Consider the following 57,671-nt stretch of genomic DNA (forward strand, 5'->3'; position numbering starts at 1 on the left):
AGACGGCTTTACAACCGGTTTTGTTGCGCTGCTGCAGCACGGAGCCAGGATAGGGGCAATCGAAGATACCGATGCACTTGTCAAAGCACAAATGCTTACCATGATGATTGACAGCATGGATAATTTCATCAGCTACGGACTTGCGTATCATTATGAAGCGATTTGGACGAAAGCGGTTGTTACGATCGTAAGAGGCGGAACCGTGAGATGAGCCAACCGTCGCAGCGTCTTACTGCCCTTGATTATGCGAGAGCCTGGGCGATCTTCGGAATGATAATCGTGAATTATAAGCTTGCCATGCAGGCTGAGAATGCTGACCCTGCATGGTTGCGAGCGATCGCGGGACTCTTTGAAGGGAGAGCCTCTGCTCTATTTGTTGTTCTGGCAGGCATCGGCGTGTCCTTAATGACTGCGAAAGCAAGACGTTCCATGGACAAGGACATTATTCGCCGGAATCGCAAAAGCCTGTACCGACGATCTGTTTTCCTGCTTACAGCAGGCATGCTGCTGCTGCTGATGGATTGGAACGCGGATATTCTGCACGATTACGCGGTGTTCATGCTTGTCGCAGCGGTATTGATGACCGTTTCCGATAAGCTGCTGCTGGGCTTAACCGTTGTTAGTCTATTACTATCTCAAATATGGCTGATCGTCTTTGATTACAGTAAGGGTTGGGATGCGAATTTTCACGCATATACGGACTTTTGGACAATGAATGGGTTTATTCGCAACCTGTTGTGGAATGGATTCCATCCTATCTTCCCTTGGGTATGTTTTTTTCTAATTGGGATGTGGATCGGAAGAAAACGGTGGCTGGAGAAGGAGAACCAACGGAAAATTCTGATCTATTCCTTGTCTGGAACAGTCGTCCTCGAGATGCTGTCCTATTCCTTGATCACATGGACCTCGCCCATATTGGATCCTGAATCTGCAGCATATCTATTCGCGACGAAACCGATGCCGCCCACCGTACTGTATGTTCTCTCCGCAGGTTGTTCGGCTCTAACCATCCTTTCAACCTGTCATTATGTGATTCATAAATTTGAGAATTCCCGTCTAAATCAAGCCATTATCCATACGGGGCAGCTGTCGTTATCTCATTATATAGGGCATATCATAATCGGATTAGGTTTTCTGGAAGCTATAAACTACTTAGAAAATGGAAAGCTTTCGTTTGCAATCGCCTATGGATGTGCTTATTTCATAATCGCCATTGTCTTTTCGCATGTGTGGAGAAAATGGATGAAAAGAGGTCCTGTGGAGTGGATCTTGAGAAGATTTTGTTGATTACGTCTAGTTAACGCAGCAATCATACCTCATGGTTTTGGATTTAATCCAAACGCGAAGCGGCCCGATCGATTGCCAACCGCATGTAAGAGCTGCCGCGAGATCTCCGCTTTGTTCATAGCCTACAAGCGGCAGCCCAGGAAAGTCGGTCGCAACGATTGTGATAAGATCCGACCATAGACTTTCTTCTGCATGGTTTTCACGGTTACCATCCAATTCTCATCCGTAGATGTTCATGCTTGACTCTTACTCCTGGCTTCCGAACCGGATCGCGTTTCTAGCTCGTGCCCGTTCAATCTCGATCTCACGGTTTCGCGGTTCGGCATTCGTTACGAGCGAAGCTAATAATTTGCGGGCAGCTTCAGTTACTTCCTCGATGGCCAGTTGAAACGCCTCTTCATTTGCCTTTGAAGGTGAATTGAATCCAGACAGCTTTCTGACGAATTGAAGAGAAGCCGCTTGAATTTCATCTTCCGTTGCTGGAGGGTCGAAATTAAATAGCGTTTTAATATTTCTGCACATCCTGATTACTCCTTTGAGTGTTGGTTTAGGTTTATTTTACATGATCCCTTTCCATACTTCCAAGTGATTACCTTTATTGTCCCCATTGATAATCGGGCTGGGTGTTACCTTCTGCCGCGTGTATCAGGAAATTGGGATTACAAGTGAGTTGGCAAACCATGGAGATACATCTCTATACAGTCTGTGTTTTGTTTCAGCACTGTCATCGTTTGAGGGTTGGGCTGCATGTATATGATGGGAAAGTCCGATTCGTCGTATTCCTCACGTACTGGAAAAGCCAATTTTTCTTTATTAATGGAGAATTCAGCGTTAATCCCAACCTTATTGCCACGCGCATCCAGCCGGATCCATTGTCCAATAGATCTCAAATAAACCGCATTTAAAGCGTGTATGCAGTAACCTGTATCTGGTGTATCGCCAATCGTAAGTCGTTGATAACAAAACCCGGCAGGTACATCTTTGCTTCTTAATAAGCTACACAGGAGATTAGACTTCGCATAACAAATCCCTTCTTTATACAGGAGAACCTCCGAAGCCTTGCATGTGATTCGAGTACTTTGAATGTCCCAGGAATGGGAGATCTCATCACGAACAAATTCATAGGCCTTTCTTACAAAGTCTTGCTCATTGGATGATGCAGCGTATAATTCTGATGCAATTTCTTGGATGTCCGGATGACGAAAGTCGAGCTCTTCCGTTTCAGCCAAATAATCGTCCAATGAATTCGATTCACATGACAAAATCAATCTGATCACCTCAATTGTTCAATAATATGTTAACTTCAGAATAGATTCAGTTAATCTTTAACGATTAACCCGAAGAGATTTGCGAATACGTAAGCTTGTTCCCGGGAAATGATACAACCTCTCAGATCCTCTACCTCAACGCCTAATCCATCAAATTCGCAATCGCTCAAATCCATTCCTTCTAAATTCACACCCGCTAATTGAGCTTGATCGATATTGGTCTTGAGCAATGACATTTTTTTCAATTTGGAGTTGTACAAATCCGCATTCTGGAACGAACATTCATGGATTATGACCTGCTTGAACTGCGCAAAACGAAATGTGGCGTAATTGCCCATACAATGACTAAAGACAACATTCATGATCGTAGATTGAGACAGATCTGTTCCGACAAGCTTACAGTTTCTGAACTCTGTTCGATGTATAATTGCGTAACTGAAATCAACATTCGATAGGTCACATTTCTCGAATATAACGTCCGTGAGCTCAATCTGATGAAAGGATGAGTCCGTGAAGGTTACGTTATTGAATATGATTTTGTCAAAGGATACTTTGCCAGCTTCACGATTATCCAAGGAAACGTCACTCACGACGCCCATTTCGAAGAAATCCTCCGATTGTATGTCTGGAATGCTAAGTTCGGGTAGATTCACGGGTATTCTAGGTGATTCTAATTTCAAATCTTTCTTTATATTTATCATGCAGCTTCCTCACTTTGGATCGAATTAATAAGTTACTTTTCAAGAGCTTATTCCCTTGTTCTTATTCACAGACTATCAGAACATGTGTTTGTAAGCAAGCCTTGAATCCCCCGCATCTCCCCCTCTTCATTAATGCAATACCTCATGTCCATTACAATTCTCCCACAGTGGAAGATTTTATAATATCGCTTGCTCGTGACGTAACGTCATATGCTTAAATGGAAGCAAGGAGGTGAACGTATGAATGAAACACTATATACCGTGGGCCGACTAGCGGAACTTACCGGTACAACAATCCGGACCATTCAATATTATGACAAAATCGGTCTGCTAGTGGCCAAACGCTACGGCGACAAAAACTCGAGGCTTTATAATGAAAGCGATTTGGTGAAGCTGCAGCAAATTCTTTTCTACAGAAAACTGGGTCTGTCTTTAAAAGAAATCCAACAAAACTGCTTAAGCTACAATAATCACCAGGATTTGATGCGAATCTTAGAACAGCAGCAAGAGATGCTTTTCAGGAAGGAAATGGAGATTAAAGCGGATATGGCCGTCATTGGTGCCATCCTATCAACGATGACAACGGATAACGATTATAACTTGGAAGCGATCATGAAGCTAACCCTTCACTTGAATAAAAGCACCATATTGGAATACACAAATATCGCGTTTGATCCTAAGACGACTGCTGCCTTTCAAGAGAATGATCCCGATCATGATAAGACCGTTGAGATTTACTGGAGATGGAAAAGATTGCTCTTGGAAGCCATCTCCCTGAAGTATAACGGAATCAAGCCCGATAGCGATTCTGGTTATCGGCTCGGCAAGAAATGGGCTGCCTTCATCCATCTGGCGACGAATGACAATAAAGAGATGATGGAGGCTTATTTGAGAACCAATCAACAGAGTGAGAGCTGGCCTGCTGAGGACAAATTATTAATGGATTATTGCGATGATTTTATCGAAAATGCTTATCATTACTATCTTAGGAAAGAGGATTTGACATGAAGAGGTTTATGAAGAGGTTTCTCATTGGATTTCTTGTTATAGTCATCGTGGGTACGGCGCTTCTATTTATATTTAGGGATGACTCCACGATCGGCCATTTCACCTCCGACGAAGGCGAGCAGGATTTCCAATCCGCATACCAGGAAGCGATGTCACTCCTTCCGCAGCCGGTTGATACACGTGACATAGAGACGGAGTTTGGCACCGTCCGTATCTACTATTTCACGAAGGAGGAGAACAAGCACAAGGAGCCCATTCTTCTGCTGCCAGGTCGCTCTTCCTCCACTCCCATGTGGGAACCTAACTTGGAGGGACTGATGGGTGAAAGGCCCGTGTATACAATTGATCTGCTCGGAGAGCCGGGAATGAGTGTTCAGACTAAAGAGATCAAAACTCAGGAAGACCAGGCTCAATGGCTGCATGAAGTACTAACTTCTCTGGATGTAGACAACGTGCACCTTATGGGTGTATCCATCGGTGGATGGACGACAATGAATCTGCTCCGTTATAATCCAGAGAAGATAGCTTCAGTTAGCTTGCTGGATCCTGTCTTCGTCTTTCAACCTATCTCGATCAAAATGATCCTTGCATCCATCCCAGCCTCTGTTCCCTTCGTACCGAAATTCATCCGGGAAAAGATGCTAAGTTACATCGCCGGTGGAGCCAAAGCCGATGACAGTGAACCCATTGCTAAATTAATCGAGTCAGGCATGCGCAACTATAAACTCAAATTGCCGGGACCGGATCAAATAAGCGATGAAGAGTTGAAAAGCATATCGGTACCCGTTCTGGCGATCATGGCCGAGAACAGTACGATGCATAATTCTGAACAAGCTGTAGCCCAAGGAAAGAAGCTAGTACAAGATATTGATATTATGAATTGGCCGAATGCATCGCATGCCATCAATGGGGAGTTCGCGGATGAAATCAATACGAGAATACTCGAGTTTGTGAAGCTGCATTCCCGTGATGACAACGGTAGTTAAACGGACTTATGAGATCTCGATGACCATACGTTAGTCTAAGTCGCAATCCATCATTGAAAGAACCTTGGAAATTCCTCTTTTAAGTGGTAGATATCGTTTTCTTTGAAGAAGCTCAGGCGTTCCCTCTTTACCGGATCCAAGACTTCGGATTGCTCCAGATTCACTTCAGAGAGATATCTTCTTGTCCATTCTCTTGGTGAATCATAGAACTGGATGATTTCGTTGTAAGCATACGTAGGTATCAACTCCAGATCCAGTGCCTGTTTAAATAAGGATGGGTCTACGCTTAGAGGTGCAACGACATGAACATGGCTGCGCGCCAGACTATCCCTACCTACTTGACTGCGGACGGCTACGGTTAGCGTTTCGGTAAGACTCACTCCGGCCTTACTCAATATCGGTATCCATCTATTCACATAACTGCTGGCTTGATTAATGATATCGGATACGTGCAAGACCTCCATGTCCTTTATGGCGAGGTCGAGCGGCTTGCCCTCATGATCGGTGACGAACAAGTCTCCGGATTTGAATAGGAAAATATGAGGAATCCCCAGTCTAGCAGCAACGGGAATTGAAAAGAACCAATCTCTGCGTTCACCGCCGGAAATGATGGACGGTCTGGTGCTGCTATGCGATAGATAATAATCGACCAGCGTATCAATGGATTTCAAGTACGACGGATCATCTTGTACCGTTTGATTAATCATGGCAGCGATCTCAATCACTTGCCGCTCTCTTGACTCTGTCTCTTTTAAGAGATTCGTAATTTGCGTTAATAGGTGCTTGGCAGCATGTGCACCAGCGATATTCTGGGTGTTGATATAGTATGGACCCGGTCTTCCTGACGTATACCAGAAGGCATCATCATGTTGGTTCGTTCTAACGGCCAATCCCTTCGTATCTATTAATCTCTCTAATAGCATTCGAGATGCATCCATATTCGACATGTCCCTCACCTCTTTTTCCATAATCTCACTGGTTATTGTACTTTAATCTGGCATTCATTAACAATATGTACTTATTATTTCTAGTCTATGATCGTGAAGCACTTCGAAAAATAGGCCTGTGCTGCCGTCCATATACGAAGAAGCAGGCCGCCGCGGCGACCTGCTCGACATTATAAAGTCAAACATAATTTAGAGTGCTAACATCCTATATCATGCATTACTCGCTAATAGCTGCAGATAGCCATGCGCGATTGTGATTCCAGTTCACTTCTACCGGTGTTTCAAAAAAATCGGATAACACAGCGCTGCTTAGTACTTCATTGGTTCGCCCTTGAGCAAACACCGTTCCACGCCGGATCAGAATCGTATGCGTAAAATTCGGAACGATTTCCTCGATGTGGTGGGTTACAAACAGCATGTGAGGCGCCTCCGGAGCTGCTGCCAGCTCTCGGATGCTCTTGAGCAACGCTTCTCTCGATATAAAATCCAGACCATTGCAGGCTTCATCCAAAACCAGCAGCTTCGGAGAAGCCATCAACGCCCGGGCAATCAAGATCTTCTGCTTCTCCCCTTGTGAACAGCCCTGATAGACACGGTCAATGAGATGGGCGCACCCAAGCTGCTTCATCCACATCGCCGCCTGTTCGTAGTCCTCTTCGGTCGGTTTATCATAGAGACCAATCGATGCATGCTTGCCGCTAATGACGACATGCTGGGTACGTTCATTCGCATGGATTCTTTCCTGCAGCGAAGAGCTGACCCAGCCGATCGATTTGCGCAGCACGCGGAGATCCACCTCACCAAAGCGATGACCCAAGACCGAAACTTGACCCTCTGTCGGCCAGATATAGCCATTAATCATATTAAGAAGCGTCGTCTTCCCTGAACCGTTCAAGCCCAGCACAGCCCAGTGCTCGCCAGGATTGACCCTCCAATTCACATGATCGATTATGGTTTGGTTATCTCTCCGCCAGGACACGTCCTTAATATCAATAACTGAATTCATGGTGTAAACTCCCATCCTCTGATTTCAACATGGATACAGCAACGTAGTATGTGATTGCTATCGATTATTATTTGGCCACGATTCCAGGATTAGCATTCATTATTGCCTCAGTAGTCTTCCAAAGTCGAGGCAGAAACTGAATGCCGTCCTCGGATCGATGGCGTAAATCCTGTGCCGAGTTTATACCAAGGTCAGCTACCATCGCCTCAAAAGCAGGAACAAGCGAATGCTGCAATTCCGGAGGAGCATCGGCAGCAAGAATCTTGTGACAGCGTGCGAAGGTCGCAACGATCCAGAAAATCGCTTCATGATGATTTCCGCTGTGAATGAGATCAAGACTACCGTCGATCGCGATCGATCGCGCTGAAGCTGTAATATCCGTACTGAAGAAGAACGGTGTCGTGGCCACGGCTGCAGCGGCATCGAATGTGCGAGCTAGCTCATTGAGATGATGCTCAACACGTTGAGGCGTCAGATGTGTACAGCCGAGCAGCTCCAATAGTTCGGGATAGAGACTAGCATGTCCGTATTCCGTAAGAACTTCACGGGCAGCAAGGTAACGGAGCCGCACAGTGGGATTACGGAGCGCTGCTACGAGAAGGACATGGGTCATAACAGCAGTCGGGAACAGCCATGAGGTCACACGATCATGCAGCGGTGCTGAGATATCGATCGCCCTAAGCCCATTCTCCACCTTCTGCCGGGCATTCTCACATCGGCGCTCTACCCACTCCCGCTCAGCGAAGTGCTGAGATACCTGAGTTTGCAATTGCCGCAAATGTCCCGTAGGATCAATAATGATGGTGTCCATACGAAAACTGCCTGCGAGGTGATAGGAGCTCAGAATCTCTTCGAATGAAGCGAACTCATTCCAGGATAGATAGGTGATCTCCAGCAGAGCGCCTTGGAAGACGAACTTCCCGAGCTTGAGCGGAGGCTCTTTCTCGGCTGTAACGACCACGACGTCAATATCTGAAGCAGCGGATAACTCCTGATCGTCAGGGAGCCCAACCGTCGAACCGCTGAAATAAGCCCCCCGAAACCAATTCTCCCGGCTGGCAAACTTCATCACCCATTCCGTCGCTGCAGTTCTCGCGTTTCCAACTCTCATCAATATCAACCTCCTATTATAAAGTTTCACTTGACGGCATTATAGATTAATCGTAAGGATGACTCTTTACCCCCCATTCATATCCAATAAGACTACAAACAGACCGCCTTCAAGCAGTCTGTTCTCGTGGGTTTATGGACTTTATCAAATTTCACAGGATGCATACACCGCTTGTTCAAACTCTTTGGCTACAGGGGAACTCGCTCCGCCAATATTAGATAGATTCATCATGAGCAAAGCAGCCAGTCCCTTCTCAGGATCTACCCAAAAATGAGTGCCGTATGCCCCGCTCCAACCATAGCTGCCATTCGTCAGAGAAGTATCGGCATTCTCTTTATCCACAATAACACGAACCCCAAGCCCCCACACTTGGCCTGCATACAATTTCTCAGGCAATTGATTCGAACGCATCTCTATGATCGACTCTCTCTTGAGTATGCGCACCCCCTCATACTCCCCTTCATTAACTAACATCTGAACAAACCGAAGATAGTCCTGCGCCGTTCCGAACAGTCCAGCTGCGCCCGAAAAATACCCGTTACGGTTGGCATCCACAATCGATGCGAGCAAGTCGGTACGGGTTACATCATTGAGGCTGCCTTCGTTCGCTTCATAAAGCACAGCTGTTCTTTTCTTCTGCTCTTCCGATAAAATAAATCGGGTATCGGGCATCTGCAGCGGTTCGAATAGATGTGTGATTAAGAATTGTTGTAAATCAAGACCGGATACCACTTCAATAATTCTACCTAGAATATCAAAAGCAAGTAACCCACTATATCCAGTCGCGGTTCCCGGCTGAAAATCAAGAACGATTGTACTCCACTTGGAAATCCGTTCTTCCAACGTATCCTCTGCTGACATAACCTTCGCACTAGCTTCCTGACTGACCTGGCCCATTCCAAGACCACTCGTATGATTTAGCAGATCTATGATGCAGATGTATCGTTCTGCAGGTTCAACCGCATAATCTGAAGCATTCTCTCCTGCCGAGCGATCTGATACGACAGCTTTCATAGCAGCATACTCAGGCAAGTAAGCATGAATTGGATCGGTAAGCTTGAGCTTCCCTTGCTCCACTAATAGTAAAGCTGCCACCGCTAGGATCGGCTTGGTCATGGATGCAAGGCGATATATCGTATTGGCCTTCACTTCTTCTTTCTTATCCATATTCGCGTATCCGACTGTCTGGGAATAGATGATTTGTCCATTCTGCAGAACAACAGCTGCTGCTCCTGCAATTTCATTGTTATCAATACGTCTGATCAAATTTTCAGTTATAGCTGTCATTGGATCACCTTCTATTCTGTACTTGTTCTCCTACAAACTATACCATAATTTGTGAGATATGATTTATAACTTTGCTATTAACGGAACCTTAATCGTTGTCATAGCGCTACGTTTCTGCTCATCATTGATATGGGTATAGATCATCGTGGTTTCGATCGAAGCATGGCCCAACAATTCTTTTACGACCCGTATATCGACCTGATTATTCAGAAGCATCGTCGCGAAAGAATGTCTTAGTTTATGACATGACAGTTTCAAATCTGTCAGATGGGGATGATCTAATTTAAAATCATCAAAGGTTTGTGAAGCTATCTTTTGAATCTGGCGTATGGACAGTCTTCTCCCTTTCTGAGAAACGAAGAACGCATCCTCTTTGATGCTATATGGTTTAATTCTAGCCTCTTCAACTATAGAAAGGTACTGGATTAACAGCTCAGGAAGCGGAATCTCATTCCACTTTCGCCCTTTGCCTAGAATCTCTAACGTACCCTTGGCTTTTTTGAAATGGGATAGATTAATTTTGTGCACCTCGCCTACACGCAATCCGCAATAGCCCATCAATAGAAAGATCGTTATATTCCGATCGCGGTAGCGTCCATCCACATAAGTAAGTGCTTTCTCAAGGTCGTCTTCTTCCAAATATACAGGATTTCGATTCTTCTCTGTTTTGGACTTTTTCACTTCTAAGGCGGGATTTCTGGATGCCAACTCAAAATCGATCAAAGCCGCATAGAAAGACCTGATCGCGGAGAGGGAACGATTCCTCGTCTTATCCCCCGCAGTATCCTGCTTGGATACCAGGAAACTGACGACATTCATCTTCCCCGCCTGCTGCACGGGCATTTCGTCTAATGAAAGCAAATAGTCGTTCACTTCCCGCAGATACTCTTTCTTCGTCGCTTCCGTATACCCGGATTGTTTCATCCAGATCGTAAACGCTTGAAGAGCCTTTGCATAGGTTTCTTCCAATAGGTAATTTCTAGCCATGGTGCTTCCTCAGTATATTCATGTCTGAATCTCTCTTCTAGTTGGTATTTTCCAGGAAATAACTCGCGTTTCTACAAAAGAATAAGTAGCTCATCCTCATCTATCCGTGACTCGTTAAACAAATCGTTTCCAAATAAAAGTACGTCAAATATTTGTTTCGCGCAGTTATTATAGCATATATACGTTCCCTCAAAGAAATCAATCCGATCCCTTTATATGATGTGCCACATTATATGCGCTGATTATTCCCTTCTAAAATCCTAAGTTCCCCCTTTAGTAACGAAAAACGGCTACGGCAACCCGTTTTGCCGGTTGCCGTAGCCGTATTGTGTTCGAAAGAGTATATTACTGGAATGCGGTTGCCAAGATCGATTCAAAGCTTTGTGGTGGTTGGCCAGACAGTTTCTCAATGTCTCCAGTAACGATATCAAAGTCCCCATTAGAGAAGTTCTGTTGAATACTCACAATGCTAGTGATAACGTCTGTCGGAAGTCCCATCTGCTGGAGCTGTCCTTGGAGCATCTCAAGTGGCAGTGTCATGAACGCCAATGGTTTACCGCTAGCTTTAGCGATAGCACCAGTCATACTTACTGATCCGGTCCCTGTATAGATTGCACCATTATGACCTTCGCTGACCAGAAGTCCGGCTGCAGCTGCTGCGAGGTCGTCGCGTGAGAGAAAGGCGACTTTGTTTTCAGTGAGACCCGTGAGCACGCCATGTGCTAAAGACATCTGTGCTTCCTTAATGATGGCCTCTGCATAGTAGTTCATACGCAGTATGTCCTGATCTTCAACGGTACCCCTCTATTCTTACGTCAGACGAAGATCGTCCGTAAATGTGCCGGCCGGCACCTTTACTTATCCGTTCGCCAATTTAAGAATCCAGTCTTTGATATCAACAATTCGCAGTGTTTTGGGCCGGGTCTTCGTTCCGGATACGATTAATGGAACTAAGGAATCCAATTCATGCAGTGAACCGTGCGCACCTCCGCCGACGTGGGTAGGGGAACTTTCACCGATGAGTTCATAACCGGGCTGTACCGTAACGACAACGTAGCTTCCGTCATGAGAATACATGGCCCCATATAATCGTGCGAGTACGTCGGGATACTTTCCATACTTCAGTTTATTGTTCGTTATCGAAATATCCACGAGTTCGGGGTCGCCCGATAATGTCCACGATTGCCCGTATTCATCCGAGTATTTTACACCGGGACGATATGTGAACATTTTGTCGCTCTTCCCTGCAGCAATACGAATATTTTCCCCGTCTTTCATGGCAATGATATCGAGCTTCTTCTCGTTTTTCAGAAGCTTCACGATATCGGGTAGCGCGATCTTGGGATCGATCGCATACACATAAGCCATCCGTTCGTTAGTGGAAATCACGATTTGGTCTTCACTGCTTACGGATTCATTCAATTTTGCGATGCGGTACCGGTTCAATAGCGGCCTTAAATCAACAATGGATCTATCCCGATCATCATATACATAGCTTTGCGCACTGTCTCCCATGACGATCCATACCGAGCTTTTCAAAGCTTGCTCCCATGAACCGTAAGCGTTAAGCACGTCCTGCAGTGCTTGATCGGCTTTCTCGATCCCCCCCAACTCGGCAGGGCCTTTTCTATGTACGGTATTATCATTTTCCGGAAAGTAAGCGATGGTAACATTCGGAAGTTTGTTTTGTTTAATCAAATATGCGAGCTCTTGCGCAGAAAATTCGTCATTCATACCGAATTTTTTCCAAGCTGGGGTATTCCAGTCATTCTTCGGATTTTGTTGCGCAAGCGCCGCGTAGGATAACCATTTCGGCCCCGTTACGTTGATGTGTTCCGGCAAACGCGTACTGTAAGCGATCCACGGCGGTACATTCAGGGTATGCTGCGTTTTCCCCCTGAAAATTATGGCATTGACCGAAGCCGAGTCTTTCCCTTTTTCCGCCAATTCTTCGTGAATCGTTTTCGTTTTTTTGTTCAATTGAACTTGATTTAACTGGTAAACGGCATCTAGAAAGACTTGCAGTTGATCGATTTTTAGCGATTCCTTGGCGCCATTGCCGTAGAAAATCATGCGATTTTCTGCGCTGCTGTACCAGACAAGTCCAGGCACATGGTGCCGGTCCGCATACGTTCCCGTTAATAACGAGCTGTCAATCGTCACGGACATCGTGGGAAACGAACTGACGACATTTTGATAATATTGCCCGTTTTTTATCAGATACTGCAATGCGGGAGCACGTCCTTCTTGTATCGCTTTAAGCAGAGACTTGTTTATTATAGAATCAATCATAATCAAGACGACAGGTTTGGCGGTTTGATTGGACGCGATATTTGACTTGGCCTTCAGTTGATTCGTCTGTTCGCCGGTTTCCGTCCGACAACCGGCAGTAACAAGTAAACTTAGACATAACACAAGCATAATGGCATTCCTATTTCTTGCGAGCATCGGCTTACCCCTTTTTAATCTCCAAGTTTAAATGAAAGAGACAATACCCTGAAATGTCCCTTCCCTCTTTTTACGAACAATGATCCATTTACTTTACATGTTCCATCGCCCTTTTTCGGAAGAGAATTCGGTTGAACAATCCTGCGGGCATGTCGTATACCGCATTGGCAGCCGTACAAGCGACAACGTGACGGCCTGCGTAAAGAGGATCGACAAACTTAGTACTTCTCAACAGCGTCTCTTCCGTAAAACCCGTTTTCGCCAATGCTTCGTCGAGCTCTTTCTTTGCCGCCTGCTTAGCCTTGAACAGCATCATCTGCACCCGGCTGTAAACGTTGATCGCCCCGTCGCCGGTCGTCTCGATCGGCAGAAAGATAGCATCAGGGTATCTTTCGGTGATCAACGGTTGGACACCGTCCGATACGCCGGAAGATGGCATGCATCCGAATGGCTTGACGGAGATGGTCATATTGACTTTTCGTTTGACCACGTTCAGAATCAGTTTGCCTACTTCCATATGGCCTTCTCCGCCTCGCAGCTGGTTGTTGTAATGGTCATGCGCAACCCTTGGATATCTCATCCGTGTCAGGCAAATGATAACCGTGAAGTCTGATCATCCGGGCGTAGGTTTTGAAAATGGATTCCCCGGTCGGCAAGTGCCAGCATGCATAACGTAGGTTTTTTCCCTTTTAATCCGTGATGTCCGGTATCCGCCTCCCGTAAACTCATCCGCATCCGGGTATCATACCGTCCCGACCAGATAAGGAACAGAATCCAAGCGGTAACCGATCAGAAAGCTGACGAAAAACGAAGTGTCCAATTTAAGAAAGATTCTCCGCCGGTGACTTGTTTAAATAAAAAATCATAGTTGGTATCCTGCGTAAAAATATGGCGCTCTATACAAAATACATCTAAATGCTTAACCGAAGTTTAAGTACCGAAAGAGATACAGACTAAGGAGGCGAGACGAAACCATTGCTTTGGATCATTATTGCTCTCATGGTGTTTATCATCCAAATCGCATCCATCATCATCGTCGAATATCGCCGACCGAACAAAGCGGTTACTTGGCTTATCGTCTTGTTTATCTTCCCGCTGCTCGGTTTCTTTCTGTATTATTTCTTGGCGAAAGAATACTCTTGCCAACGTACTCTTCGGCGTAAGAATAATAGGCATTGGAAACAATTCAAGGCCGACCTTATCAATCGGTGCAACCGGCGAATAACCAAAGATATGCCCGAGGCAAACGTATGGCGAGAGAACATCATGCATGCATCTCTCAAAAACATAACCTCTGTTCCCATTACGGCTTGCAATGAAGTGACGGTCTATACCGAAGGGGAAGAAGCCTATGAATCAATGTTGGAATCGATTGCCGCGGCCAAGCACCATATCCATATAGAATTTTACATTATACGCGATGATTATCTCGGTACCCGATTCAAGCAGTTGTTGATCCGGAAAGCGCGGGAAGGGATCAAAGTACGGCTGTTATATGATGGGATCGGCAGCCGTCTATTGGGGAAAGTCTTTTTACAACAGCTCCGGGATGCCGGCGTGGAAACAGGGTGTTTTTTTCCTCCGCTCGTCACATTCTTCGATAAGCGGATCAATTACCGCAATCACCGCAAAATCGTGGTTGTGGATGGGAAAATCGGTTTCTTCGGCGGGTTGAATATCGGGGATGAATACGTGGGCAAGGATCCGAAATTCGGTTACTGGCGGGATACTCATTTCTGCTTAACAGGGGATGCGGTACTGTGGATTCAATATACTTTTTTGACGGATTGGTATTTGGTCAAAGAGCAAACCATAACCGATTCTGTGTATTACCCCATTCAGGAATGTCCAGGGAAAGAACTTGTGCAAATCGTAAAAAGCGGTCCGGACGAAACGATACTGGAGCTTATATTCTCCATCATCGTCACGGCAAAGAAGCGGATTTATATTGAGACGCCTTATTTCATTCCTGACCCCGGCGTCTTATTGGCTCTAAAAACAGCCGTCATCAGCGGAATCGACGTTCGGGTCATTATACCAGCCGTTCCTGATAAAAAACTTATTTATAACGCTTCTTTGTCCTATGTCCAGGAATTGCTGCAGGCAGGAGTACGGTTTTATTGCTATCAAAAAGGGTTCATCCATGCCAAAGTGATTATTTCCGATAACTTGGCATGTTCCGGCAGCGCAAATATGGATATGCGCAGCTTTTGCGGACAGTTTGAACTCAATGCGGTTTTTTTTGACGGGAAGGTTGTTGACCGATTGGTACAGGATTTTTACCGGGATCTTAGCACAAGCAATGAAATTTTGCTGTCCGAATTCGAAAAGCGGTCCAGGATTCAGAAGACGAAAGAAGTTTTTGCCCGGTTGCTCTCGCCGTTATTTTAGATTGTGCGGTCTTTTACCAAAAGAAAAAATCCCACCTTAGCAAGTTAAGGTGGGATTTTCATCGATGTTGGTTTTATCGAGCATTCGGAAATATTCTTGCCACCATCTCGTTGAATTGTTCCACAAAGCCGATAACCGGCCTTCCTTGTTGAACGTCTTCGACATACTTATTGATGCGGTCCGTAAATTGCGGATTCGTGGATACATAGACATTCTGGATATCGGAATCCGTCTTTCTCACTTGCTTTGCGATCTGATCTTCAATTTCCCGTGTCATTTTCTTTTGATCTTCATCAAGCGCTGCTGCAACATAAGCATTACGCCGAGTAACAAGTACATTGGCTCGCTCAACGCCTTTAAGTTTTGTTATATTTTCCGCAGCCAAATTGGCGATTTCAACCTGGTCCTCTGCATTTTTAAGACCATCGTTGTCATTGTAAGTTCCGAAATTGTTAGTATCGAGCCGGTCATTCCGTTCATCGGTTAATCTCTGATTATCAATATCTCCCAGTGGACGATTAATCCGATTATCCGCATCATTGTTACGATCGCGAAAAATTTCAGGTCCTCGGTAATTGTCTCGTGTTTGCTGTCTCACCTGATTATTGTCGGTTTGCGTGTTGGTACATCCGGTTGCAAACAACATTAGGCTTGTTGTCAACATAATCGAAACCTTAAAAGTGCTCATACGTTTCTTCATATGAAGGCTTCCTTTCTTTTTTAGAATAGTTTTCTCTTTCGAGCCAGTGTCCATACATTCACAATAGCAAGTCAAGTCCGCAGCGAAACTTCTAACCAAACCGGCACAACTTGATCCTCCTCCGGTTCACGCATTTTAGAACTCATTTAATTATTTGTTCAAAAGGCCAATATCACACCACGAAGAGTTTTCCACATGAGGAAAAGCACTTTTTCACATTTTTTTCCTTGAATGATTGGCGGGCAACGGAGTTAAATTATTCTTTGTTAAATTAAAGAACGGTGGTGAACATTTATTACATGCCTTTATCTCCACACATGTATCATTGGCTAGTCCGACCGAAGTGGCTCACAAAAAAATATATACATGACCATATAACAAGCCATTTCCATTTGGAGAACAAGACGGTCCTTGATTTCGGATGCGGCACCGGCGCGAATTGCAGCATTTTCAAACCCAGCTTCTATTTGGGCATCGAGCCGGATGTCAAGAGGGTTGAGCTTGCAAATCGGCTGTATCCTAACCATCGCTTTGTGTCATTTAAAGAAAATAGGATTCCGGTTCAAAATGATTCCATTGACCTTATCTTCATTGTCGCAGTTCTTCACCATATCGACGATGAGCAAATCAAGCGCTATCTGCTTGAGTTCGAGAGGGTGTTGAAACCGGCCGGGAAAATCATTGTCATGGAGCCGTATTTGTGCGATCGAACAAAATGGAACAACCGGTTTATGAATTGGTACGATGACGGAGAATATATTCGAAACGAAAACAGCTATTTGAATTTGTTTCAAGCGGGGCAGTACGAGTGCCAAGTATTGAAGAGATTTACGAAGTGCTTCCTTTACAATGAGCTATTTTTTACCGCTACCCCCAAAAACGAAATCCCTTCCGATCATTTTACACATGAAGCCTTCCACTACGCTTATGAAGGAGGTGATTTGGGTGACAGTTTTGTCCCAAGTTAAAACTTGCGTCGCTTCTTTGAAGAGCGCGCAAGCCAGCCTTGAACAATTTGCATTGGCGACCCAAAATCAAGAGGCTAAAACGCTTTTCACGAATGCAGCGCAGCAAACGGATCAAATCATTCAACAAGTGGAAGGCCGCGTTCCACAACTGGAAAACGAAGAGCCCCAGTATAAAGGATTTTAAATTCAGCCGTGATAGAAGCCGATTTCCCATTCCACGGATTGGGCAAATCGGCTTTTGCTTCACTTTTACATGCTCATTCCAATCAGAAGTTAATTGTTGAATCCTTTCAATCGCACCCTAACGGTGACGACGGGGGGCCGAGTGATGTCTTAACAGTTTTCAAAACAAGTACGGCATCGTTAAGCTTAGCCAATGGGAAGTCCCACTTTTTATTCGAATAATACCAATCGAACTGGGTATCCTGCTAAAATGAGGGGTGTAACCAAAATCAATTCTGCATCCTAAATATAACCCCTCTTTATGATAAATCCCCGCTCGGCACTATGCCTAGCGGGGATTCTGTTATTCAAACTTAACGCACGATTGCTTGGGACAAAACTGCTTCATTCCATCCCATCTCCCCCAAATACACCCTCTGCAAATTGTCGGTTGTTTCGGTTTAACGTCGACAATACTTATCCTGGACAATTAAATTCCTCCCACAAACTGAAATCACGCTATCAATTTGTGTATTTTCGGAACTATTTATTCAATGCATCAGCCTACAAGTGAATGAAGCACCTTACTGGATAAAAGTCTAATCATAGCGGAGGCTAAGGACACAAGTTCTTGTCAATTTTATTTCGACAAGAACTTGTGTCCTTTAAACTTAAAAGTCGCAACTATGCGATTTTAAAGAAAGTATGTTCTAGTCACTCGACAATTTATGCTGGGTGTGACCCTTCTTCATTCTTTCACAGAGCTTCCATTCGTTAAACTTAACCTTGCGTTTAAAAATTAAAATTATGGTTATTGTTTTTGATATCGATCATCGTAGCGAGAATAATCGAGCCGAAAGCTGTATAGATCCCTACAAAGTAAAGCGACATTTCGCTTTTTGGTATGAAAGCGACACTGAATACAGCGAGATAATCAATTATCGTCCATAGTGAGCTTTTTAATGCGATGAAGTCTTTACGAAACAAATTAAGCATGAATACGTCCTCCCTTGGCGGTAAAATAGATGATGTCTTCTAAGGAAGGTTTATCCAAAAGAGCGTAACTGCCAAACAACTGTTCAGCCTTCTGTTATACTGATAAACATTAGATACTCATCTAATCGAAGAAGTATATAAGTTCTTGTCAATTTCGGCCAAAAAGCGCATTCTAAAAAGGGCTGTGAGGTTTCTCGACAGCCTGAATGAATGCCGCAATCTATGCGGTTTTCAAAGTCTATATTACGGTGTGGTCTGCGCAGTTCACGAAATCCGAAACTGTTTACTTTGATAAAAAGCAAGCAGAAGGCAAACCGTCTAAAGTGGCCGTCATAGCTTGCGTAAACAAGCTGATCCACTGGGTTTATGCGATTCTGACCAAAAAAGAAGCATTTCGTCTAAGCTAAGCAAGAATCACTCACTTTTTAGAAATACCTTCCCATGCTCTTGGGATTAGCTAGAATAGTTGAGCGACCATGAGTGAAAGTCAGACTACCTTATTACCATACAACTGTTAGCTCTACCGGCAACAATTTCGTTTGTGCTACCGTTAACGCATCCAGTTAATTAGTTAAGAAATAAGCTGCCGCGGTTAAAGCATCTTAATCGTAAAAGAAACAGCGGCGGACTAGGACTCGAAAAGTCTTAGACTGCCGCTGCTATTATCGTGCATTTCCCTCATCAATGAAGCGTTTCGTGCTAACTGTCGTTCCGCAAACCAAATGCTGCGACTAAGGCGATGATCACAGCGGCAGTCGCCGCCAGAAAGGCATCCGAATAAGAGACAGCATCCAGCATGTATAAGGGATTCAAGGAATTCTTGGCTTCTCGACGAGCGGATAATAGTGCCCCAATCATTCCCGCTCCTACACCTGCTCCGAGATATAAAGAACCCTGGAATATTCCCATTCCTACACCGACTTGTTCTTTCGTTAGCGCGCTTACCGCAGCGTTGTTGGTAGGGGAATTCGTAAGTGCAAAAGCGATCCCCACGCCCAAGACGCCCGCCGAAACCAAAACGGGAGAAGCACCGGAGGCAAAGGTCGACAAGTAGAAAGTTGAAATCCCCATCACTGTCACACCTGCAATAATCAGCCGTCTTTCTCCCAATCGATCTGAGATACGACCTACTAATGGCGAGAGAATCGCTACAGCCGCCCCTCCCGGTAATAGGATCATTCCCGCTTGTCCGGGGGAAAGTCCGTTCACTTCTACGACCAGCAGCGGAACGAAAACAAGCACTGAAAAATAAGCAAACATCGAAAAAACGACTACAATAACCGAACACACATAGAACCTGTTTTTAAACAAGACTGGCGGCACAAATGGATTCTCTACGGTGACAATGCGCCAGACAAATCCGATCAAAGCCAATAGAGAGCCTATTAGACTGCCTAATGAAGTGAACGAAGCAAAACCGACCGTCTCTCCTTGTGTTACACCAAAGAGAAGCAACCCTGCTGTAAGTCCAAGCAGCGCTCCTCCGATTACATCAAATTTCCGATGCTTTCCGGTCTCAAATGTCGGTTTGATCGCCGGCAGAGCGTAGCGTGCACCAACTACGACAATGATGGTCAGCAAAAACGCAAACCAAAATAGAGATTGCCAACCTAATAATTGACCGACCACTCCTCCAAAAATCGGACCTCCGGCTGTTCCGACACCAATACAGCCTGCTATGATGCCAAGAGCGCCTCCTCGTTGTCCCGGTGGAAAAACCTTAGAAATGGCGACGATGGAAAGAACCGGTATGGCTGACATTCCAGCACCCTGAACCATTCGTCCCAAAACCAAGACGGGAAGGCTTGGAGCGAGAGCACAAATCAGACTTCCCAGCGACAGGATCAATACGGCAAAAGAAAACAGCTTCTTCAGCTCGAAGTAATCAGACATGCTCCCATAAACGGGAACTCCGATCGCCAGTATAAGTGCTATACCGCTCACTACCCAGCTTACTTGAGCTTGCGAAGCTTCCAGTTGCTCGCTAATAAGAGGAAGAACTGGATTGACCATATCCACCGTTATCGCAGCCACTAGGACAGATAGAGCGAATATCATGATTAAGAGTGTTGTAGATACTTGCTTTTGTAACCGTTTAGATTCTGTGGATTGTATATTCGGTTTCATTATATTTGCCTCCTAAAAATAATGTTTTTTTAGGAGGCTAAATCATCCGCTTTTTTCACCAAACTCCTCACACCCCATTGCTCAATGTAAAAAATATACGCTATGTTGTATATGAAAGCAACCTACGTCATTGTTCGTACATCCATTCGCTTCCAATTATCTCTTGGCAATTCTAGTATTTAAAGTGTCTATGAACGAAGCAGGATTTGGGATAAAAAGGTATAATGGATTATATTTAAGGGGGATTGTGATGGATACTGAGAAACGCTCGACATTCAACCATGTCGCAGAACTCTATAATCGTACTCGAAATCGTTATCCCGATCTTTTATTTAATGAGTTGTTCCATTTACTACAGCTGCCTTCCGAAGCACATGCTTTAGAGATAGGTCCAGGGACTGGCATCGCCACAATCGAGCTTGCAAAGTACGGTTTTCGAATCACTGCAGTCGAGCTTGGCGCCGAGATGGCTGCCGTCGCTCGATGCAATCTAGCAGCATTTCCCAATGTCGATATCCAAGTAGCCCCATTCGAGGAATGGAAGCCACCGACTGAACCATTCGACCTTATCCTTTCAGCAACTTCTTTTCATTGGATCGACCCGGAAGTACGATATCAGAAAACAGCATCTATTCTAAGAGTTGGAGGTTATCTGGCAATTATCAACTACCGTCACGTCGCGGGTGGCGATCAGTCTTTTTTTGATCAGGTGCAGCATTGTTATGAGAGATATATGCCAGGTACCCCTCCAAATCTCCGCCTCCCTCAAATTGAGGATATTGCTCCTGCTACGTATGAGCTAGAAGCAAGTGGGCTGTTCGAGAAACCTTCAGTACGAAGATATGTTAGCGAAGAGACCTATAGCTCAAAGCAATATATGGATCTGCTTTCGACCTATTCTGATCACCGAATGCTTGATGAAACCAATCGTAAGCTGCTCTTCGATTGTATAAGTTCCTTGATCGACCAGCAGTATGGCGGTAAAGTAACAAAACGCTATCTCAATGAACTTATTCTAACTCGAAGATGCTAATCGAATATGGTAACTCTTACAGGCAACAAGCAGCCAACATTCATTATCATGTTGGCTGCTTTACTCGCATGTGTGCAATCCCAGTCACGTGCACGCGTTAACGCGTTAAGATTATGTCATCGTATCCGTACTCAACTCTGCAGTGATGATTTCGCACCGATACTTATTAACCAGGTGACCATAGTGTCCCTTCGAGTGTCAATACCCCCTGCCGCATCAAGAGGGGTCTGGTTGGTATAATCAGGGGATCCATTGATGTCGGCTCCTCGTGAGAGCAGGTATTCGGCTGCCCTCCGCTGTCCACCGTGGCACGCTTGCCAGAAAGCTTCGGTAATGTCTTCCGCCGCAGGTGACGAATTGCTGGCTAGAAGTTCCTGTATGCGAGGCATCATCCCAAGCGCTGCCGCGTGCCACAGCCTGTCAACACGGGCGCCCCGCTGTACCAGCAGGCGAGCAACATTCCAACAACCGTAACCCACCGCATTATCCAAAGGGCTTCCGCCGCCGATGGAGCCGCCAAGTCCTTCAATATCGGCTCCCCCATCGATCAACACAGCGGCAACATCCACATCGTCACTGCTGGCCGCCCAATGCAACGGTGTCTCCGAGTACCTCCCCCCAATTATTGGTGCATTTGGGTCAGCACCCTTAGCAATTAGCATCTCTACGATCATAGGTCCGTTGGGGAAGTAGCCGGGCCAGTCACTTACAACATGCAGAGCTGTTCGAGAAATACCTTTACTGTCTTGGACTCTCTGGGATGCCAATTCAGGAAATTCTTCTAGGAGACGATGCAATGCATCTACATCGCCCGTTTGAACCGCATGTACAAACGACACGACTATTGGATCGTTGTGTTTGATGGATTCCATAAATTCGCTCCTTATGCATCAAATAGTAAGAATCTTCAAATCTACAATTGGCTACGATGTAATCTTCATTAGTATGACCTAAAAATATTCCTTAAGAATCATCTCACCCATAATCGTGATAGCTAAACCTAACTTGTAAACTAGTGTAAGCATTCACGTAATAACGCAGGCTCTATAGAACGGATACGATCCATTTAATCCAGTAGGCAGCCGGTATCAGTAATACCTGAGCAAGAACCGTTCCTAATAATCGTGAAATCATTAACATCCCAAATATCCGATGAAGTACAGCGAACTCTCGTTCTCCTCGAAGAACTTTATCGGTCATTAAACCAATTTGAGGATCAATAAGTATGGTCAATAATAGGGTCGCTATCCCATTAATTAAACCTGAAGATTGCGATGCGGCAATCGAATAATCCGCGGTTAATGTTGAAGCAAGAAGCGCGGCCAACACACCAATGGTGTAAATTGCAGTCACCACACAATTAAGAACGACTATCCTTTTGGGTAAGCTGCCGATCCTCAATCGTGACAACATGGAAAGCTTGGGATATCTCAAATGATACCGAGCGTTCTGTAGCTTTTGAATAGATACCGAAGAACGCACCATTCGGGGTATGGAACCTGCCACTTCAAAATGGGATATTACTCTGGAAGAGAGTATAACAGCTGACGGGAACAACAATAATGCTGTAAATGTTCCCATAGTAGCTGCACCAATAATAATCCGCAGCTGGTCAATTAGATTATAATCTACATGAAGTTTTGCGGAGTCTATGATCTTACCGGTAAGTGGAGCCTGAATCATATTAGCTGTTCTTGAAACGAGGAGGATTATTCCCGACAGGGATAAAGCAACTGCCAGTTTCCCTAAACGGACCCCCGCCGAGCGAAGTGAGTAAGTCAGTGTCTCTGTAAGATGAATAACAAATGTAAATAGCGATACAAGCATGACCTGCTCTAGCATATCCCACACCTCATTATGATCCCAGGTAACGAGCAACTTATGCCTAATTATAAATAGAGATAACATAGCTAAAAAGAGAAATAAACATCTACATTTATTTCCAGTTTTTTTCATGAGATTCTATTGAGGAATAATGCATGATGGGAAGAAGAACTCGAATTGGATACAAAAAAAAGCCCTTCTTTTGCATGAAGCAAACGAGAGCTCCTTTTTCTATCGTTGGTCAAGATGGCTAATACCGGCTCTTATTTATTGCCTTGGATTTCTTGCAAGTAATCGTCCAGCCGATCAAACCGGTCTTCCCACATGCTGCGAAAGGTTTGCAGCCAGGAGTCCATTTCCTGAAGAGGCTCAGACCGTAGTTGGTAGAATCGGCGGTTGGCATCTGGATGCACCTAGACAAGGTGTGCTTCATGGAGCACTTTCAAGTGCTTGGAAACTTGAGGCTGCCGAATATGAAGACGGTCGGCGATTTCTGTTACGGTTAGAGGGCCATATCGAAGCAGTTCGACCATTTGCAATCGGTTGGGTTCAGCTAGCGCGCTCAAAGTTGTTATATTCATATCTTCCCCCTCCGATCCGCTTGGCTTGACAGTAACGGATACTCATCATAGAAATTGCTTCACGTTTCTGCTTATTTACCAAGTCTTTCCACGGTTTCGTTGAAGTATGTCAACATGTCTTGATATTGAGGAGCATTAGCATTGTAATTTAAGTGATCCAGTCCGATCCACACATGGAATGTGTTTTCATATACTTCAAAATCGCTCTTCGCATGTACTGTTGAATAATGCTCCAGAACAATATTTCTGTACAGTTCATACTCATGCTGATTGTACTTAAATTTCATCCAGTAGGTCATTCTGGATAGGTCTGCTAACCAATTATAAGACATTGCGTCATCCCAATCTATTAAAGTCAGATTTCCAGCTTCATTGATGATTACATTTTTGGTTGATAGATCGCCATGACACAATACAGAGGGTAAGCTATCGCATGAACGCAGCTTGTCAATAACCATTTTCTTGATCTCCAGTAAGTGATTTTGATCAAATAACTTCTTGGTTATCAAGCCATTCGCTATTTCATCATATTTATCCTGAATAAATTCAATAAATGATGTGTAATCTGCTATACCCGCTCCGATATAGCCGTAGTTTTCAATAGGAATCTCATGTATGTTTGATATCAATCGTGCAAGCTTCCCATAAAACTCTTTTCCAAATTCCTCATCGAATGCAGCATGATCCGCGTTAACTCCAGGCAGGCATTCCTCGAGCAGAAAGCCGGTTTGAAAATAGGAATCGTTTCTGTCAAATGCGATAATCTTGGCACAGCCAATCTGATGCTCCATCAATTTATGATGGACGAACATAAGCTTTCCATCTTCTGGCCAATTTCGTTGTCGATATCGTTTGAAAATATAGGGCTTATCGCTCACAATAACCTTATAAACGGAATTATTAGGAACATTATCGATCTTATTGATCTCATCTACTCTCGCATTTAATAATTCCTCGACCTTCACTCTTAAATGATGGATTATTTCTTCCATGCTCCCCCCACAACCTCTCGCCATTATTAAATGCAGCATCGCATATTGCAGCTGCGTAACGTGTTCAATCTGGTGGAATATCCATGTAAGCATGTTGTTTCTGATACTCCTGCGGGGTCATCGACTCGCTCGCTTTGAACGTTTTGGTGAAATGAGCCCCGTCGTAAAAGCCGCTTACAATCGCGATTTCCGTAATCGGCTTCGATGTTGTTTCAAGAAGACGCTTCGCTCTCTCGATCCGAATGGAGAGGATGTACTTTCCGATGGTCATGCCCGTTACCGATTTGAACATATGGTTCAAATACCGCTCGTTCAGCGAGAAACGTTCAGCAACCGCGGGCAATAGTATTTTCCCGCCATCATCCAACCGCTCCTGAATGTCTTCAATGACTTGACGTACGATTTGCTCGTGCTTGTTGCGGTAACCCGTACTCTGAACCTGGTGCATATAGATCTTCATAAAAATATGAAGGAAATATAGCTTCGCCATAGTTGAGATTTGGCGGTTCAAGCGAAGCTCAGTCATCAAGGCGCGAAAGTCGGCCTGCAGCCCTGGCATCGACATTGGAACCTGACCGAATTCCACATGGTTGAATAAATCGCGCATTCTCGTATTCAAATCCGGACTATCGAATTGAAATCCCAAATAATACAAATCGAACTCACCGTCGCTGCACACGCTGTGACGCACGTTGTCCGGCGCGTAATATAGATCCCCCTGCCGGAAGGATATCGTTCGTTTGTCCTGAATGACCGTATTCTCTCCCCGGATATAGAAATGCAATTCAAATCCCGATCCTGCGCCATCCCACCCCCTGTTTCTCCAGAAACCGAAGGAAGGGAAGGAAAACCGATGCCATTCAAGATCGAACAATTCGATGAGCTCTTTCAGATGTGTTGCCGTATTCAGATGCTGCTCTCTCATCATATCCCCCACTTTCATATTACAATTTTACAAATCATGATTTGATTATACAATCCAACGGGCCGATTTTGAACTATAATACGGACATAGATCGCAAGCAATGACACACAAAAGAGGGATGTGTAGGATGAAAGTTACAAGCGGCCGTATTTCTCAGGAAGATCGCGAATTTTACAAGACGAATGGGTATTGGGTCAGTCCCGTGTTGTTTGATGAACAAGAAATCGAGGACATGCGCAAAGCACATGACCGCATCTGGTCATTCGATTATGACGGTGACGGATTTCCGCTTGATGAGTGGCGTCCGAACAGCAATCCGAAGATGCTTCGGAAAATCGACAATTCCTGGTGGATTAACGATACCATCAAGAATACGGTCACGAACCCTATACTAGGGCAAATCGCAGCCGGACTCATGGATAGCACCGAGGCACGATTGTGGTATGATCAGGTCATCTATAAACCGGGCACCGGTAAGAGCGACAAAGATACGCAGGCATCGGGCAATGTCGGCTGGCACCAGGACTATATTTATTGGCGCTGCACCAATCACGAAAATCTGGTGACAGCTTGGATCGCGCTGCAGGATACGGATCTTACGAACGGCTGCATGTCCGTCGTTCCCGGCTCTCATACATGGGGACTGCTCGAAGGCAGCGACGCGTTCTTTAATCGGGATCTGGAATCTGTCAAATCTCGGATTGCCCAAGAATCCGGTAAAGATTGGAAGGAAGTTCCACTGCTGCTTAAGGCAGGTCAAGTCAGCTTCCACCATGCATACACGATTCACGGATCGGGACAGAACCATTCCGATCACCCGCGCCTTTCCGTCGTCGCTCATCTGATGCCGCACGGAACTGCATACAAGAACCGCGGCCATAACGTGGATAATATCCGGCTGCTTGGACCACGGCCCAAAGAGGGTCAGCTATTTGACAATGATTATTTTCCTATCGCTTATTCCGCAGAAACGGAACAATAATACTAGGGGGGCTATCCAACCATGAAGATGACATTAACACTAGAAGAAATTTCTAACGGCCGTCTTGAACCAGAGAAACTCGCGATTGCCATCGAGCAAGTAAAAGCAAACGGCTATGTCGTACTCGACAAAGTGTACAGCGATGAGCAAATGGCAGAGCTGCGGGCCGCTTTCGACCCTAAGTTCGATGAATATATTGAGCGCAGAGGCTATAATACCGGTACTAAACGGGCACAGATGCATCTGCCGTTCCAATCGCCTTTCAGCGATCCATCCATCATTGAGCATCCCATTGCGATGTCCATCATGGACGGTCTGCTGGGCGAATATAGCAAGCTGACTTACTTCGCATCCGACACGCCAATGCCTGGATCCGATTATCAGGCCGTTCACTGTGACATTAACCCGCTGTTCCCGGACTTGTCCACGCCACTGCCGCCGTTCTGTCTCGTGATGAACATCCCGCTTGTCGATACGACGGAAGAGAACGGACCTCTGGAAATTTGGCCGGGAGGCACACATATGCACGGCGACCGTGCGAATCAGGATACGCTGGGCGGAGTGATTAATCCGCACATGCATATTGTAAGAGCGGCCGAGTATATGCATTCCGAGAAAGTGATCATGTCCGCCGGTTCCATCGTCATTCGCGACATCCGCATGTGGCACCGCGGCACGCCTAACCGTTCAGACTACCGCAGAACCAATATCGCACTTATTTACAACCGTGACTGGTATGGCAGCGGCTATCAGATCCAAATTCCGAAGGAAGACTACGACAAGCTGCCAAAACGCTCCCGTCAGCTTCTTCGCACCGAGAAAATCGGCTATCCGGTAAGAATGCCTTGGGAGTGGTAAGCTCCATCTAATTGGATTCACATAAGAACCGCCCAGATCGGCAGCGATCTGGGCGGTTCAGCTATTTCAGTATTGTTTTGCTGAAAACGTTGAGTAAGAATTGGTCGTTAACTCGTTCGTGTCAGAACCGGAAACATGTCATGGTTGAAGCGCTGGCCCTTCGTCAGGTGCAGCCCTTCAGTCACTGGATGCCTATTACCGTTATACGTCGTCCAGTCGGGCAAATAGATGACGGTCATCGCATATCTCGGCTGATCGGTCTTGTTCGGATATGCATAATGCAAAGTTAGTCCATGGTGGAACAGGAAACTGCCCGCTTGGATTGGAACCGCCACGACTTTCGTTTCCCCACTGGATTTGCCCTCCACTTCAATCTGCTCATCATCCCGGTTCGCCTTATACTTAACAACTCCCCAACGATGGGAACCTGCAACATAGGCCATGGCACCGTTCTGTATGGTCACATCCTGGAAAGGAATCCAACAGTTGATCGGACCCACTTCGGATATCGGCCACGCGGGTTGATCCTGATGCCAATTGGATGCACGGGAATCCATCGGAGGCTTGATCAAATAGTGATCGTGGAATAAACGCACTTCCGTTGCGTCGGTCAGTTGTTTAACCATTGCGGCACGCCGCGGGTCAAAGGTAAGCTCGCGAATCTTAGGGAAATCTCTCCATAAATTCACTTTCTGCTCATACATGCTATAAGGTCCACCCTGGTTATGAACGAAGGAATGCTCGCCTTCCGCGTGTCTTGTTTCTTCCAAGGCTGCTTTGTATTCCGCGATTTGTTCTCGGGTATAGAAGTTATCAACGATCAGATAACCGTTTTCTTTGAAGAAAGAAACCTGCTCCTGCGTTAACATTCGTTATCTACCTCCCATGTTAAATTGGATCAAGCTAGACATATGAACATATTGGTCCAGATGGATTACTTGGGTATGGTGATCATCCTGATTTCCCTCGTCATTGCGTTATAGCGATATTTTCTTATATTCAATATAAGGCCATAGATATGAATTTATAGTGAATTAATTTGTAGGCGTCATCTATGGACTGCATGTACTAGTTAATAACCCTGTTTGACTGGTATGTTAATAATAATGAAAGTGTTGCGCTTAAAGTAAAGAAACCGCGATATACGCGGTTTCCTCCATTCTTCTCATAACGAATAGATAAGTTTGAGGCTTTATCTTGGAAGTTAGCGAATTCTCTCTGATCAGGCCTTCAGCACGTCGTGATCGACGTAACGCTCACCATTCAGTTCACTAATGACATTGATGGCTACTTTCGCACCGTCTCCAGCGGTAATGATCGTGTGGACACTGACCCCAGCGCACGTACCGGCCGCCCAGACGCCCTCCACATTGGTCTTGCCAGAGGCATCCGCGTCAACAACTGTCTTGATGCGAGGCTCGGTTCCCGGTTTTGTCGTGATGCCGGATTTCTCCGCCAGATCGTTAAATAATCCGGTTGCCAGAATGACATGCTTCGCTTCATAGCTTCCGCTCTCGGTTTCGACACGCAGGCCATCGCCCGATTTCTCGATCGCCACCGCTTTTGTCAGCACGAGCTCCGCTCCGAATTTCTGCGCTTGCCGTTTGCCGATTTCCACCAGATCCGGGCCGTTGATGACGTCCAATCCATAGTGGTTTTGAATCCAAGCCTTCTTCGTGATGCTCTGATCGCTGTCGATGAGCAGTGTCTTCTTGCCCGCTTTAGCGGTAAACAGCGCGGCGCTTCCGCCGGCCGGTCCCGCCCCGATTACGATGATATCGAACATACAGGGGGCCTCCTCCCAAAATGAACTACCCTTCCATTATGTACCTTTAAGTAAACGATTTCAAATGCTTATTCACACTACTAGGCGAATGACATTGAATAATTATCTCGGTAACAAACACCCAATCACACCGTAACAAATGTGCATAACCTACAGTGTACCCAATACACAAGGAGGTGCAATGCAAAATGTCTGGATTTGTTGGAGGAGCATTCACAAACACAGGAACGATCCTGGTACTGTTTATTCTATTGGTGATAATCGCTTGTAGCTGCATGGGCTTCGTAGGTGGATACGGTGGCGGCTGTGGCGGAGTTGGCGGGGTCGGCGCTGGCCCAGGATACGGCAAAGGCTACTAAGCAAACGGGTCATACACTGCACACTTGGACTGTATAGTCTCCCCACATACCTTCCACAAAGGCCCGCCCGGTCCGCGGGCCTTTTGCATGTAGTTCAGACCGTACGCTCCTTGATCTTGCTCGATGACAGAATATGTTAATCATGAGACAATCGAAGCATGAACCAGTAGGATTTAGCCTCTATCCCCTACCTTGTGGCTGCCCGGCAGCTTTGGCTTATGGGGCTGCACTGCCAGCATGCCGATGAATGGACGTACGGAAATCTGAGCGAAGCATATTTTGATCGCCGACTTCGGATATTGTATGAATTAGTCATGAGAATCAATGGAGGCTTTAACCGCGAATTCTTATTGTCATACTCAATTAACCACTACGAATCAAATTCGATGATCAAATAGTTTCTCGCCATCTGCTCCCAGTCTCTAATTTGCAAGATGACCTCCGCATATAGGCAGATCTGTTTCCGCTCGAGCGGCTTAGTGAAGGTTGAGAAATCCTCCGGTATAATCGTAGGCAGCTGAGCTCTTAGCGAGGCGACTTCATCATAACAATTGGCCGCCTTTTCAAGTGAGTCTGCGGATTCAGGAAACTCTTGCTTCATGCTTCTCAAGAATGTGGATACGTAGACTTTATCGATGTACAGCTTCAAATAACATAAGATGTTCAGATAAAGATCAACCGGATCGCCTTGATTATCACGCAGGAGCTCGGCATATCTGGTATGGGCGGCGAATCCATCCAGATGCTCGCCTGTTTTGGTGCCTCGGATGAGCTTGCAAGCCAGCTTTATCGTTTCCAGATAGATTTCCCGCTTCGATCGTTTGTTTATCGGATGGTTGATTATGATATATTTCCCGTTCGATTCTTCATGCCAGTGAGTCTTCCTGAAATATCCGCTGACATCATGCGGCTCATCATGGTCGTCTTGTTGGTACATAAAAGGATTATAGCCTAGTAATACATTGCCCCCGTCATCATATCCGCCAATCAAGCAGCAGTCTGAACAGGTAATTACACCTTCCAGCGTCAGCACAGGCAACCCTCTATTAATACTATCCATGATGCGTTTCTTATCGGCTTCAAAATCGCCACGTTCGTAGATCGTTACATCATATCCGAGCATCTGGAAGGTATGGACAACGATCTCCATATTGTATATGACATGATAATCGCCTGGGTTTAAGCCGGAATCTGAGGTCGAGGCTCTAAACGCCGACCCTGAGATACATATGACTTCGTCATAACTCAGCGTTTCGCCGAGCTGCTGCAGAGCAGCAACGACACTCCAGCCATACTCGCTCTGCCTTGTGGGATCAGACCAGTCGATCGGCTGCATTCCTGGGATGATGGCGCGAATTGAGTTGTCTGCCACGTTGAAACCCCCTCGCATTATATGCTCAATAGAATGGAGACTTCAATATTTTATCACATCTAAGTTCAAATTCATCCTAAAAAAACGATCCTTCCCATTGAGAAGGATCGTTCATTAAGGGATTCTGACCGTCAGCCGAAGCGAATGCTTGATTCCCTGACAACTAGCCGCGGCAGCAATTTGACCGCATTGTCCGCCACGGCAGTCCCGTGAAGACGGTTCATAAGAATAAGGGCTGCATTACGCCCAATTTCCACTTGGACCAAGGAGACCGAGGTTAGCTTGGGGTGTACCCGCGATGCGATATCCAAATTATCCATGCCGACAATGGCGATATCGCCAGGTATGTTCAAGCTGCAGTGATGATTTTGCATCCAAGCTAGCGCTCTCCGGTCATGCGGACGCTGCTCCGTTCAGCAAAAAACGTATATTGTTGTCAATAGGAGTTGTCGAATGAAACTACAGGAAGTGAGTCGATATTGACTATGCCCACGCTGCTGTATCTAGAGAGAATTTAATGAATCGAGATCGTATCCGCAGTTCCAATACACTCCCTCCCCCCCCTCTGAATGTTAGGTGCAATCGCACGCGGGCACTAGAAAAACACCGGAACGATAGCGTTCCGGTGTTATAGTTCTTACTTGTACGTATCTGTCCTCTTCAATGAACGCCAGCACTCGTCGTGTGCTATTGGATTCGTTCGATGACCAGAACCCAGTCCTGGAATATCTTCAAACGTCCGCTCGACCAAGTGCCGTCCTTGTTCACCTGGATCCGTCCCATATCATAGACATCAGCGGTTGCGGGATCGAATGCATACGCGCGATATGGGATGACATCCTCTAATTCCCGGACTGTCACACCGGAGAATGCCAGATGCATCGGGGCATAGATGACTCTGACCTCGCCTGTGATACCCGCGGCATACACCCTTGAATAGACATCCGTTTCCTCCAACACAGGGTTCACCCATTCCGGATGAGGCTGGAACTCCCACCAACGATAGTTCTCCAGAAGCTTCTTCCCGATTCCCACCTGTCTGGAACCAGGTAACTGCGCTGCTTCCTTCCAGAAGGTATGCCCCCATGCAATTCCGGTTGGCGAAGCCCCGTACGGCTGCTTCTCATCATTGACCTGCCAAATTCCGTTCGCTCCGTATGTATGGCCGCATGCCCCATTCAGCATGCAATTCCAGAAGAGCATACGCTGGACTTCCTGAAAGCTCGTACCGCCAATACCCTCATAGCAAACCTCCGAATTGATGACCGGCGTCTTGGGCTCACGCGCTACCGAATCTCGCACTTTACGAACCGTATTCCCAACGGTTAGAATCCCGGAATGTCCGGTTTGCAGCATATCCAGATCGAGCACCGAGGCGTCCTCCACCATATCGTGCCCATACTCAGTCGGATGAATGGTAAGCGCTCTCTGGAAAGGATCGATTGACCCGATAAAATTAGCTATCTCTGTCCATTCCTTACGCAGCCGCTCCACATAGGGCTTCTTGAGATCCGAATCACTGAACGAATCCCACTGATAGTAAGGCATGGTCGCTTCACCCGCGATGCACCAGACGACTGGATACGCGCCATATCTCGCTACGAGGTATTCCCAATGCTTCTTAATGTTTTCCTTTCCGGCAAAATCCAGATAGTATCCCCAACAGGCGACCATACATGGCATCAGGCCAGACTCGACAAGCCATTCGATCTTCGCGTCCGCCGTATCGAAGAAGGCTGGATTGATCCGTTGGAAATCCGTTTCCCAAGCTTGCCCGCCTTCAGCCGCTCCACGCTCGTCGAATGGAGCCATATCTGGATATAATCCGGCCACCAGCTGAATGGCGGTAAAACCTTTCTCCACTCGGTCCTGGGTCAGCCACTTAAAATCCTCCGGCCACTGGAGCCGCTTCGTGAGCGACATCCACCACGTATCCGCAAGCCAGAAGAATGGCGTACCATCCTCATGCTTCAGATAGGAACGACAGTCCGAAGCACGCACTGCTCCATGCTTGTATAGAGGATTATCCCCGTTATAAGGTTCAATCTGAACACGACCTGACTGCCCGTGCAAGCCCAAGTCGTTCTCATCCGAGCATACGGTTCTGAACTGATGCTCTCCGATCTGGGAGGATGAATACCGCAGCTTCCACTGTCCTTTCCCTGCCCAGAAGCCCGGCAGCCTGCGCTCCTTCCCATCTGGACCCGTCACAACTGCTTCGAAGCGGATCTCGTGGAAGGGCTCGCTATAACTCTTCTCCGATTGGAACGTCCATTCGACTACGTTATTTTGTTTAACGTTATTAATCATTCGGACCTCATCCTCTCTCTTCCAACCGAAACAGCTAGTCCGGTTAGATTATATGAACAGTTGTAATATCTCGATTCGAAGCTGGCCTTATTGCCTATTAGAAATGTCCGATAAAGTTGTGCCTACGATAGCTTGGTCCAATCAAAAAGTACGCCCATAGCTGAATTTCGGTTGCTCACCAATAGCTCATAAGCCTCCACGGCATCCAGGGGAGAATACCGATGTGTATTCAAGGCGGACACATCCATCCGTCCCTGCGTGATGTAACGCAAGAACAGAGAGGCCATGTCGGGATGAGTCCAAGATTTGTATTCCATACGAGCATGAATGCTAAGAATGGAAACCGCATCAAACACAACATTACGGCCAATTCCTTGCTGTGAAGGAGTAGCCGTATCCCCCAGAAGAATAACACGGCCGAACGGCTTAACCAGCTTCGTTGCTTGGGCTAAAACAGCGGGATGACCGGTAACATCGAAGACGGCGTCCAACATCTTGCCACCGGTTCTTTGGCTGATTTCTTCATACGCTTTCCCTGCATCCATGGCCAAACGTTGAATTCCCGGTTTCGCTTGGACCAGCTTCAACCGGCTCTCTGCCGGGTCGATGGCGAGAATCTCTTTGGCTCCGGAAACATACAGGTATTGCGTAACCAGCTGTCCGAGAAGCCCTAGACCGATCACCCCTACGGTTTCCCCAAGCTGCAGTTCCGCTCTTCTCACACCCAGCTGTGTTGTTTTCGAGAGGTTAACCCACGCGCCTTGCTCATCGCTGACATCATCCGGAAGCAGGCAAGCCCGCCTTGCATCTGTAATAAAATACTGGGAATGCGAATGTTCAACAAACACACGGTCACCCTTGTTGATTCCCACAACATCTCGTCCAACATCAATCACTTCGGCCACCATCGAATAACCGGGATGGAATGGATACTTCACCCAATTGGACCAGTTCGTATCCGGGTCGAATATGCCTTTGAGACATTGCAGCTCCGTACCGGTACTGATTAAGGAGCATCTAGCCGCGCATAAAATTTGTGTAGGATCGAGAGCAGGATCGAACGTTTCCTTACGGACTGCCACCTTTTCCTTGTCCGCGAATACAATGTTCAATGTGTCCATATTAAACCTCCTCATAATGGGGCGTTCCCCTCGAGAGTATGTCATAGGTTCGGTACAGGAACATAAAGAGCACGTCTTTGCTTGAGTTACACATGAGTTGAAGCTTGCTTTCATGCAGCGCATGATCCAGATTGCCCCAATATCTACATTATATTAGAAATATGTCCAGCTGGGTTATTCTAATCTATAAAAAAAACGAGCAAACCTTAGTAGGTTCACTCGTTATTATCCATACCATTAATTATCCCTCGAATTCCTTCTTCATCCGCGCGATAACAGCTCCATTCCTGACAACAAGAACGCCGCAAAGACAGATAAGCAGCATGCAGAACGAATATGGAAATGCCATATGAGCAGTGTATAAAGCAGTACCGGCAACGGGTCCAAGGAATGATCCTCCACCCTGCAATGCTGCAATAAAGGAGGCAACGCTCCTCTGCTCATGGTCCTGTACGGCCAGAGAGGAACCAGCACTGTAACCGAGCAAAGTAAAGCCGATACCAATTCCCAAGATAGCAAAATCCACATAAGCGACTCGGATGAACAACAGAAAGCCTAGTAACCCCAATGCAACAAACAGCAGCCCCGCGCGCAGCACTCGTTTAGGATGCCATTTCAAGTAGTTGCTAATCACAATTTGTGAGGCAACGACCATGATACCCGATATGGCCAATCCAAGTCCGATTAGCTGTGCAGCACCCCGGGCATCGTATCCCATCTGATCCTGCACATAAAAACCAATCGTAACTTGAACAATATTCAGCGCAACCGAGAGGACAAGTCCAATGCATAAGTAGATACGAATCCTCGGATCAATAGGCGAAAGCGATGATCGTTGCCGGTCAACCTTAAGCGCCGGTTCATCAGGAATAGACATGAAGAACAGGGTCGTCATGACGAATATTAATAGAGCTGCTGCATACATCGGCGTTGTAAGTCCAACTGCCGCCATTCCTCCGCTCATGGCCGGCCCCAGCACAAATCCGAGTCCATTGGCTGCGCCGAATAACGCCATTCCGCGTGTTCGTGTTTCCTTGGACGTCCAGCCCATCACATAGGCTTGCGCGATCGACGGAATACCTCCGAAGAAAAATCCTGCAACAGCACGAAGCAGCAGGAAGCTCCAAAACAAAACCGTTGAATCCTGCACGTTTGTTTCCGCGTAATCAGCAAGCATGGCAAAGCCGGCGAGCGTCAACAAGTAGACAAGCATAATCGTAGCTAACAGCTTTTTCTTGCTCAGGAATGTCCTCTTTTCCCAGAAGTACCCGCCCAGGAGCCAGAAGAAGCCCGCCACAGACACCAAGCATCCCGATTGGATCTCAGTCAATCCCAGATTACGAGAAAGCGGCCCGATGATCGGATTGAATGCTGCGATCGAGATCATGCCGCACAATACGATAAGAAACATGATTATCATTCTATATTTCACAAGCAACATCTCCCTTGCTGACATTCACGTATTCACTACCTTCAGATCATACTGTGTTTGCCAGCCAGGCATCTACCTTTAGACGGAATACGTTACTGGTTAGAGGGATTGTTTGTTATACCAGCAAAAAAAAGCCGCTCCGAAGAGCAGCTTCTTAGCGATCGTCATCACTTATTCCTCCGAACATCGTACGAGCTGCCCCGGGTTGATCCCGTATTTGTCCCGGAAAGCTTCGGCAAAATAGCTGGAATTGGAGTAGCCTACAGCACAAGACGTTTCGGTAACATTCATGCTGCCTTGCTGCAGCAAGAGGAAAGCCTTCTCCAGCCGTTTGTCCCGCAAATAGCCGAACACCGTCGAGCCGAACATTTCTTTAAAACCGACCTTTAATTTATAGTCGTTCAGACCGATCATTCGGGACAGCTCGATCAGTGTAGGCGGGTCTGTCATGCGTTCCAGAATGAGCTCCCGCGCTTGCCGAATCTTTTGCATATCGCTTTTGGATAGCTTGGGAGCATCGGACACGTCGTCATCAAGCAGGAATGATTGGAAGGCCAACGATAGAAGCTCCAACACGCTGCACTCCATCTCCAAATTTTTAGTAGCGAGAGCTTTAGTGGATGGTATCATTTTGTGAAGAAGTACGGATGACACCGGATTGATCGGTTCCTGGTAGATGTGATAGGAACGATTACCGAGAATCTTGGAAAAATCGACCGATCTCGTACCTCCTGTCTCCTCCATAAAATGATGAAAGGTGGAAACGGGAATCCCGATGCCTAACATAAGAAAGGGCTGATTGCCGTCGAATTCGAATTGTACGTCGGCTTGATTCATAAATTGCAGTGCACAGTTTCCCGGAACAAACTCGTACCGCTTCCCTGACACGATCACCTCTCGTGCTCCTTGCAAGCAATAATTAAGCTCTACCATAGCCGTATCCGTGGAAAGGGTCATCGCGCGTTCTCCATATAAGGTGTAATCGGATAGGACCAACTCCATATCAAACCGAGGGACAATGCGATGAATGGTCCCCTCCCCGATTTGCGAATGGAGTACCATCTGTTCGGTACGATTCGTATTCTGCCGCGGCAGCTCAAGCTCATCGAAATATAGATTGAAGTTTTGATGAAAGTCCGTTCCATTCATATTTTCAGCACTCCGATAGTGTCTTTTATTTTCCGCATCCAGCGATGATCCCTATTCAATGATATTGATTCTCATTTCAATTGTATGTCCAAGTGTAGCATTTTCCAACTGAAAATATTAAAAACCGCAGGCGGAGATTGCCAGCGGTTTACTTTATTTCGCTGCAGAATGAGCGGGAGCCTTTACTCTTGTCCGGTCAGCCAAGCAGCGATCTCCTCTGTCTGCGACAGAATGGCAATCGGATCATAATACCAGGAACGTTCCTCTTTCCATACATACATATGATCGTTTTTGACTGCATCAAGCGTGGACCAGACCGGATCTGCTTTAATTTCCTCCAACGTGCGGTCGTTAGACGTCAAGATAATATAGTCGCCAGCATATTGGGGCAATACCTCATTGGATAGCTCTGCCCACTGCTTCTCCATAATTTCCGCCGCAATAGGAGCAGGCGGTTTAAAGCCCAATGCCTGGTAAACGGCTTGACCACCTCGTCCGAAATTGTCCCCATATACATAAGTCGATTTCCCCGCCATTTCAAAGATAGAGAATGTCGCGTCGGCTGGCACAGCCTTCACAACACGTTCTCTAGCAGAGGCGATGCGACGATCATATTCGGCAAGCCAGGCTTCCGCTTCCTTTTCTTTGCCTAGCAGCTTGCCAAAATAGGTCAATTCTTCATGGGCATTCTTCAAATCACCATATGGAACGGAAACGGTAGGAGCGATTTTGGCTAACTGATCATATCGCCCTTCTGCTTCCGCTGCCCCGGTCACGATCAGATCTGGCTGCAAATCGATCACCTTCTCCAACGAGCCGTTCACATCACCAATATCCTCCACACCCTTGAGCGCATCGGCTAAATACGGATTTTGCCGATGCAGTCCGGGCGTTCCTATAGGAGTGACGCCTAGCGCGATCAAACTGCCTAAATATTGATCTGCAATAATTCTTTTCGGATTTACCGGGATTTCGATTTCACCATTAATCGTCGTTAAGCAAAGCAATAAAGCTGCCGCAGTGGCTGGTTTAAATTGTGCGTTCATCTGTGAATCCCCTTCTCCGTCGTATAATTGATAATGATTATCATAATCAATATAACTTCGAATCTTCCGGGTCACAATGGAGGATCGGATGAATTTAGAAGGACTATCTTTGTTTCATGCTTCTTCCGTTCCCTCGTTCTAAACCGGTCAGGTGAAACTCCTCTATACTTCTTGAAAAGACGGCCAAAATAATAAGGATCCTGATACCCCACGCTTGCGGCTATTTCTCGCAGGGTCGCGTCCGTTTCCACTAACAGGGTTGCCGCCTTATCGATCCGAATCCGAATCAGATAACCAATTGGGCTGAATCCGGTCTTCTGTTTGAACATGGCTGACAGATGCGGAACACTATAGTTCAGTACCTCCGCAAGCGACTCCAGCGTAATGGATTCCGCATAATGCTCCTGAATATACAGCTTAACTTGAGCTGCAGCATCTGGCTCCTTCATATCAATTCCTTGTCTATGAAGCTGCTGCAGTATACTATACACGAATGGATAAAACAAAGATTTAACATGGAACCGTCCCAGGGACCCCGAATGCCTCAATTCCTGATCCATTAATTTAACTTTATGAAAAATTGAAATGGCGTCGTTCGGTGAAAAACTGTATTGCATATGAAACGGACTGTTTCTCTCCCCCCGACTAACCGTTTCCAGTTGATTTGAATGCGGAATCGAGGCTTTATAGTAAATCATATAATATTCAAAGTCTTCTTCGGTCAGGACAATGTCTAGGCTTGCTCCCTTACCACTGTGCATGATCTGAAATCGTTTCATTATATATTCCATTCCGTCCAGTAGTACATGGGCGCTGCCGCGCGTCGTGAACATAAAACTACTAGCCGGCAGCCTGTATGAATGCAAGAATTCTCCCTTTCTCATCAGAATATGCCGCACATCCATCACTTGAATGGAAGCATGATTCCAGAGCAATATGTGGTCATTAACGATCATCTATGCCATTCACCCCCCGATTAAATCCTGCTGTTATCGCAATCATTATAATTGATAACAGTTCTCATTTGCAATTAGGGATGCGAAAATGTTGAATACATGTATCGGCAAAGATGTTGTTTACATCGTTAGCTTGAACCACGGGGTACTAATAATAGAAATCCGAGAACGATGATCATGATGAATAAGTAATGCTCGAATCTTTTAGCAGGAATCCGCTTATTTACATATACGCCGAGTGCAGCTGCTGCTAGAATAGCAGGCAGGGAATAGGTATACAAAATCAAAGCATCAAACGTCCATAACCCGCTGAGAGCGTGTCCTCCAACAACGAGAACGCCGGATATAAGAAAATGAGCTTGTAAAGTGCCTCGAAAGCGCTCCGGGGTCCACTGCCGTAAGGTCCCATAGACAACAATGGGCACACCATTAAAATTATAAGCACTTCCAAGCATCCCTGATGCAACGCCGAACGGCAATACCCAACCGCGATGGTGAAGAAGAGGACGATCAATGGACCTAGACTTCTTAATGAAGGAATAACACCCGAAAGCAATCAGAAAAATACCAAGACCAGACGTGATCACAATTGCAGGAGCAAGCTGAAGCAAGACAAGCCCGCCTGGGATACCGATTAATGTGCACACAGCCAACAGGATCAGTACCGGGCGCTCAACATGTTTCCATCCTCCGAATACTGTGAGTAAAGCAACCGTTAGTCCCGCTAAACCAATGAGAGAAACCGTGGTAGGAAGTGGAATCGGCAGCAACGCAAGCAAAGGCATGCTCACGATTGCTTCCCCGAAGCCAAACATCGATTTCATCAAGGCACCTACGAATACAGCAGCGACCGCCAATAAGATAAGTGTGATACTTATTGTAATTCCTCCTCGCAAACATGCTCTTCTTCAATCAGATTTATATAATATCATAGGTTAGGTTCATGTAAAACACGAATTTTAAAGCATCCATTAGTCCATAGGATCAATTCTAATGGACATTAACATCCCTGTATACGTTAAATAGAATTGAATGCATTAAAACCAAATTATGAGCTTCTGATAACATCTCTATATATGGCTAAATCCTGGGGCGGCTCCTCTATGTGAAGTGTGATATTGTCTTCGATTTACTGGCCGGTATTTCAATAGAAAAAAGGAACTGCCTTGTGGACAGCTCCCCAGATTCGATTTCTATGGTGTTACATTCACATCTGCAGTCATTGTTTCTGCTTTCCTTCGAGATTTTAATATGAAATATATAACTAGTAATGGAATGATATTTATCGAAACCATGCTCGTATAAAAAATCGTATTGATATAAAACTTGAACTCACTGAATATACCGATATTTAATCGAAATCCAGATTCCATGCCTCCGAAAAATTGAAGAGATAGCTGTGCTCCTGCACAAAAGGAGTAATAGGTCCCTTTAACAATGAATTGGGGAACCTGCAGGATTTGAATGAAAATAGTTAATTTCCTGCCCGCCTTCTTTTTCAACACCATTAATACCCCGGCCGCAATCGAAAGCATAAATAACAGCAAAAAAACGAGATATATCATGGCAAGATATAGGTTATTGAATAATCCAATATTTGCTGCTCCAAGAACAATTACTAATAAGCCGAATAATCCGCCAACGATTTCATACCACCCAATTACTTGGAGAATACGATGATTAACTCCACCACGTATCTTCTTCTTTTCTGGTATAGCAACGTTCCTGTTGCTATTCTCTAACGAACAAACAAAGCAATACTCAGGATGTTCGATGTCATGGCAATTACGGCAGAGCTGTTTCCTGCATCCCTTACATTGTACTACCGAGCTTTCCTCTGGATGAAAATAACAATTCAAACGCATCTTCTCCTTCTAGTCCATTAGGCCATTCTATTTCATATGAATAATTCCGGTTGTGAAAACCATTCATCTAGATCAACTGATCCTTGTACACCGAGCAGTCTGTACAGGTAACGGTAAACCCTCCTATGAGCGGATATCTCGGGCAGCTGAAGAATCGTCGTATAGCCGCTGATGAATGGTTCAGATGATTTCTTATCCAATATGTACTCCAGTGCAATAAAATCCATTTCCCTTGGCCCCACTACATAGGCTTCGATATCTACAACGGCCGATATCCTTCCATGGTCGACAAGAAATTGCGATGGGTCAAGATCTATGAAGACCGGACAGAAATACGATGGAACCGGAATCTCGTTTAATTCTTTTATGATTCGTTCAAGACTGCCTCTAATCTTACTATGGATCGGATACTCTCGTTCTGCAATCCGCCGCATCGCCTCTGCCAATGTGTGATGATAATCCTCCATCTGCACTGTCTTTGTTTTCGCTAGATTCCCGTAAAAGTTGTAGGCGTTCATATGCACCTTAGCTAGCCACTGCCCGAATTGATATAAGAGCTCAGCTGGCTGGTTCGTAAACGAATGCAGCTTATTTCCTTTCATCTTCTCGACTACGAGATACTCCTTTCCATCAATGATACGGTCAGATAATATTGTCGGGGCAGGAATATCCGGTATTGCATGAAGTACCTTGGCGTTCTCAAGAAAATAGATCATTTCTCTGGGATCAATGCCAAAAATAAACTTGCAGCCCCACCAAAATTCACGAGCAGGTTCATCCTGTAATCGGGATGATCGTACGACGACTTCCTGCGATGCCGTTCTCACGGACCATACATCACTGGCATGTCCGGAGTAACCAGGATCCAGTGCGATGATCTCTTCTATTGGTTCTTGGAATAATTGTTGAAGGACATTCGTTTCCATTCCCTTTTCACCATCCTGACGTCATGCCTCCCATTATTATACAGAACAGACTCGTAGGACGTAAGTCCCAAAGTATAATATACTGCTTCGCACCGATGACGAGGCCGTAATAAAAAAAGCATCTGCTCCCCCTGAAGTGTTGTAAGTTTTCACAAACAACCTAGTGGTGGAACAGATGCCCGTTCTAAGATGCGGCTTTACTGTAAATGGAGCGAAACAATATATCATGCCAGAAACGTACGGATATGCCATGGTTTCCTCCCACGACACTATCAATCGTCTCATGATCCGGCGCGGCGATCAGCTTATCAATCGTCGTATTCTATGAATATGAATGATTATACAAAAATAGATGTTTGTCGACAAAATCCACCAGTTTACAATACAATTGTAAAAATCTACAATTAACTTATCGCGTTCGGATTTCTAATTTATGGTGGCCCCCTAAATGATGTTCCTGAATCTATGTACACCCTATCCTACCATTTGCTAAGGAGATGACATTTTATGAAATCCAATGTCAAAAAACAATAGCTGCTGCCCTTTTAACTAGTGCGCTGTTCTTCTCTGTCGTATCGCCTGCATTCGCAGCTGGTGAAGTTGAATCTAACAATACGCCAGCTACTGCTAATTTAAGTATTCCATCCAATTCGAGCTGGGGAGGAATATCTCCAGGAGATGTGGATTATTGGGATATGCAGCCGTTCTACTATGGCACGACTTCATCAACGAACGTATATTTCGCTAATCAGAGCTCGGACAGTTTGCAGGTTAGGATATATATGGTGAGCTTTTCAACCGAGTACACCCTCTATAGCTCAACTTTTTCTGCATATGAGTCCAAGACAATCCCATTCGACTTCACTTCATTGAGCTTGCCATTCCCTAGCTATAATCCTTCTACAGATAAAATTTATGTGAAGGTCAGTTCTTTGGGTTCTTCTTTGTATAGTAATTATTCGTTCCTCTTCTAATAATGAATATGATTAACCTGTAATTGGATTACACATCAAAATGACCTGTAGGAGGACACTTTAGGCTAAAGTGATCTTCCTGCAGGTTAATTGGTGTTTGTACGTATATATTGCACCGACCATTGTGCGGCTTACTCAGCGTCATGAATCGATAGCATATCAAGATTTGTAACGAATGCTCTTCGGAGTGCCTCTTCGTAAAAAAGCCGATTTTCTTTTATCCACGATATTTCATTCACCTGTTCAGGGCTGAACAGCTCTCGAGTTCGAATCTCATCATTACTTGCAATGTCTTCTAAGTGATTGATTCTTGCCCAATAAAATACCATGTAACTAACTGGATATGGATATTTATAGTTATCAGGCTTCTCACCAAGTAATCGGATTAATATGTAACCTAGAAATGCAGGTGAATTTGTTCGTGCTCCTGTCTCCTCGTATAATTCCCGTAACGCAGCTTGTGCCGGTGTCCCACCTATTTCCACATGTCCGCCCGGGATATCCCATCCACGACGGTCAGAACAATTCTGTTCCCCTGAAAGGCAAGAACGAATGCACTTGTTACTAGATGTTGCTCCGGCATCTTATATCATCACTTTGTATTCATGACACGCCCAACATTAGACAGATCTTATCTTATACTGGGCCGTGTGGCGCTCCGTTCTTCTTCCATGATTATACATCTGATAACGAATCGGTGGAAACCCAGCAGCGTGAGTTGCTTTTTAGTGATTGATCAATTTAAAAAGAAGGCTGCCGAAGAGTTCTCGGCAACCTTGGAGGATAATAATATCATTTCACTACGATCGTCAGCTTACCTTCACGACGTATACCGTCCGACTCTACGACTGTACGGATGTCCGTAGTGCCTGCATTATGCGCCTTCAAGTTATCTTTTCCATTGACATTGGCGACCTCATTGCGGCTGCTTTTATACACCGCATCATTACCGGACAAATTTACAGAGGTGCCATCCTCATAATATCCTTCGACCCCCAGCTTGACCGATTCATTCCTCACTAATTGTGTCTTATCAGCGGTAATCTTCACCTTCGATAGCCACAATTTCTGCCTTGCCAGCGGAATTGTAAATACGTCGCCTACAGCCAGATCATAGAGGAAGCCCTTCGACATCTCTGTTGGATCGGCGTAAGAACGTACGAACGTTATGTCGCCTACATCCAGCTTGTACAAACCATCACCAATCGCATTAATTCCGCGGATCATATAAGCCGCGTTGCGCGCTCCATCGTTCTGAACGTAAATCATGGTTCCCACCAGGCTGGCTGGATCCACCCCTTGCAAATCGAGCTGCACGGTCATCTGGTTCTGCAGAGACAATTCTTTCGTGAAATCGACGACTTCGCCCTGAAGCCTGCTCAAGCCTGCATTGGCATAAGATGCCCCGGAACCCTGCGTTCCGACCTTACCTATATAAGCTCCATCATTCATATAGGAGAATAGGGGCTGACCGTCTTTTTCTGAATAAATCCCAAAGGACCCCTGAAATCGGATTGACCCGTCTATCGTGAACACAGCTTCCCGGTTCAAAGAACTGACGATATAATCGACCCGGCCATCCATCAGTTCGACTTTGACAGCGCGAACATCCTTGATATCCTCCGTCTCGTAGCCGTCTTTCGATACGACGGCCGCTGGAGAAATGCTGCGGATGAAACGCTGTTCCTTATATGGCTCGATGACCGATGTGAACGTGCTTTGCAGATCTGGACCGCTGCGATGGGCGATCATATATTTGATGCTCTGCGGGTTTCCCGGCTTGTTCTGCGGAGGAACGCCATCTGCAAGCGCGACATCGTCCACATCACCAATCATGGTCAGTCTCAGGTGTATATCCTCCGGCTGAGGCAGCACCCTCCATGTGTCGGTCACATCATAATCGATACTGAATAAATCTGTTGGATTGTCGTCGCGTTCTACATTCTTGAGCCAGTGAAAGCCTGCACCCGTATATCCGGAGCCAGAGACACTATCGTCCACAGGACGCTGGCCGAAGGCAACATCCGGCCCCGCATACGTCCCTCCCGCCTGCGGCGTTAGGTTCAAACCTTCTGCAGTAACAGGTCCTTCCGCAGCGTGAAAGCTGAAGTGATGCTCGCTCCCACCCTTCACCCTGAAAAAATCGACGAGGTAAGAATTGGTTTCATCTACGCGGACCCTCGCTGTCGTACGCTTATATAGCTGTGTCTGAGGATATGGCTTAGGCGCTTCGACATCGATCAGCTTCACCATGGAGCTGTCGTCGTACAGCTTGGGCGTACCATCCCATTGCGGCTGCTGTTTCTGCTTGTCGACAAGAACCGTATTATGGCTAATCGTGTTATGAACCCATTCGAACCGGTTCACATCGGTTGAGTTCGCTTGCTCGGGATAGCCCAAATCCGGTGCAAGATCCAATCCAAAGCCGTATAAACCCAGGTTTAGCGAATCTCTATGCCCATGACCGCTGCTGCGTCCGTAGTAGAGCCATGCTGCAAGGTTCGCATCCGGACCGGCTCCGCTTCGCAAGCCTGTAAAACCATAACCGGTCAGATTGCTGCTCCCGAGCTTAAGCTGACCATGAGTCTGAATGACCGACTTGATGCTCTCGGCCACTCTGCCGGGTTCGGTAGTGTAGACATCCGAATGAATCCCCTCCGTGCTGTCGCCATTCAGCTTGTAAGCCAGTTGGGCGTACACGGGGTCGTTGAACTTCTCGAATGCTTTGATGGATTGGTTCTTGTCGACCATGATAGCGGGTTGTCCCGTCGTTCCGCTGTCGCCGATGGAAGGCGTATATTTGTCATGCATCAGGAGCGGATACATCGCCTGGAACATCTTCCGAAACTTGACATTCTCGTACAAGTCGGCCGCCGGATATTTGTCGTAACCATCAAGTGCATTCGCTGCTTCAAGATAGGTGTTCAGCCATAAGCGGTTATAGCCCGGACCCGCTTCATTGCCATGCCCGTCCCGGTCAACATCATTCACTAAGCTGTATAGTACATTTCCGCCTGTCACACGGCGGGGGATTTCGTTAATAAAGCCGCCCGCCTGGAAGGTATAATCCAGCCACTGCTTGGTTTCGGGCAGTGTATCGTGAACGACGGCAGCCAAGGCAACTGCGCTTTGATGGAAACCATTATTGCCCCGGAGTTGATCCCAGTAGACACCTGGCTGTACCTGGCGGAGAATATTATCCTCAATGCTGCGACGAAGCCCTGTACCGTTTTCTTTTAGCGGCAGGTCATACTGTTCTCCCTTGGATTTCAAGAATTGAACAACTTCCGGATCGTCGTATACGGGGAAAAAGGCGTCATAAGCCGTAATAAACGATTTGACTAGGCCGCTTTCCCAGATCGAGCCGACTGATTTGCCGTCGCCCGTTCCGCCATGCGAATTCACATAAATGGCATTGCTGAATTGAGCGACATCCATAGAAGGGTAGACATCGGCGATCCGGCTTAGCAGAATAGCTCCCGCACGTGCATACTTCATATCTCCTGTATAGATGTAAGCATCCCTAAGCGCATTTAAGCCTCCTTGAATATTCGCCGGTCCGCCATACCAAGCGAACCAGTGTGCATAATAGGCGATAAATGTATAACGTTTATTCGTTACTGGATCAACCCAGCCATAACCGTCATCAACCCCCCAATCCGGGCCTTTCTCCGGATAAAGCTTATTTACCAGAAGACTGCGATCCGCCAGAGAGGGGCTGAAATTGCCATGCTCGTCCAAGCCGCTCCGATAATAGGCGCCGAAATCATTGGTGGGAAATTTATACCCGCTAGCAGGGTCGGTTATTTTCCACGGTTCGTTGAGAGGGTCCGCCTTCCAAGGATAATTCCCGTATGGCTTCAAATCGCCCGATATCGGGCTAAAATTCCCGGTCAACTGATTCGTGTTATAGCTGCGGGGAACAGCCTGCGTCGGCACAATGCTCCACAACTCTTCATAATCCAATGCAGCATAGATGTCTGCTTTCACCCGTGCGGTGTTAAGGAGCGCTGCTGCCCAGTCATACTGCTGGACATTATTCCTCGCGGCCTCGAGTTTGACCGAGGTGTAAATGGTGCTGCGCGTCTTGCTGCTTGTGACAGCGTCCAGATCGGTTAAGACAAGCCTTGAGGGATACATCAATGTTCCATTGCCGCCACCCAACCCGCTCCCCTTTTCTTTCACAGTTAGCTCGAGGGTATGCTTGCCCTCCGTTAACTGCTGCTGCCCCAGATACAGATCCGCTCTCGGATACTGACCCGTGACACTGTAGAAACTGTACGATCCCTGACGTGTCCCGTCAATGCTAATATCAGCCGTGCCACCGTCAGAAGCAGTCATGCCTCCAAGCATTACGCGGTAACGACCGGCTTGTTCCACCGTGAACTCGAATGTCCGCGACGGATCCGACAGGGTCGAATGAATCTGCAGCCCGCTGGCGGTACCCGTTACCCGGGGGGCCGAATCTGGATCGCCGACAAGCGTAACGGCTGGTCCAGATGCCGCTCCGGTTCCGAAATGGTACACGGTCGTATCCGGCATCACGTATTCTTCAGTTGCATCCGACGCACTAGAGGTGTGTGGTTCTTCGAATGGAAATAACGAGACCATAATCAGAACGCACAGCACCGTTGAGAACCGCTTGCGAATTAGAACTAACATTAATATCCCTCCTCGGTTTTTAGAAACGATTAAGTCAGATATTGATCATGGTATGCCCATGAATCATGGAATCACCCCCCTCAAGGTCTTTAACGATTGCTTCCCATTTCATGACTGGTGCTTGTCGGATTAACGATCGATTTACTCACAACAATCTAACATCTGTATTTTACTTGTATTCTTTTTTTTGTTGCTTTACAATATTGAAGTGATATGTAGTTCAGATCGGATAGGAGTCGTTACATTGAGAAGAGAGAATGAATTCCGATATTTAAAATTGGCCAACATTCTACGTGAACAAATCCATTCAGGCTTCATCAAGCCAGGAGAATTTCTATTGTCCGAGAATGAGCTTTGCAAGCATTACGGTATGAGTAGAACCTCTGTTCGAAAATCGCTGGATCAGCTTTTAATGGAGAACCTGATTGTGAAGAAGGTCGGACAAGGCACCATCGTTTCCCCTGATGTCGTCGTAGAATCATCACCTCATAAAGTTTTGCGTATTTTCGCCACTTCGCCCTCCTACTTCTATGATTTTTGCATGCCCCTGCTCATTGAAGCATTTCGGGTGAGCAATCCGAACGTCGAAGTCAAGTGCATGAGCTTCTCGGCAGGCGATTTCTGGGAATCCGTCAATACGAGCATGGATCTGGGCTTACATCCTGATCTTATACTCGTATCCGACCGACAGTTCGGCGATACAGACAATTTGGAACAATTTATGGATCTGCAGGATAAGCTCAGCGGAAGCCAGGAAGGTATTTACCCAATACTATGGCAACCATTCAGCGATTCAGGCAGATTAAAGGCGCTTCCTGTTACTTTTTCTACCGTGTACCTTGCCTATAATCCGGAATTGTTTAAGCGGTATGGCGTAACAGAACCGTCCCCATCCTGGACGCAGGATGATTTCCTGGATGCCGCCGGGCAACTGACCATGGACCTGAACGGAGATGGCATAAACGACCTCTATGGTCTATCCTTATCGTCGTCGTTAAGCCGCTGGCCTGTCATAGCCTTGCAGAACGGCGTGAATTTCAAGGAAGTCGATAGCACGGAGCCGATCCTAAACACCTTGAAGTTTCTACATGACTTGTTATACAAGCGTCGCACAGCAATTCTCTCGACTGTACATGCCCCTGATTCCGAATCCTTTAAGCAGGAGAAGGCGGCGATGGTTCTGACGACCACGATCGAGCTTGCCGGTTGGAAACATCAGACGATGTCCTTCACTCCTAAAATTGCCCCACTGCCATTCGGGAAGCAAAAGCAGACCATGCTGATTGCCAACGTCCTCATGCTCCCTAATAGCAGTGAAGAACCGGAGCTTGCCCTGCAGTTTCTGCAAACAGCGGTAAGCCCGGAGGTACAGCAGAGGTTGAGCGCGACAACGGGCTTTATTTCCGTCCGCAAACCGATTAACGAAGCGATATGGAGCCAACCGGGGCTTGAGTCGCTCCAAATCTATGATAATACGATCGAAAACAGTCGTTTTCTACATGAAATCTTTGATGATGCAAACCTTGTCGATGAGCTGGAATCCGAGATGACGCTATTCTGGGCTGGCATAGAGTCCGCTTCGGAATTGGCTGAACGGATGAAGCTTATCCTAACGAAGGCCTAATACAGCACCACGATAGAACCGCGCTGATATCATACTGCGCGGTTCTATCAATCTGGAGCTATTCAGCTAATTCGTACGTCATTTCCTTATCCTTTAATAGAGCCCAGCAGCATCCCTTTAACGAAATAGCGCTGCAGGAACGGGTAAATCACCAATACCGGGATGATCGCAACCACGACCGTTGCCATCTTAATTGTCTCCGGGGGAAGTGTCTGAAGCAGCATCGGGTTGGAAATCGCAAGCTCCTGACTCACGTTGGGCGTCTGGATCATATTCCGCAGAACAACTTGTATCGGATACAGTGTCTTGTCGTTCAGGTACATAATCCCCTGGAAATAGGCATTCCAATGACCCACTCCATAAAACAATCCGATCGTCGCCATAATAGGCGCTGATAGAGGCAGTACGATCCGGAACAAGGTACCGACATCTCCACAGCCATCCACCTTGGCTGCTTCCTCCACTTCGGCTGGCAAATTCTCAAAATAGGTTTTCATGATTAGCATATTAAAGGTCGAAACCAGACCGGGGATGATGAGCGACCAGACTGTGTCCATGAGGCCTGTAGCCCTTACGACCAGATACAGCGGAATGAGGCCGCCGGAGAACAGCATGGTAAATACGATTATAATTAGGATGTTATTCCGGCCAGGTATAAATTTTTTGGATAACGGATAGGCAAGCAAGGTTGTCACGGCAAGATTGAGAAAGGTACCGACCACCGTGATGAATATCGTAATTTTCAGCGCCTGCGGAACCGTCTTGCTAGAGAAAATCGCTTGAAAGGCATCCACCGTAAATGAGGTTGGCAGGATAATAAAACCGCCGTTTCGCAGCACTTCGGAGTATGGGGTAATCGACATGACAAACACATAATACAGTGGAAACAGGGTAAGAAAGCCGAAGATGCCAAGCAGCGCATAGATCCCGGCATCTACAATCCGATCCGATTTCGATTTATACAGAGAATGGAGCATTCGTTCGACCTCCTACCAGATTCCCGATCCACCAAGTTTTTTGGCCACTTTGTTGGCTCCGATAATTAGAATGAAGCCGATCACGGATTTAAACAGATTCGTTGCAATCGCGATACTAAACTCAAGCTCCTCTAGCCCACGACGGAATACCCAGGTGTCGATGATGTCTCCAACCTCATACACGCGCGCATTCAGAAAGATATATATTTGTTCAAAGCCGGCATCCATGATATGGCCGATCTTGAGAATCAGCAGCAGCACGAATACGTCGCGGATTCCCGGGAGCGTGATATGCCACAGCTGCCTCCATCTTCCTGCACCGTCCACGACAGCTGCTTCATATAGCTCCGTGTTAATCGTAGCCAGTGCGGCAAGATAGATGATTGCTCCGAATCCTGTATTTTTCCACATATCTGTAAGCAGGATGATCGGTCGGAAATAGTCGTTGCTGGCCAGATAATTAACCGGGCTGCCGCCCAGCTCCCGAATGTAATAATTCACAATCCCAGAATCCTGTGCCAAGAAAGCAACAGCTAATCCGTACACGATCACCCAGGACAGAAAATAAGGGCCGTACGTAACGGTTTGGATGAGCCGCTTGAACCATAAGATACGAACCTCATTCAGCATGAGAGCAAGCAAAACATCGGGAAGCATGTTAAACAGGATCCTGTAGAGGCTGATCAATAATGTATTGCGAAGCAGCTCATAGAAATCGGGTGAGTTGAATATGATTCTGAAGTTGTCCAAGCCGACCCAGTCGCTGCCAATGATTCCTTTGCCCAGGCTGTAATCCTTGAACGCAATAATCATGCCTGCCATCGGGATGTAGTGATACACTACATAATAGAGCAAGCCTGGAATCATCATCAGATAAAACCAGCGGTACCGGGATAATGCTCCAGCAAATCGATGACGTAATGGCTTAGCACCCGCTGGGGAGCGCCTAAGAACAGCGTTTTGCTTCATTATGCCAACTCCCCCTTCCGTGCTCACTGATTTATTTTATAACACCGGCCGCTTTGATTTGTTCGGTATAGGTATCGATCATTTGCTGTCCGCCGTATTTCGTCAACAGCTCTTCCACATATTTCGGCCAATTGGACGCATCCGGTTCGTCGAATAGCACCTGAACCTGATATTCCCTCATTTTTTTGCGGAAATCCGCTAGGTTGAAGCCCACTGGCGGAGCAACATTCGTTCCGATCGAAGGGTACAGCTTATACGACTGAATCGTTTGGGTGATTTGACGGTCGCGATCCGACATTCTCTCATCGACGACTTCAAGTCCAAGCGGCTCATATTCCGGGTTATGCAAATAGAAGAAACGGTATACCTCCTGGAAATTCCCCTGTTCAACGACATCCTTCCTGTATGCATCCTGGTTAGATTGCGTTACGGTAATCGTATTGCCGGATCGCGTATAATGCTTGCCTTCAATCCCGTAATTGATCAGCAGGAAGCCTTCCTCACTTGCCATCCAGTCCAGAATTTGCACGATACGATCGATCTTCTCGGGGTTTTTCTCTGCTGTTTCGCGGGAGAACATAAACGGCTGATCAGGCAGGTTCTCTGTCCATGTTCCGGTTTGGGCAAAAGGATGGAACGGCATCCAATTCGCTTTGGGGTTTAAGGCTAATGTTTTGTTCTGGATACTCGTCGGCTCGCTGTCAAAAGCGAACGTTTTGCTGCCACCGATAATGATACCTGCTTTGCCGCCAACGGCCTTGTCCACATGCTCGGTACCCTTGAGCAGGAACCAGTCAGGATCCACCGTGCCTTTCTTCATCATGTCCTTGATTCCCTGCAGAACTTGCTCAACTGCCAGGTCGCTTTGAACGTCTACATATTTGTTGTCTCGCACCATAAGCGCACCGATCAACCCATTCTCGATCCACTGGGGAAAATCAAAAGAGAGAGAAGTGCCGTTCCCGACCGTCGTCAAGCCATACGTATCGTTCTTGCCGTTCTGATCCGGATCATCGAATGTAAAAGCATCCATCACCTTTATCATCTCTTCATAGTTGGTCGGCATTTGCAGCTTCAAGGTATCCAGCCAATCTTGGCGGATATAATAGGATCGGTATACCTCGCGGGGGAAAATAAGCGGAGCCCGTTCGAATTTCCCTTCGACTGCGTAGCGTTCAAGCTCCGTCTTGCTAATCCATTTGAAATAGTTCGGCATTTTCTCAGGGGTCACAAACGGCGACATATCCGCGGTGACACCGTCTAGGATAAATTTCTGGGAAGCGACTCCCGCCGCAGTAAACAAGTCTGGGGTATCTCCTGAAGCCAGCAGAAGGCTGATCTTGCTGTCAAAGTCCCCTCCTCCTGGCATGTACTGGATATTCAGATCAACATTGAACTTCTCCTCGATCGCTTGTCCGATGAAATCCGCATCCCCTTCGGGAAGCACAGCATCTCCCGATGAAGACACAAACCAATTGAGCTTGAGGCGTTCCTCACCGGAATCCTCTCCGTCCGTTTTTCCCGTTCCGGTTGAACCGGCATTTTCACTTGTTGATGTATTGCCTCCATTGTTCTTGTTCTCGGAAGTACAAGCACCAAGTATCAGAGCAAAAGCCAGAATCATAGCAAGCGGAATACATAGCTTCGACGCTTTCATGAATCACAACCCCCTCCTTGTCAGTATAACTGACATTTTAATACGATATATGTATCGTACCTGTATTATATTCTTTAAAAAAAACAAACGTCAACTATAATTTCAATCATGCAACCGCTATCAATTCTTTTTGTAATGATCGGATACTTTCTAGTTCATATTAATGATGCCATCTACACCCATTTTAGTGTGATATTATATAACATTGACTTGGAAACGCTCCTCATTATCCTCAGCTTTCGGACAAAACCTATCACGTAATTCGTTATTCCTTTGCCGATAACAATTGGCAGCAAATGCGCATTCAAACAACCTCGCCTGTTATCCGCGTAAGGATATGCAAAAAAAGGAGCTTCCGTCTCCGTATACAGACGTTCCAACTCCCAGTCCATCCTGCTGCAGTCATCCAACTTTAATCCCTTCATCTGGCTGAAGTAACCCAGCTTCGCGTTAAGCCGATTCAAGGCTCCACATGTATCACAATTCCTCCTTGTTCCGAATATACCAAACCGCTTCATCTATTTCCGAATCTTCCGAAGCAAGATGGCAGATTCGGGTGGACTGTTGATCCGACAGCACACCAATTCCAGTCGTCCTCATCTATGCTCCGCATACCTACAAATGTTGTCCTTTCCGATCTTCATTATTGAATGGCTAAAGCATCCTCCTCCTGACTTTTAATACAGATACATGTTATGTACCTGTATTAAAAACATTACTTGCTTTCTGTCTGTCTGTCAATTCCTTTTTCGTTAATACCTCTGGCGCTTGCCGATCTATTTGCTTCACTCTGAGAAAAGAGTGAATTGAGATATGAATCCACAAATAAAGAAGGCTGCCCCTGCTGCCTTCTTACTGAGCATTGATTTCGCTTCGACCGTTTTCTCCAGTTTAACGATAGTCTAATTACGTGTACTGCCCTTTATATACGCTGCCGGCTTATAAATCCTCCTATTCACTAAGAAAGTACTCGAGTCTATTCTTCACATCATACCAATCACAGTCAATAATTCCATAAATAACGTAGTCCATGCGATTGTATTTCTTTCTTAAAATCCCTTCTTTGGTTGCTCCCAATCGTTCAATGGCTTGTTGTGATCTCTCGTTCTCTGTCGTGGTTATAATCTCTACTCGCACCACTTTCAAAGTTTCAAATGCATACTTCAGCATTTACCTTCCAGTTCTGAGAATACATACATCCTAGATCCCTGCCTTTAATCAGTAGACTGGCTGCCAATTTGCATAGAATTACGGTTCAAGACACTTTTCATAAATCATTATTTCTTTATTATCCTTCATCGTAGTTTTTCTTACTTCTTTGAATCCTTGTTTTCTCCAAAACTTATGAGCGGGTTCATTCATAGAAAGAACTCCGATTCGAAATACGTTAACTTCTCGATCGCTCATAATTTTATAGAATGCATGCAGAGCTTGTTTTCCGTACCCCTTATGTTGGTACTCCTTCTTAATTGTCAGCAAACCTAACCAGGTGAAACCATCATTGGGGTTCATCATGAGAAATTCAATTATCCCCACATATGTATCATCATCTTTAATGAGAAATCGCTCAGCCCCCATGTTTAAGGACTCATTTATTTCAGCTGTTAAATCAATGGAAGTCCATTCATCCTTATCTTTGGATATTCGATTGAAGTACTTGTCCGAATTTATAATATCCAACTCAATTTGGATCAAGTCTACAGTTGATTTCACAAAATGTATCATTTCATACCCCTCGCGTAGATTCATTCCATACACAACTAATAAAGGATTTCATAGGAATCTATTTGTTCATCTCTAAATATCACTTTCGTATTTGCTAATGCATCTTTAATTCGTTGAACGGTAAAGCTTGAGATCGGTTTGGGCAGCTCCTCAATGCTGTAGAATCCGTATTGATCAATTTCTTTGTTATCCACCGTTATGACACCCTCATATTCAAAGGCTTTGAACGTGTAGATGTACCTATTCTTATGCGGTTGAAAATACATGCCCGACACTTCCATATCTACTGCACTAATATTGGTCTCTTCTTTAAGTTCTCTAGCAGCTGCATCCCATACCGATTCTCCATCTTCAACCATTCCTCCCGGAATCGACCAGCTCTTTATTCCGTAGGTTTGATGTACGAGCAGTACACGATTGTGCTTATCGATTATAATAATTCCTGAAGCATCTTGACCTTTCTGCATTCGAATTCCTCTTTTCTTTACTTGGAATTATCCACCTTATCTAAAAATGCTTTAATTACGTTTATCTGTAGTTTCAGACAAGACCGGGCATATAACCAGTGGCGTTAATGTAAATATGGCATCAGTAATACAAAAAGCCGGTTAAACTACCCGACTTTTGTGTGAGTTGAGACGGAATGTCATCGTTATTTAGACTCTGCGTTCCATACCGTTGTTGAACAGCTTGGCAATGTAGCCGCGGCTTTGCTGCAGCTCAACTTTGAGATCTGTGGATTTGCATTCGACTGAAATAAATCCTTCATAGTTGCATCTCCTCAATTGCTCCACAAATTCAGTATAGGGATAAGCGCCTGTTCCAGGTGAGTTTCTGCCGGAGTCGGCAAGATGAATGTGGGCTAACCATTCCTTGTGCTGCTCGAGTGTATCCAACGGCTCCTCGTCCTCCTGCATATGATAGAAATCAGCCAGCACACGGATTTCAGGCTGATTCACTAATTGGGCGAATTCAGCAGCCTCGCCAACCCGGTTAATGAAGTTGCATTCCTTCTGATTTAACGGTTCAATAGCCAACGTAATCCCCGTCCCCTTGAAGCGAGATGAAATAAGGGCCAATAGTTCAAGAAACTGTTCTTGGGCTCTTCCGTATTCCCAGCCAACAGGGATCTGCCGGGCTCCTCCACTGCCCAGTACTGCAATTTTCGCACCAACTGATTCCAGAGCTTCAGCGGCACGTGCAACGTATTGCTTCATCCTCTCCTTGTCCACTGACGGCCCAACCACCTTTAGATCGCCAGGAAAAAAGCAATTAAACGCCGCAGTCGGGATGACGCGATCCCGATACCTCGGAAGCAATTGACGGTGCGCTTCGCGGTCTTCCAGACATAAGCTAACCAAGGCACACTCTATGAAGTCATATCCACTCTCAGCTAGATCATCGACATGTTGTAATTCGCTGCACCAACCGACTTTGTACATGCGATCAACTCCTCGTTATAGATTGCATCTACGAAAAGATATACGATTCTTATCTCCCTGACCGGACTAAGTTTAGATTTGATTCTTCATCCGCTTTATAAATCCACGCTTCACGCCTTGATATCCGATCGATTCATAAAATCTGTGAGCGTCTTCTCGGCCGTCACTAGAGGCTAAAATAATATAGTTACAATTAGATGCTGCAGCATTGTTTTCTAGTACTTTCATTAGCATCTTACCTATGCCCTTCCCCTGATGGATGGGCGAGACAACCACATTCTCTACCAGCATATAAGGATTACAATTCCCTACGATGTCCATACAAACAATTCCCATTGCTGTCCCTATGACATGCTCGTCTTTACAGGCAACAACGACGTGATAGTTAGGGAGACCTGAGATGATTTCGATCTTTTCTTGCATTTTATCGATATCAGATTCTCTTCCTATAAACGCAATAAATAGATCCGACAAAGCACGTGCATCGTCTTTTCTTGCTTCTCTTATTTCAAGGCTTACGGGAATCACCTCCCGGTTAATTTACATAACGGTTCTGTGCGACCTAGGCAAACTTCATACCTTGGGAACACAACCTATTCCGTTCTTACCTGGTATTATATACCACTTTTGGATTTGAAGCATAACGATTTCCTTGATCGACAACGCGAGGTCGCTTGTAGACAAAATCGCCCTGTCCATCATTTCTGGACAGAACGATTTTTTTGTCATCTTTTTATGAAGATATGCTGGTCTTAATGTTTCCTTGCTCCGAATTCCCCCACTTCTGCACCCATTTTTCCATTTCTTTCAGGGCGGTTTGAAAATCGCTGCCCTTCTCTGTCAATGAATACTCAACTGTTACAGGTACAGTCGGGAAGACCTGACGAAGTACAAGACCTTTTTGTTCCAAGTGGCGGAGTGTATCTGTAAGGGACTGCGTTTTAATAACCGCTACATTTCGTTGAAGCTGATTAAACCGCTGCGGTCCAGAAAGTAATTCGTTCAAGACTAGGAAAGACCACTTGGCCCCAAGAATCTGCAAGACTTCACAAATACTCGAACTTCCATTGTCCGAACTTGAGTGGGAAGAAACGTAATTCTCCATGCCATCACCTCCTAATAAAAAGTAAGTTAGTCAAATTAGATTGCTTATATCCGAGTACTTTGCCTTCTTACAATATGATTGTTACCGCTCTATACTGACAATATCATAAACCGAAGGGAAGGAAAACGAATGAATCGATGGACCATTTACGTACTTGCTCTGGGGGTCTTCTTAACCGCCACTTCCGAGCTGGTTGTCGCCGGAATTCTTCGTGTTATTGCAAATGACTTGAACATCTCCATTGCCTTTGCCGGGCAATTGATCACGGCCTACTCTCTGGCCTTTGCGATTGGAACTCCGTTATTCGTTTCACTGACTTCCCGCATTGGACGCAGAAAAGTACTAATCGGCGCATTAGCAGCATTCATCTTAGGTTGTCTGGCTTCCTTCTGGAGCAGGGATATCTCAACCTTGATCATGGCTCGTATCCTTCTGGGGGTAAGCTCAGGTGTCTATATTGTCGTAGCACTCGGTGCCGCTTCCCGAATTGTTCCTCCTGATCAATTAGGCCGTGCGATCAGTACGATCGTTCTCGGTTTCAGCAGTGCGATGATTATGGGAGTACCGATCGGAATTGCCATTACGAACTGGTGGAACTGGCAAGCTATTTTCATACTATTAGGCCTATTCAGCTTGTTG

General features: G+C 46.0%; 54 protein-coding genes and 3 pseudogenes (2 of these 57 cut by a window edge). 14 read left to right on the forward strand and 43 right to left on the reverse strand.

Annotation, left to right across the window (positions count from 1 at the left end; translation table 11 throughout):
* Both NNL21_RS00535 and NNL21_RS00540 read left to right on the forward strand, forming a co-directional pair.
* Positions 1-211 carry the 3' portion of a TetR/AcrR family transcriptional regulator gene (locus tag NNL21_RS00535; RefSeq protein WP_204815463.1) on the forward strand. It extends 377 nt beyond the left edge of the window, so the window shows 211 of its 588 coding nt (coding positions 378-588); its start codon lies off the left edge, out of view; it ends in the stop codon at positions 209-211.
* Positions 208-1,287 (forward strand): DUF418 domain-containing protein, encoded by a 1,080-nt coding sequence (locus NNL21_RS00540; protein ID WP_204815464.1) that lies wholly within the window; start codon positions 208-210, stop codon positions 1,285-1,287. The genes NNL21_RS00535 and NNL21_RS00540 overlap by 4 nt, the downstream gene beginning before the upstream one ends.
* Positions 1,288-1,533: 246 nt before the next feature.
* On the opposite strand, the gene NNL21_RS00545 is transcribed toward NNL21_RS00540, so the two are convergent.
* The 3 genes from NNL21_RS00545 to NNL21_RS00555 all read right to left on the reverse strand — a co-directional run bounded on the left by NNL21_RS00545 (position 1,534) and on the right by NNL21_RS00555 (position 3,154).
* Positions 1,534-1,809, reverse strand: coding sequence for a DUF2277 domain-containing protein (locus tag NNL21_RS00545; RefSeq protein ID WP_204815465.1), 276 nt, complete (start codon positions 1,807-1,809; stop codon positions 1,534-1,536).
* A gap of 137 nt (positions 1,810-1,946) precedes the next feature.
* A complete protein-coding gene (locus NNL21_RS00550) occupies positions 1,947-2,555 on the reverse strand; it encodes a transglutaminase-like domain-containing protein (protein ID WP_204815466.1) in 609 nt (202 codons plus the stop codon).
* Positions 2,556-2,605: 50 nt separating this feature from the next.
* Entirely contained in the window at positions 2,606-3,154 is a 549-nt protein-coding gene (locus NNL21_RS00555; protein ID WP_309145298.1) for a pentapeptide repeat-containing protein, read from the reverse strand.
* Between the two features lie 342 nt (positions 3,155-3,496).
* Between NNL21_RS00555 and NNL21_RS00560 the strand changes: the two genes are divergently transcribed.
* Positions 3,497-4,264 carry a MerR family transcriptional regulator gene (locus NNL21_RS00560; RefSeq protein WP_204815468.1) on the forward strand — a complete coding sequence of 256 codons (768 nt, stop codon included), beginning with the start codon at positions 3,497-3,499 and terminating at the stop codon, positions 4,262-4,264.
* 68 nt (positions 4,265-4,332) lie between these two features.
* Positions 4,333-5,250 carry an alpha/beta fold hydrolase gene (locus NNL21_RS00565; RefSeq protein WP_204816705.1) on the forward strand — a complete coding sequence of 306 codons (918 nt, stop codon included), beginning with the start codon at positions 4,333-4,335 and terminating at the stop codon, positions 5,248-5,250.
* A gap of 50 nt (positions 5,251-5,300) precedes the next feature.
* Here the strand turns inward: NNL21_RS00565 and NNL21_RS00570 are convergent, their stop codons facing one another.
* The 8 genes and pseudogenes from NNL21_RS00570 to NNL21_RS00605 all read right to left on the reverse strand — a co-directional run.
* Positions 5,301-6,197, reverse strand: a complete 897-nt coding sequence (locus NNL21_RS00570; RefSeq protein ID WP_204815469.1) for a hypothetical protein — start codon at positions 6,195-6,197, stop codon at positions 5,301-5,303.
* Positions 6,198-6,414: 217 nt separating this feature from the next.
* A complete protein-coding gene (locus NNL21_RS00575; RefSeq protein WP_204815470.1) occupies positions 6,415-7,203 on the reverse strand; it encodes an ABC transporter ATP-binding protein in 789 nt (262 codons plus the stop codon).
* Positions 7,204-7,270: 67 nt separating this feature from the next.
* A complete protein-coding gene (locus tag NNL21_RS00580; protein ID WP_204815471.1) occupies positions 7,271-8,314 on the reverse strand; it encodes a hypothetical protein in 1,044 nt (347 codons plus the stop codon).
* A gap of 144 nt (positions 8,315-8,458) precedes the next feature.
* Entirely contained in the window at positions 8,459-9,601 is a 1,143-nt protein-coding gene (locus NNL21_RS00585) for a serine hydrolase domain-containing protein (RefSeq protein WP_204815472.1), read from the reverse strand.
* A gap of 63 nt (positions 9,602-9,664) precedes the next feature.
* A complete protein-coding gene (locus NNL21_RS00590; RefSeq protein ID WP_204815473.1) occupies positions 9,665-10,588 on the reverse strand; it encodes a tyrosine-type recombinase/integrase in 924 nt (307 codons plus the stop codon).
* A gap of 345 nt (positions 10,589-10,933) precedes the next feature.
* Entirely contained in the window at positions 10,934-11,359 is a 426-nt protein-coding gene (locus NNL21_RS00595) for a Rossmann-fold NAD(P)-binding domain-containing protein (protein WP_204815474.1), read from the reverse strand.
* Positions 11,360-11,446: 87 nt separating this feature from the next.
* Positions 11,447-13,036, reverse strand: coding sequence for an alkaline phosphatase family protein (locus NNL21_RS00600; RefSeq protein WP_204815475.1), 1,590 nt, complete (start codon positions 13,034-13,036; stop codon positions 11,447-11,449).
* An 88-nt stretch (positions 13,037-13,124) separates the two neighbouring features.
* Positions 13,125-13,825: pseudogene (locus NNL21_RS00605) on the reverse strand (2-hydroxyglutaryl-CoA dehydratase); the annotation flags it as partial.
* Positions 13,826-14,011: 186 nt separating this feature from the next.
* On the opposite strand from NNL21_RS00605, the gene cls reads away from it, so the two are divergent.
* Positions 14,012-15,427 (forward strand): cardiolipin synthase, encoded by a 1,416-nt coding sequence (gene cls / locus NNL21_RS00610; protein ID WP_204815476.1) that lies wholly within the window; start codon positions 14,012-14,014, stop codon positions 15,425-15,427.
* A 73-nt stretch (positions 15,428-15,500) separates the two neighbouring features.
* On the opposite strand, the gene NNL21_RS00615 is transcribed toward cls, so the two are convergent.
* Positions 15,501-16,127, reverse strand: a complete 627-nt coding sequence (locus tag NNL21_RS00615) for a YhcN/YlaJ family sporulation lipoprotein (RefSeq protein WP_204815477.1) — start codon at positions 16,125-16,127, stop codon at positions 15,501-15,503.
* A gap of 392 nt (positions 16,128-16,519) precedes the next feature.
* Here NNL21_RS00615 and NNL21_RS00620 point away from each other — a divergent pair, with 392 nt between their 5' ends.
* The gene (locus tag NNL21_RS00620; RefSeq protein WP_256554985.1) at positions 16,520-17,095 is read left to right on the forward strand and encodes a class I SAM-dependent methyltransferase; all 576 of its coding nucleotides are present in this window, start codon (positions 16,520-16,522) and stop codon (positions 17,093-17,095) included.
* Positions 17,073-17,279: a DUF1657 domain-containing protein gene (locus NNL21_RS00625; protein ID WP_204815478.1), complete on the forward strand. Its 207-nt coding sequence runs from the start codon at positions 17,073-17,075 to the stop codon at positions 17,277-17,279. The genes NNL21_RS00620 and NNL21_RS00625 overlap by 23 nt, the downstream gene beginning before the upstream one ends.
* A gap of 770 nt (positions 17,280-18,049) precedes the next feature.
* Here NNL21_RS00625 and NNL21_RS00630 read toward each other — a convergent pair.
* Positions 18,050-18,253 carry a hypothetical protein gene (locus NNL21_RS00630; RefSeq protein ID WP_256554986.1) on the reverse strand — a complete coding sequence of 68 codons (204 nt, stop codon included), beginning with the start codon at positions 18,251-18,253 and terminating at the stop codon, positions 18,050-18,052.
* A gap of 284 nt (positions 18,254-18,537) precedes the next feature.
* Between NNL21_RS00630 and NNL21_RS36690 the strand changes: the two are divergent.
* Positions 18,538-18,660: pseudogene (locus NNL21_RS36690) on the forward strand (IS110 family transposase); the annotation flags it as partial.
* Between the two features lie 292 nt (positions 18,661-18,952).
* Here NNL21_RS36690 and NNL21_RS00635 read toward each other — a convergent pair.
* Positions 18,953-20,380, reverse strand: coding sequence for an MFS transporter (locus tag NNL21_RS00635; RefSeq protein WP_204815479.1), 1,428 nt, complete (start codon positions 20,378-20,380; stop codon positions 18,953-18,955).
* Between the two features lie 250 nt (positions 20,381-20,630).
* Between NNL21_RS00635 and NNL21_RS00640 the strand changes: the two genes are divergently transcribed.
* A complete protein-coding gene (locus tag NNL21_RS00640; RefSeq protein ID WP_204815480.1) occupies positions 20,631-21,413 on the forward strand; it encodes a class I SAM-dependent methyltransferase in 783 nt (260 codons plus the stop codon).
* Positions 21,414-21,544: 131 nt separating this feature from the next.
* On the opposite strand, the gene NNL21_RS00645 is transcribed toward NNL21_RS00640, so the two are convergent.
* The 5 genes and pseudogenes from NNL21_RS00645 to NNL21_RS00665 form a co-directional block, all read right to left on the reverse strand.
* Positions 21,545-22,285, reverse strand: a complete 741-nt coding sequence (locus tag NNL21_RS00645; protein WP_204815481.1) for an ankyrin repeat domain-containing protein — start codon at positions 22,283-22,285, stop codon at positions 21,545-21,547.
* A gap of 172 nt (positions 22,286-22,457) precedes the next feature.
* Entirely contained in the window at positions 22,458-23,255 is a 798-nt protein-coding gene (locus tag NNL21_RS00650) for a lipid II flippase Amj family protein (RefSeq protein WP_204815482.1), read from the reverse strand.
* A gap of 245 nt (positions 23,256-23,500) precedes the next feature.
* Positions 23,501-23,818 (reverse strand): annotated as a pseudogene (locus tag NNL21_RS00655) (ArsR/SmtB family transcription factor).
* A 71-nt stretch (positions 23,819-23,889) separates the two neighbouring features.
* Complete coding sequence (locus NNL21_RS00660) at positions 23,890-24,903, reverse strand: aminoglycoside phosphotransferase family protein (protein ID WP_204815483.1); 1,014 nt, start codon at positions 24,901-24,903, stop codon at positions 23,890-23,892.
* Positions 24,875-25,738, reverse strand: coding sequence for an AraC family transcriptional regulator (locus NNL21_RS00665; protein ID WP_204815484.1), 864 nt, complete (start codon positions 25,736-25,738; stop codon positions 24,875-24,877). The genes NNL21_RS00660 and NNL21_RS00665 overlap by 29 nt, the downstream gene beginning before the upstream one ends.
* A 124-nt stretch (positions 25,739-25,862) precedes the next feature.
* Here NNL21_RS00665 and NNL21_RS00670 point away from each other — a divergent pair, with 124 nt between their 5' ends.
* Both NNL21_RS00670 and NNL21_RS00675 read left to right on the forward strand, forming a co-directional pair.
* Complete coding sequence (locus NNL21_RS00670; RefSeq protein ID WP_204815485.1) at positions 25,863-26,717, forward strand: phytanoyl-CoA dioxygenase family protein; 855 nt, start codon at positions 25,863-25,865, stop codon at positions 26,715-26,717.
* A 21-nt stretch (positions 26,718-26,738) separates the two neighbouring features.
* Positions 26,739-27,575, forward strand: coding sequence for a phytanoyl-CoA dioxygenase family protein (locus NNL21_RS00675; RefSeq protein ID WP_204815486.1), 837 nt, complete (start codon positions 26,739-26,741; stop codon positions 27,573-27,575).
* Positions 27,576-27,682: 107 nt separating this feature from the next.
* Here NNL21_RS00675 and NNL21_RS00680 read toward each other — a convergent pair whose 3' ends face one another.
* Both NNL21_RS00680 and NNL21_RS00685 read right to left on the reverse strand, forming a co-directional pair.
* Positions 27,683-28,444: a phytanoyl-CoA dioxygenase family protein gene (locus NNL21_RS00680; RefSeq protein ID WP_204815487.1), complete on the reverse strand. Its 762-nt coding sequence runs from the start codon at positions 28,442-28,444 to the stop codon at positions 27,683-27,685.
* Positions 28,445-28,797: 353 nt separating this feature from the next.
* On the reverse strand, positions 28,798-29,361 hold the full coding sequence (locus tag NNL21_RS00685) for an FAD-dependent oxidoreductase (protein WP_204815488.1): 564 nt from the start codon (positions 29,359-29,361) through the stop codon (positions 28,798-28,800).
* 188 nt (positions 29,362-29,549) lie between these two features.
* On the opposite strand from NNL21_RS00685, the gene NNL21_RS00690 reads away from it, so the two are divergent.
* Positions 29,550-29,720, forward strand: a complete 171-nt coding sequence (locus tag NNL21_RS00690; protein ID WP_204815489.1) for a hypothetical protein — start codon at positions 29,550-29,552, stop codon at positions 29,718-29,720.
* A gap of 370 nt (positions 29,721-30,090) precedes the next feature.
* Here NNL21_RS00690 and NNL21_RS00695 read toward each other — a convergent pair whose 3' ends face one another.
* The 13 genes from NNL21_RS00695 to NNL21_RS00750 form a co-directional block, all read right to left on the reverse strand.
* A complete protein-coding gene (locus NNL21_RS00695; RefSeq protein WP_204815490.1) occupies positions 30,091-31,092 on the reverse strand; it encodes a hypothetical protein in 1,002 nt (333 codons plus the stop codon).
* A gap of 131 nt (positions 31,093-31,223) precedes the next feature.
* Positions 31,224-31,466 carry a substrate-binding domain-containing protein gene (locus NNL21_RS00700; protein WP_204815491.1) on the reverse strand — a complete coding sequence of 81 codons (243 nt, stop codon included), beginning with the start codon at positions 31,464-31,466 and terminating at the stop codon, positions 31,224-31,226.
* 313 nt (positions 31,467-31,779) lie between these two features.
* Entirely contained in the window at positions 31,780-33,402 is a 1,623-nt protein-coding gene (locus NNL21_RS00705; protein ID WP_204815492.1) for a glycoside hydrolase family 140 protein, read from the reverse strand.
* A 122-nt stretch (positions 33,403-33,524) separates the two neighbouring features.
* Positions 33,525-34,523, reverse strand: a complete 999-nt coding sequence (locus NNL21_RS00710) for a zinc-binding dehydrogenase (RefSeq protein ID WP_204815493.1) — start codon at positions 34,521-34,523, stop codon at positions 33,525-33,527.
* A gap of 241 nt (positions 34,524-34,764) precedes the next feature.
* Positions 34,765-35,964, reverse strand: a complete 1,200-nt coding sequence (locus NNL21_RS00715; protein WP_204816707.1) for an MFS transporter — start codon at positions 35,962-35,964, stop codon at positions 34,765-34,767.
* Between the two features lie 162 nt (positions 35,965-36,126).
* Positions 36,127-37,104, reverse strand: coding sequence for a helix-turn-helix transcriptional regulator (locus NNL21_RS00720; protein ID WP_204815494.1), 978 nt, complete (start codon positions 37,102-37,104; stop codon positions 36,127-36,129).
* 182 nt (positions 37,105-37,286) lie between these two features.
* Positions 37,287-38,150 carry an ABC transporter substrate-binding protein gene (locus NNL21_RS00725; protein WP_204815495.1) on the reverse strand — a complete coding sequence of 288 codons (864 nt, stop codon included), beginning with the start codon at positions 38,148-38,150 and terminating at the stop codon, positions 37,287-37,289.
* Between the two features lie 71 nt (positions 38,151-38,221).
* Positions 38,222-39,106, reverse strand: coding sequence for an AraC family transcriptional regulator (locus NNL21_RS00730; protein WP_204815496.1), 885 nt, complete (start codon positions 39,104-39,106; stop codon positions 38,222-38,224).
* A 128-nt stretch (positions 39,107-39,234) separates the two neighbouring features.
* Positions 39,235-40,002, reverse strand: coding sequence for a sulfite exporter TauE/SafE family protein (locus NNL21_RS00735; RefSeq protein ID WP_256554987.1), 768 nt, complete (start codon positions 40,000-40,002; stop codon positions 39,235-39,237).
* A 297-nt stretch (positions 40,003-40,299) separates the two neighbouring features.
* Positions 40,300-40,965 (reverse strand): B-box zinc finger protein, encoded by a 666-nt coding sequence (locus NNL21_RS00740; protein ID WP_204815497.1) that lies wholly within the window; start codon positions 40,963-40,965, stop codon positions 40,300-40,302.
* A 38-nt stretch (positions 40,966-41,003) separates the two neighbouring features.
* Entirely contained in the window at positions 41,004-41,897 is an 894-nt protein-coding gene (locus tag NNL21_RS00745; RefSeq protein WP_204815498.1) for an aminoglycoside phosphotransferase family protein, read from the reverse strand.
* Positions 41,898-43,002: 1,105 nt separating this feature from the next.
* Positions 43,003-43,425, reverse strand: a complete 423-nt coding sequence (locus NNL21_RS36695; protein ID WP_373567529.1) for an NUDIX hydrolase — start codon at positions 43,423-43,425, stop codon at positions 43,003-43,005.
* A 238-nt stretch (positions 43,426-43,663) separates the two neighbouring features.
* Entirely contained in the window at positions 43,664-47,533 is a 3,870-nt protein-coding gene (locus NNL21_RS00750; RefSeq protein ID WP_204815500.1) for a heparinase II/III domain-containing protein, read from the reverse strand.
* A gap of 244 nt (positions 47,534-47,777) precedes the next feature.
* Between NNL21_RS00750 and NNL21_RS00755 the strand changes: the two genes are divergently transcribed.
* On the forward strand, positions 47,778-49,157 hold the full coding sequence (locus tag NNL21_RS00755; RefSeq protein ID WP_204815501.1) for an extracellular solute-binding protein: 1,380 nt from the start codon (positions 47,778-47,780) through the stop codon (positions 49,155-49,157).
* Positions 49,158-49,243: 86 nt separating this feature from the next.
* On the opposite strand, the gene NNL21_RS00760 is transcribed toward NNL21_RS00755, so the two are convergent.
* The 9 genes from NNL21_RS00760 to NNL21_RS00795 form a co-directional block, all read right to left on the reverse strand.
* On the reverse strand, positions 49,244-50,134 hold the full coding sequence (locus tag NNL21_RS00760) for a carbohydrate ABC transporter permease (RefSeq protein WP_204815502.1): 891 nt from the start codon (positions 50,132-50,134) through the stop codon (positions 49,244-49,246).
* Positions 50,135-50,146: 12 nt separating this feature from the next.
* Positions 50,147-51,103: an ABC transporter permease gene (locus NNL21_RS00765; protein ID WP_204815503.1), complete on the reverse strand. Its 957-nt coding sequence runs from the start codon at positions 51,101-51,103 to the stop codon at positions 50,147-50,149.
* Between the two features lie 31 nt (positions 51,104-51,134).
* Positions 51,135-52,760 carry a type 2 periplasmic-binding domain-containing protein gene (locus NNL21_RS00770; RefSeq protein WP_204815504.1) on the reverse strand — a complete coding sequence of 542 codons (1,626 nt, stop codon included), beginning with the start codon at positions 52,758-52,760 and terminating at the stop codon, positions 51,135-51,137.
* A gap of 951 nt (positions 52,761-53,711) precedes the next feature.
* The gene (locus NNL21_RS36700) at positions 53,712-53,930 is read right to left on the reverse strand and encodes a GNAT family N-acetyltransferase (RefSeq protein WP_373567511.1); all 219 of its coding nucleotides are present in this window, start codon (positions 53,928-53,930) and stop codon (positions 53,712-53,714) included.
* A gap of 78 nt (positions 53,931-54,008) precedes the next feature.
* Positions 54,009-54,485, reverse strand: a complete 477-nt coding sequence (locus NNL21_RS00775; RefSeq protein WP_204815505.1) for a GNAT family N-acetyltransferase — start codon at positions 54,483-54,485, stop codon at positions 54,009-54,011.
* A 35-nt stretch (positions 54,486-54,520) separates the two neighbouring features.
* Positions 54,521-54,952 (reverse strand): NUDIX hydrolase, encoded by a 432-nt coding sequence (locus NNL21_RS00780; protein ID WP_204815506.1) that lies wholly within the window; start codon positions 54,950-54,952, stop codon positions 54,521-54,523.
* Between the two features lie 189 nt (positions 54,953-55,141).
* Complete coding sequence (locus NNL21_RS00785; RefSeq protein WP_204815507.1) at positions 55,142-55,927, reverse strand: sugar phosphate isomerase/epimerase family protein; 786 nt, start codon at positions 55,925-55,927, stop codon at positions 55,142-55,144.
* A gap of 72 nt (positions 55,928-55,999) precedes the next feature.
* The gene (locus NNL21_RS00790; protein ID WP_256554988.1) at positions 56,000-56,455 is read right to left on the reverse strand and encodes a GNAT family N-acetyltransferase; all 456 of its coding nucleotides are present in this window, start codon (positions 56,453-56,455) and stop codon (positions 56,000-56,002) included.
* A gap of 205 nt (positions 56,456-56,660) precedes the next feature.
* Positions 56,661-57,032, reverse strand: a complete 372-nt coding sequence (locus NNL21_RS00795) for a winged helix-turn-helix transcriptional regulator (RefSeq protein ID WP_204815508.1) — start codon at positions 57,030-57,032, stop codon at positions 56,661-56,663.
* A 129-nt stretch (positions 57,033-57,161) separates the two neighbouring features.
* On the opposite strand from NNL21_RS00795, the gene NNL21_RS00800 reads away from it, so the two are divergent.
* Positions 57,162-57,671, forward strand: the start of a protein-coding gene (locus NNL21_RS00800) for an MFS transporter (RefSeq protein ID WP_204815509.1). It continues 675 nt past the right edge of the window; 510 of the gene's 1,185 nt are visible here — the first part of the coding sequence; it begins with the start codon at positions 57,162-57,164; its stop codon lies beyond the right edge, outside the window.

Source organism: Paenibacillus mendelii, from assembly GCF_024498075.1.
Classification (GTDB): Bacteria; Bacillota; Bacilli; order Paenibacillales; family Paenibacillaceae; genus Paenibacillus_Z; species Paenibacillus_Z mendelii.

Coding starts and splice junctions, on each gene's coding strand:
- NNL21_RS00700 (WP_204815491.1), bottom strand. CDS start 31,466: ATGCAAAATCATCACTGCAGCTTGAACATACCTGGCGATATCGCCATT.
- NNL21_RS00555 (WP_309145298.1), bottom strand. CDS start 3,154: ATGGGCGTCGTGAGTGACGTTTCCTTGGATAATCGTGAAGCTGGCAAA.
- NNL21_RS00540 (WP_204815464.1), top strand. CDS start 208: ATGAGCCAACCGTCGCAGCGTCTTACTGCCCTTGATTATGCGAGAGCC.
- NNL21_RS00600 (WP_204815475.1), bottom strand. CDS start 13,036: ATGCTCGCAAGAAATAGGAATGCCATTATGCTTGTGTTATGTCTAAGT.
- NNL21_RS00630 (WP_256554986.1), bottom strand. CDS start 18,253: ATGCTTAATTTGTTTCGTAAAGACTTCATCGCATTAAAAAGCTCACTA.
- NNL21_RS00660 (WP_204815483.1), bottom strand. CDS start 24,903: ATGCTTACATGGATATTCCACCAGATTGAACACGTTACGCAGCTGCAA.
- NNL21_RS00680 (WP_204815487.1), bottom strand. CDS start 28,444: ATGTTAACGCAGGAGCAGGTTTCTTTCTTCAAAGAAAACGGTTATCTG.
- NNL21_RS00570 (WP_204815469.1), bottom strand. CDS start 6,197: ATGTCGAATATGGATGCATCTCGAATGCTATTAGAGAGATTAATAGAT.
- NNL21_RS00615 (WP_204815477.1), bottom strand. CDS start 16,127: ATGAAGAAACGTATGAGCACTTTTAAGGTTTCGATTATGTTGACAACA.
- NNL21_RS00775 (WP_204815505.1), bottom strand. CDS start 54,485: ATGATACATTTTGTGAAATCAACTGTAGACTTGATCCAAATTGAGTTG.
- NNL21_RS00645 (WP_204815481.1), bottom strand. CDS start 22,285: ATGGAATCCATCAAACACAACGATCCAATAGTCGTGTCGTTTGTACAT.
- NNL21_RS00760 (WP_204815502.1), bottom strand. CDS start 50,134: ATGCTCCATTCTCTGTATAAATCGAAATCGGATCGGATTGTAGATGCC.
- NNL21_RS00795 (WP_204815508.1), bottom strand. CDS start 57,032: ATGGAGAATTACGTTTCTTCCCACTCAAGTTCGGACAATGGAAGTTCG.
- NNL21_RS00685 (WP_204815488.1), bottom strand. CDS start 29,361: ATGTTCGATATCATCGTAATCGGGGCGGGACCGGCCGGCGGAAGCGCC.
- NNL21_RS00785 (WP_204815507.1), bottom strand. CDS start 55,927: ATGTACAAAGTCGGTTGGTGCAGCGAATTACAACATGTCGATGATCTA.
- NNL21_RS00765 (WP_204815503.1), bottom strand. CDS start 51,103: ATGAAGCAAAACGCTGTTCTTAGGCGCTCCCCAGCGGGTGCTAAGCCA.
- NNL21_RS00665 (WP_204815484.1), bottom strand. CDS start 25,738: ATGATGAGAGAGCAGCATCTGAATACGGCAACACATCTGAAAGAGCTC.
- NNL21_RS00780 (WP_204815506.1), bottom strand. CDS start 54,952: ATGCAGAAAGGTCAAGATGCTTCAGGAATTATTATAATCGATAAGCAC.
- NNL21_RS00745 (WP_204815498.1), bottom strand. CDS start 41,897: ATGGAAACGAATGTCCTTCAACAATTATTCCAAGAACCAATAGAAGAG.
- NNL21_RS00750 (WP_204815500.1), bottom strand. CDS start 47,533: ATGTTAGTTCTAATTCGCAAGCGGTTCTCAACGGTGCTGTGCGTTCTG.
- NNL21_RS00545 (WP_204815465.1), bottom strand. CDS start 1,809: ATGTGCAGAAATATTAAAACGCTATTTAATTTCGACCCTCCAGCAACG.
- NNL21_RS00640 (WP_204815480.1), top strand. CDS start 20,631: ATGGATACTGAGAAACGCTCGACATTCAACCATGTCGCAGAACTCTAT.
- NNL21_RS00580 (WP_204815471.1), bottom strand. CDS start 8,314: ATGAGAGTTGGAAACGCGAGAACTGCAGCGACGGAATGGGTGATGAAG.
- NNL21_RS36700 (WP_373567511.1), bottom strand. CDS start 53,930: ATGCTGAAGTATGCATTTGAAACTTTGAAAGTGGTGCGAGTAGAGATT.
- NNL21_RS00710 (WP_204815493.1), bottom strand. CDS start 34,523: ATGGACACATTGAACATTGTATTCGCGGACAAGGAAAAGGTGGCAGTC.
- NNL21_RS00770 (WP_204815504.1), bottom strand. CDS start 52,760: ATGAAAGCGTCGAAGCTATGTATTCCGCTTGCTATGATTCTGGCTTTT.
- NNL21_RS00560 (WP_204815468.1), top strand. CDS start 3,497: ATGAATGAAACACTATATACCGTGGGCCGACTAGCGGAACTTACCGGT.
- NNL21_RS00705 (WP_204815492.1), bottom strand. CDS start 33,402: ATGATTAATAACGTTAAACAAAATAACGTAGTCGAATGGACGTTCCAA.
- NNL21_RS00690 (WP_204815489.1), top strand. CDS start 29,550: ATGTCTGGATTTGTTGGAGGAGCATTCACAAACACAGGAACGATCCTG.
- NNL21_RS00635 (WP_204815479.1), bottom strand. CDS start 20,380: ATGAAACCGAATATACAATCCACAGAATCTAAACGGTTACAAAAGCAA.
- NNL21_RS00650 (WP_204815482.1), bottom strand. CDS start 23,255: ATGCTAGAGCAGGTCATGCTTGTATCGCTATTTACATTTGTTATTCAT.
- NNL21_RS00595 (WP_204815474.1), bottom strand. CDS start 11,359: ATGAACTACTATGCAGAGGCCATCATTAAGGAAGCACAGATGTCTTTA.
- NNL21_RS00575 (WP_204815470.1), bottom strand. CDS start 7,203: ATGAATTCAGTTATTGATATTAAGGACGTGTCCTGGCGGAGAGATAAC.
- NNL21_RS00715 (WP_204816707.1), bottom strand. CDS start 35,964: ATGTTGCTTGTGAAATATAGAATGATAATCATGTTTCTTATCGTATTG.
- NNL21_RS00725 (WP_204815495.1), bottom strand. CDS start 38,150: ATGAACGCACAATTTAAACCAGCCACTGCGGCAGCTTTATTGCTTTGC.
- NNL21_RS00670 (WP_204815485.1), top strand. CDS start 25,863: ATGAAAGTTACAAGCGGCCGTATTTCTCAGGAAGATCGCGAATTTTAC.
- NNL21_RS00720 (WP_204815494.1), bottom strand. CDS start 37,104: ATGAATGGAACGGACTTTCATCAAAACTTCAATCTATATTTCGATGAG.
- NNL21_RS00675 (WP_204815486.1), top strand. CDS start 26,739: ATGAAGATGACATTAACACTAGAAGAAATTTCTAACGGCCGTCTTGAA.
- NNL21_RS00730 (WP_204815496.1), bottom strand. CDS start 39,106: ATGATCGTTAATGACCACATATTGCTCTGGAATCATGCTTCCATTCAA.
- NNL21_RS00585 (WP_204815472.1), bottom strand. CDS start 9,601: ATGACAGCTATAACTGAAAATTTGATCAGACGTATTGATAACAATGAA.
- NNL21_RS00590 (WP_204815473.1), bottom strand. CDS start 10,588: ATGGCTAGAAATTACCTATTGGAAGAAACCTATGCAAAGGCTCTTCAA.